General features: G+C 53.1%; 38 protein-coding genes and 1 riboswitch (1 of these 39 running past the window's edge). Of the genes, 23 read left to right on the forward strand and 15 right to left on the reverse strand.

What is annotated here, in order from left to right; genetic code table 11:
- Positions 1-222 precede the first annotated feature (222 nt).
- On the forward strand, positions 223-753 hold the full coding sequence (locus tag KK062_RS23955) for a lipocalin family protein (protein WP_254086901.1): 531 nt from the start codon (positions 223-225) through the stop codon (positions 751-753).
- A 77-nt stretch (positions 754-830) separates the two neighbouring features.
- Here KK062_RS23955 and KK062_RS23960 read toward each other — a convergent pair whose 3' ends face one another.
- The 3 genes from KK062_RS23960 to KK062_RS23970 all read right to left on the reverse strand — a co-directional run bounded on the left by KK062_RS23960 (position 831) and on the right by KK062_RS23970 (position 4,410).
- Positions 831-3,092 (reverse strand): GAF domain-containing protein, encoded by a 2,262-nt coding sequence (locus KK062_RS23960; RefSeq protein ID WP_254086902.1) that lies wholly within the window; start codon positions 3,090-3,092, stop codon positions 831-833.
- Positions 3,093-3,236: 144 nt separating this feature from the next.
- Positions 3,237-3,830 (reverse strand): carboxymuconolactone decarboxylase family protein, encoded by a 594-nt coding sequence (locus KK062_RS23965; RefSeq protein WP_254086903.1) that lies wholly within the window; start codon positions 3,828-3,830, stop codon positions 3,237-3,239.
- A 22-nt stretch (positions 3,831-3,852) separates the two neighbouring features.
- Positions 3,853-4,410, reverse strand: coding sequence for a peroxiredoxin (locus KK062_RS23970; RefSeq protein ID WP_254086904.1), 558 nt, complete (start codon positions 4,408-4,410; stop codon positions 3,853-3,855).
- Between the two features lie 129 nt (positions 4,411-4,539).
- On the opposite strand from KK062_RS23970, the gene KK062_RS23975 reads away from it, so the two are divergent.
- From KK062_RS23975 to KK062_RS24080, 22 genes are all read left to right on the forward strand, one after another.
- Complete coding sequence (locus KK062_RS23975; RefSeq protein ID WP_254086905.1) at positions 4,540-5,460, forward strand: hydrogen peroxide-inducible genes activator; 921 nt, start codon at positions 4,540-4,542, stop codon at positions 5,458-5,460.
- A gap of 212 nt (positions 5,461-5,672) precedes the next feature.
- On the forward strand, positions 5,673-6,212 hold the full coding sequence (locus KK062_RS23980; RefSeq protein ID WP_254086906.1) for an RNA polymerase sigma factor: 540 nt from the start codon (positions 5,673-5,675) through the stop codon (positions 6,210-6,212).
- 29 nt (positions 6,213-6,241) lie between these two features.
- The gene (locus KK062_RS23985; RefSeq protein ID WP_254086907.1) at positions 6,242-7,015 is read left to right on the forward strand and encodes an anti-sigma factor family protein; all 774 of its coding nucleotides are present in this window, start codon (positions 6,242-6,244) and stop codon (positions 7,013-7,015) included.
- An 80-nt stretch (positions 7,016-7,095) separates the two neighbouring features.
- Positions 7,096-7,872, forward strand: a complete 777-nt coding sequence (locus KK062_RS23990; RefSeq protein ID WP_254086908.1) for a DUF4097 family beta strand repeat-containing protein — start codon at positions 7,096-7,098, stop codon at positions 7,870-7,872.
- A 27-nt stretch (positions 7,873-7,899) separates the two neighbouring features.
- The gene (locus KK062_RS23995) at positions 7,900-8,640 is read left to right on the forward strand and encodes a hypothetical protein (protein WP_254086909.1); all 741 of its coding nucleotides are present in this window, start codon (positions 7,900-7,902) and stop codon (positions 8,638-8,640) included.
- Between the two features lie 179 nt (positions 8,641-8,819).
- A riboswitch (SAM riboswitch) is annotated at positions 8,820-8,922 on the forward strand.
- A gap of 248 nt (positions 8,923-9,170) precedes the next feature.
- Positions 9,171-10,016, forward strand: coding sequence for a phytanoyl-CoA dioxygenase family protein (locus KK062_RS24000; protein WP_254086910.1), 846 nt, complete (start codon positions 9,171-9,173; stop codon positions 10,014-10,016).
- A 60-nt stretch (positions 10,017-10,076) separates the two neighbouring features.
- On the forward strand, positions 10,077-11,006 hold the full coding sequence (locus KK062_RS24005; protein ID WP_254086911.1) for an ATP-grasp domain-containing protein: 930 nt from the start codon (positions 10,077-10,079) through the stop codon (positions 11,004-11,006).
- Between the two features lie 509 nt (positions 11,007-11,515).
- Complete coding sequence (locus KK062_RS24010) at positions 11,516-12,442, forward strand: hypothetical protein (protein WP_254086912.1); 927 nt, start codon at positions 11,516-11,518, stop codon at positions 12,440-12,442.
- A gap of 77 nt (positions 12,443-12,519) precedes the next feature.
- Positions 12,520-15,621, forward strand: coding sequence for a SusC/RagA family TonB-linked outer membrane protein (locus KK062_RS24015; RefSeq protein ID WP_254086913.1), 3,102 nt, complete (start codon positions 12,520-12,522; stop codon positions 15,619-15,621).
- A gap of 28 nt (positions 15,622-15,649) precedes the next feature.
- Entirely contained in the window at positions 15,650-17,272 is a 1,623-nt protein-coding gene (locus KK062_RS24020) for a RagB/SusD family nutrient uptake outer membrane protein (protein WP_254086914.1), read from the forward strand.
- A 28-nt stretch (positions 17,273-17,300) separates the two neighbouring features.
- Complete coding sequence (locus tag KK062_RS24025) at positions 17,301-19,628, forward strand: arylsulfatase (RefSeq protein ID WP_254086915.1); 2,328 nt, start codon at positions 17,301-17,303, stop codon at positions 19,626-19,628.
- Between the two features lie 16 nt (positions 19,629-19,644).
- Positions 19,645-19,977: a hypothetical protein gene (locus KK062_RS24030; protein ID WP_254086916.1), complete on the forward strand. Its 333-nt coding sequence runs from the start codon at positions 19,645-19,647 to the stop codon at positions 19,975-19,977.
- Between the two features lie 25 nt (positions 19,978-20,002).
- Entirely contained in the window at positions 20,003-20,944 is a 942-nt protein-coding gene (locus KK062_RS24035) for a sterol desaturase family protein (RefSeq protein ID WP_254086917.1), read from the forward strand.
- Positions 20,945-21,111: 167 nt separating this feature from the next.
- Entirely contained in the window at positions 21,112-21,294 is a 183-nt protein-coding gene (locus tag KK062_RS24040) for a hypothetical protein (RefSeq protein ID WP_254086918.1), read from the forward strand.
- Between the two features lie 11 nt (positions 21,295-21,305).
- Positions 21,306-22,757: a sulfatase gene (locus KK062_RS24045; RefSeq protein WP_254086919.1), complete on the forward strand. Its 1,452-nt coding sequence runs from the start codon at positions 21,306-21,308 to the stop codon at positions 22,755-22,757.
- Between the two features lie 188 nt (positions 22,758-22,945).
- Entirely contained in the window at positions 22,946-23,854 is a 909-nt protein-coding gene (locus tag KK062_RS24050) for an SAM hydrolase/SAM-dependent halogenase family protein (RefSeq protein ID WP_254086920.1), read from the forward strand.
- Between the two features lie 143 nt (positions 23,855-23,997).
- Positions 23,998-27,105, forward strand: coding sequence for an efflux RND transporter permease subunit (locus tag KK062_RS24055; RefSeq protein ID WP_254086921.1), 3,108 nt, complete (start codon positions 23,998-24,000; stop codon positions 27,103-27,105).
- Between the two features lie 354 nt (positions 27,106-27,459).
- Positions 27,460-28,404 carry a type 2 periplasmic-binding domain-containing protein gene (locus tag KK062_RS24060; RefSeq protein WP_254086922.1) on the forward strand — a complete coding sequence of 315 codons (945 nt, stop codon included), beginning with the start codon at positions 27,460-27,462 and terminating at the stop codon, positions 28,402-28,404.
- Between the two features lie 28 nt (positions 28,405-28,432).
- Positions 28,433-29,281 (forward strand): formylglycine-generating enzyme family protein, encoded by an 849-nt coding sequence (locus tag KK062_RS24065; RefSeq protein ID WP_254086923.1) that lies wholly within the window; start codon positions 28,433-28,435, stop codon positions 29,279-29,281.
- 17 nt (positions 29,282-29,298) lie between these two features.
- A complete protein-coding gene (locus KK062_RS24070) occupies positions 29,299-30,525 on the forward strand; it encodes a sterol desaturase family protein (protein WP_254086924.1) in 1,227 nt (408 codons plus the stop codon).
- Between the two features lie 279 nt (positions 30,526-30,804).
- Complete coding sequence (locus tag KK062_RS24075; protein ID WP_254086925.1) at positions 30,805-33,747, forward strand: TonB-dependent receptor; 2,943 nt, start codon at positions 30,805-30,807, stop codon at positions 33,745-33,747.
- 211 nt (positions 33,748-33,958) lie between these two features.
- Positions 33,959-34,549 (forward strand): SET domain-containing protein, encoded by a 591-nt coding sequence (locus tag KK062_RS24080; protein WP_254086926.1) that lies wholly within the window; start codon positions 33,959-33,961, stop codon positions 34,547-34,549.
- A 21-nt stretch (positions 34,550-34,570) separates the two neighbouring features.
- Here KK062_RS24080 and KK062_RS24085 read toward each other — a convergent pair whose 3' ends face one another.
- The 12 genes from KK062_RS24085 to KK062_RS24140 all read right to left on the reverse strand — a co-directional run.
- A complete protein-coding gene (locus tag KK062_RS24085) occupies positions 34,571-34,915 on the reverse strand; it encodes a hypothetical protein (protein WP_254086927.1) in 345 nt (114 codons plus the stop codon).
- 6 nt (positions 34,916-34,921) lie between these two features.
- Positions 34,922-35,536 (reverse strand): trimeric intracellular cation channel family protein, encoded by a 615-nt coding sequence (locus tag KK062_RS24090; protein ID WP_254086928.1) that lies wholly within the window; start codon positions 35,534-35,536, stop codon positions 34,922-34,924.
- 89 nt (positions 35,537-35,625) lie between these two features.
- Complete coding sequence (locus KK062_RS24095; protein WP_254086929.1) at positions 35,626-39,780, reverse strand: PKD domain-containing protein; 4,155 nt, start codon at positions 39,778-39,780, stop codon at positions 35,626-35,628.
- Between the two features lie 289 nt (positions 39,781-40,069).
- Positions 40,070-44,536, reverse strand: a complete 4,467-nt coding sequence (locus tag KK062_RS24100; protein ID WP_254086930.1) for a sugar-binding protein — start codon at positions 44,534-44,536, stop codon at positions 40,070-40,072.
- A 266-nt stretch (positions 44,537-44,802) separates the two neighbouring features.
- A complete protein-coding gene (locus KK062_RS24105; RefSeq protein ID WP_254086931.1) occupies positions 44,803-45,228 on the reverse strand; it encodes a hypothetical protein in 426 nt (141 codons plus the stop codon).
- A gap of 156 nt (positions 45,229-45,384) precedes the next feature.
- Positions 45,385-46,635, reverse strand: a complete 1,251-nt coding sequence (locus KK062_RS24110) for a hypothetical protein (RefSeq protein WP_254086932.1) — start codon at positions 46,633-46,635, stop codon at positions 45,385-45,387.
- Positions 46,636-46,703: 68 nt separating this feature from the next.
- Positions 46,704-47,921, reverse strand: a complete 1,218-nt coding sequence (locus KK062_RS24115) for a glycoside hydrolase family 99 protein (protein ID WP_254086933.1) — start codon at positions 47,919-47,921, stop codon at positions 46,704-46,706.
- Between the two features lie 7 nt (positions 47,922-47,928).
- Positions 47,929-49,473, reverse strand: a complete 1,545-nt coding sequence (locus tag KK062_RS24120; protein WP_254086934.1) for a RagB/SusD family nutrient uptake outer membrane protein — start codon at positions 49,471-49,473, stop codon at positions 47,929-47,931.
- A 13-nt stretch (positions 49,474-49,486) separates the two neighbouring features.
- Entirely contained in the window at positions 49,487-52,585 is a 3,099-nt protein-coding gene (locus tag KK062_RS24125; RefSeq protein WP_254086935.1) for a SusC/RagA family TonB-linked outer membrane protein, read from the reverse strand.
- Positions 52,586-52,624: 39 nt separating this feature from the next.
- The gene (locus KK062_RS24130) at positions 52,625-54,625 is read right to left on the reverse strand and encodes a glycoside hydrolase family 97 protein (RefSeq protein ID WP_254086936.1); all 2,001 of its coding nucleotides are present in this window, start codon (positions 54,623-54,625) and stop codon (positions 52,625-52,627) included.
- A 588-nt stretch (positions 54,626-55,213) separates the two neighbouring features.
- Entirely contained in the window at positions 55,214-56,764 is a 1,551-nt protein-coding gene (locus KK062_RS24135) for a RagB/SusD family nutrient uptake outer membrane protein (RefSeq protein ID WP_254086937.1), read from the reverse strand.
- 6 nt (positions 56,765-56,770) lie between these two features.
- Positions 56,771-57,671 carry the 3' end of a TonB-dependent receptor gene (locus tag KK062_RS24140; RefSeq protein ID WP_254086938.1) on the reverse strand. It continues 2,453 nt past the right edge of the window, so the window shows 901 of its 3,354 coding nt (coding positions 2,454-3,354); its start codon lies off the right edge, out of view; its stop codon occupies positions 56,771-56,773.

Below are 57,671 nucleotides of genomic sequence, written 5' to 3' on the forward strand. Positions count from 1 at the left end.
CCATAACCCGGAACACCTTCTCCCCAGTCGGCATACCCTCTGCCTCAAACCTTCATTTTTGTCCGTTAAACGAAAACCTCGCCCCTTCTCAACATTATTACCGTTGTAAGATTTGCATCAATATGCCAAAAGCCACTACACCACAAACAGCTAGGTTTGCGTCCTCAATATGCTTTATAAGGATTAGCATTTACCCAACGTTTCATCTAACCAAACAAATACATGAAAATCACAAAACTCCTCTTCTTGGCCGTTGCCGTATTCTTTTTATCCTGTGGCGACGACAAAGACGAAGATCCCGTTCCTACCGGCGACCTGGCTGGCAGCTGGAATGTTACTGCTATTGACTATGCCGGAACGTCCTCCACTACTGTTATGGGTATCGAATCGAAGGCCAACTTCACTGGCACCGGGAAAGACATGAATCTGACGGTTACATTCACAGAAGATCCCAATAAATTTACCAGCAAGGGCGACTACGTCATCGCATTGAAAACGACCGTTCAAGGCCAAACTATAGATACAGACTATCCCTTCCAGGGATTTATGACCGACGGCACATGGTCAGTAAATGGCCAAACATTGACTGTCGAAGGTGATGGCGGTAAACAAGAAGCGACAATCATAGAGCAGACTGCTACAACCCTGAAGATCAAGTGGGACCATACTCAAACGACAACTAACACTGACAGTGGCTTTGAAGTTGTGACTTCTATGGCCGTTAAAGGCACCTATACCTTTACGAGAAAGTAATTAGCGCATCGTCGCAACAATACATGCGGCCCCGGAGAATATACTTGTTCTCCGGGGCTTTTTATTACCCTTGATTTTTATCGCAGGCTGTTAATCCGTTCTGATGCCTCGGCCTCTTGCATCGCCGATACAATAATCCAATGCACATCCGGAATGTGCAACGGCGCATAGGCAAACAACGTATCGGCCCCACGCGTATCCAGACCACGATGCGCACCGGTAACCCCTTGCAGCGACTGCCGCACGGCCTCGAGTTTTAGTTGCTCCAACAGGATATTAGTGCCCGTGCGTTGTACCTGGCGAACAACGGCCTCGCCATAACCAGCCTTGCGCAGGCTGCCGAGGTAATCGTCCGGATGTTCGATCAGGCCCCGGGCGATAGACCTGGCTTTAAAATCCTCTCCTACAATGAATGTCTCGCCGGTCTGCCCCAGGCCATCGTCACGCCATTTATTGTCGCCGGTGAGAATCTGGTTGATCTTGTTGATCGGCATCTGGAATACCAGGATCCCGACTTTCGTAACGCCGTCGTACAACGGGCAGGCTATAAACGAGGCGGGTGCATTGTACGATGGCGCATAAGCCTCAAAATCGATCAGCCGCACAAACTCGCGGTTGGAACTGGCAATCGCCTGCTGCACCACGCGGGCAAAGTTGGTCTTGCTATACGGTCCTGTGAGCAAGCTGGTGCCAAAGTCAACTTCTTTAAACACACTGTAGACAATGTTACCTGTGACAGGATCGATCAGGAAAATATCGTAGTACCCAAATTTCTCCAGGTAATTCAGAATAACAGCATGATAGGTGGCATGCACCCGCCCATAATCGCTCCCATCGCCGGCGTTGTGCAGACGAGATTTTTGGCCAGTGGGATGCGGGTTGGAAGCGATGTATACCTGTTGCAGTACCAGCGCGGCGGAGTCCTCGGGAAGAAAGTCGCGTACATTGGCTTGTTGATCAATGTCGCTTATACGCGGAATGAATTCCTGGTCATAATAAGCCTGTACGGATTTCCGGCAAGCGGCACGCTGCTCCTCACCCAGCGCAGAACCCAGTTGATCAAACGCCTGACGAAAAGCTTTGACCGCCTCGACCATCATCTTGTCTTCCGCAAAAGTGAGGATCTGATTCCGGATGATGTCAAAGTAATATTCAATGTTTCGTTTTTTGGTCGCATTGATCGAGCGCAGCTGCTCGAACTTTGAGCCATGGTTAAGCTCGGTGAGTTGTTGAAACAACAAATTGTACTTACGGCTGATCTCCTCTTGCGTAGCCTGTAGCTCCTCCTGATTCTGACGCAACTCTTCTTCCTGCGAGCGCATGTGTTCGGCCTGCTGCTGCGACTCACCCAACAGCCGGCGTGTAGTCTCGGCGGTGCGAAACGACGACACCGTATGGGCCACGTTCTCGCCGATCTTTTCCGTAAAGGCAATTTCATACGGCCGGAACGGTGTGAACGACGCCAGCTCCACAATACCCACTACCGTTTCATTCATCTTCAGCGGCACAATGAGGATGTGCCGCGGGTTAGCCTCGCCCAGCCCGGAGGTGATGCGCACAAATCTGTCCGGCACGTCAGTGAGGTGAATGGTGGCCCCCTCCAGGTACGCCTGCCCGATGATGCCCTCTCCCGGTGCTATCTGTTGAGTCAGATGTTTGGTGCGATTATAGGCATAGCAAGCCTGCAGCACGAGTGACTCCTGCCCCGTGGCGTCGGAATCGGCGACAAAAATGGCGCCTTGCGTGGCATGCACCGTGCGCACAAGGTTCACGACAACATCCTGACACAACGCCTGCAAATCCTTGCCTGCACGCAACACCTCCACAAAGCGGCTCAGCCCCTCCGTGGCCCAGTGACGTTGCTCTTCTTCCTGGCGGTTAGCGACCAGGTTGTCACGTATGGCCTGCAAGGCAACTCCCAGCGCATCGGTACGCTGCTGTTGTCCGGCATGGGTCTCGATCTTTCCGGCGCTCAACTCGTCGGCGAAGGCCGTGTGCTGCGCCAGGTTGCCATCGAACGCTTGCAGGGAGGCGATCAGCGGTTGGAAGAGCGGCGTTTGAAGCGATGCCGAGGGAGTTACCTCGCCCGTCGCGAGACGGTGAATTGTCGCGTGTACGGATGCGAGGTCTTGCACAACCCGCTGGATATATACCACGCCGGCAATCATAGCGGCCAGCAATACCATGAGAAAAAGCAGCCAGCACACGATAGCGGTGGCAGAAAGCGACGCACGGAACGACCACACGGCAAATGCCGTACCCGCAAACGCTAGCAACAACGGTAAGATAAAACGAGAAAGAAACGGACGCAGAAGCGTCTGTCTGCTGGAGGGTTCCATGATGTTTAGGTATAGTACGAGTTTTTACAAAATATGAATTTTCCGGCAATACCAGCCTATGCCTGCTATAACTATTTCGGTTACTACACCCCATAAAAAAAGCCCGGCGGTAAGGCCGGGCTTTTACGTTGTTTTTATGGCACTTTAATATACCACCTTGCTAAGGCTGGTAATGACAGCCGCCAGGCGAACGGATTCAAAAATGCGTTCTTCCTTGCTGCCGAGCTCGATGAGCGACGCTTCGTGCGATGTTACGCACATTTCGCAACCGTTCACTGCGCTTACGGCCAGGCTGATGAGTTCAAAGAACTCTTTGCCCACCACCGGACGTGCCATGATGTTCATCTTGATACGGGCCGGTATTTCGTTGTACTTCTCCTTGTTCATGAAGTGACGGAAGCGGTAGAACACGTTGTTCGCGCTCAGCAACGAGGCACACGCTACAGCTTCGGCAACCTCCTCCGGCTTGGCACCTTCCTGACGGGCGTTGCCGTCGAAGAATGTACGCAGCACAGCGTTATTGGCATTGACCGCCAGGGCTACGCCCAGCAGTGCCACTTCTTTCTTGGAGAGATATTCGCTTTCGAAAGAATTCTTAAAGTTGATCTTGAGATCGGCCAGATACCGTGACTTGGCGCCTTCGAGCAGATCAAGCGTATCGGTAGTGTAGTCCCTCTCCAGCTTTAAGAAGTCCAGGAACTCCTGGGTTGATTCTGAGTATGTCAGCGTAGTTTCCATGACCAATGATCCTTATTGGAAATTATGCTTTGATGGTCTCAGCACCTTTTTCCCAGTTGCAAGGACACAGCTCGTCCGTTTGCAGAGCGTCCAGCACACGAACAACTTCTTTTACGTTACGGCCTACGTTAAGGTCGTATACGCTTACCCAGCGGATGGTACCTTGAGGGTCGATGATGAACGTAGCACGGTAAGCGATCTTCTCGTTGGTATCGAGAATGCCCAGTTCCTCCGCCAGTGACTTCGACGTATCGGCCAGCATGGGGAATTTCAGGTCACGCAAATCGTCGTGGTTTTTTCTCCACGCCAGGTGCACAAATTCAGAATCGGTAGAAGCACCGATCAGGCTTGCATTACGATCGCGGAACTCACCAAAGTTCTTGTTGAACTCGGCAATCTCCGTCGGGCACACGAATGTGAAATCTTTCGGCCACCAGAACATAACAGTCCACCGTCCTTCTTCATTCACGAAGTCTTCCGACGTGATGTCGAAAAACTCTTTTCCTTTTTCGATCGATACAACCGCAGCCTTCTTGAATGCGGGGAAAGGCTGACCTACTGATAAGATTCCTTTTGTCATATGTGGTTTAAAAGTTTAATTTCTTACTGGCCGCAAAAATATATCAAACTCTATTATAAACAATATCGATATTCCCTATTTAATTATTAGTTTTGTCTATTACAACGTTTTAACCTAACGCGCAAACGAATGAACCTGCAGCAATTAGAATATATTCTGGCGTTGGATATTCATCGTAATCACGTCAAGGCTGCCGAACATTGTCATGTCACGCAACCAACGCTTAGTATGATGGTCAAAAAGCTCGAAGACGAGTTGGGGGTAAAGATCTTTGACAAAAGTCAGCCGTTGAAGCCAACATCGTCGGGTGAGATCATCATTACACGTGCACGCCTCATTTTACAAGAAATTAAAAACCTGAAGGAATTTATCAGCAACGAAAAGGATTCGATCGAAGGCGAATTCCGGTTGGGAGTAATCCCCACGTTGGCTCCTTACCTCCTGCCACGTTTCCTCAACGAGTTTCTGCAAAAACATCCGGGCACATCGTTCACCGTCATGGAGATGCAAACCGAAGAGATCATTCGCATGCTGAAAACCAACCGGCTCGACGTGGCCATACTGGTTACACCGCTGGACGACAAAGAGATCCGCGAGGTGCCGATCTTTTATGAGCCCATCTTGTTATATACGTCGGAGAACCTCACCTACTTCAAGCAAGAAAAAATAAACCTCAAAACACTCACGTACGACAATCTATTGATGCTGGAAGAAGGACATTGTTTCCGCGGACAAGTGGAAAACCTCTGCTCCGCTAAAAGTAAAAAAGCGCATAACCAGCTGAACTACCAGAGTGGCTCGTTCGAGACATTAAAGAACATGGTTGACAACAACTATGGCTATACGCTGATTCCCGAGCTAGCCGTCGGCCGTGGCAACAAACACGTCAAACACTTCACCTCGCCCGAGCCGGTGCGCGAGGTCAGCCTGGCCGTGCACAACGGCTTCGTCAAAGAGCGCCTGCTGGAAAAATTGCGGGAAGCGATCCTCAAAGCCATACCCGCCCACTTCAAGAAAAACGAAAAATTCGTTCGCGTCCGCTGGAAATAACGGCATAAAAAAGGCAGCCTTCCCGCGACCTTTTAGCGACCTTCAGCCGTTACTTTAAGCATACTTCAGCTATCCCAAGCCATCCCTAAGCTATTCTATTCCCAAGGCACTGGCATCACAGCCTTTTTTAATTCTCCGGAATCTGTTAATCTCGTTGTAACCTTTCGTTACCCTTCCGGTAACTACCACGAAACCTGACAAAAGCACACCGGATGACGGATGAAATGCTCATGAAGGCCGTCAAAGACGGCGATCTCCAACAGGCGTCGCTACTCTTTGAGCGGTACAATAAACGCATTTTCAATTTCCTGGCCTACATGGCCGGCGACCGCGTGCTGTCGGAAGACCTGACACAAAACGTATTCCTGCGTGTGATCCGGTACCGAAACAGCTATCGCGACGGCGCCCGGTTCGAGGGCTGGATATTCCAGATCTCGCGCAACGTGCTGGCAGACCACTACCAGGGACAAAAGCACCACCGCAGTCAATTCATCGACGTGGAGAATATGAGCGACACGCTATCCGATAACACCGACGCCGCGGAGCAGGATGAGAAAGAGCATCTGCTGCAACGGGCCATGTCCCGTCTAACGGAAGAGCAACGGCAGCTGTTGGTCCTGACACGGTTTCAACACCGCAAGTACGAAGAGGTGGCGCAGATCATGAACACGACGGTGGCCAACATCAAGGTGAAGGTACACCGTGCCATCGGACAGCTGCGTGAGCACTATTTTACATTAGAAAAGATCTAGCATACGATAATCGACGCAACGGAATGACTATGGAAACGAACGACTGGGATAGCTTGCTGATCGACTATATCGACCAGAACCTTTCGGCGCAGGATCGCGACAAAGTAGAAGCGACACTGCACACCGACGCGACCGTACGCCTGCAATACGAACAACTGCGCGAGGTGCTGCAAACCATGGACCATGCCGGCGAACAAGAACCACCGGCCCGCATGACGACATCGTTTAATACATTGCTGCAGGAGGAAATCCGTGCCGCGCGACAGCCTCGCACCATTTCCCTCACGCCTGCGCTGTACCGCGTCGCCGCAGCCGTAGCGCTCTTGCTGGTAGGGGGTGGCGTCGGCTTCTGGATCAGCAGGCACCAACAGCAGCAGGCAGAGCTGGAAGCCATTCAACGCGAAATGAAGGCCACTCAGGAAATGCTCCTGAGCATGTTGGGCAACGACTTGTCGGCCAGCCAACGCCTGCAGGGCGCCACGGTAGCGCTGCGCATGGACCGTGCCGACAACGAGCTCGTCACCGTACTGGTCCGCACACTGACCGACGACCCAAACACCAACGTACGGCTCGCGGCCCTGGACGCGCTCAGCAAATTCAGTACCGAAAGACCCGTACGCCAGGCGTTGATCAAAGCCCTCTCCACACAGACCGACCCGCTTGTACAGATTGAATTGATCCGGATGCTGGTCGATATGAAGGAGAAAATAATCCTGAAAGAATTACACCGCATCAGCACCGACGAACAACTCCTGAACGAAGTAAAAGACGAAGCACACGCAGGCATCCTGCGGCTCTCGTAACCTTAATACCAGCATGCATGCTCTCCACACACGCACCCCACACGGCACAACAAATTATACCTACTAAGAATCATATCATCATGAAAAAAATACATCTGACATTTTTACTCAGCATCCTTTTCACACATGTGCTTTTAGCGCAAAACCGGGAATATAAACTTGCCAAAAGCACCGGCAAGCTGGAGATCAAAGAATTGAACAATGTACTCTTCGAGTCGACCAGCGGCAATGAGATCATCTTCAATGCCTTCAAGGAAGATGGCGATGTTGATGAGCGAGCCAGGGGACTGCGTTCAATCAGTGCCTCCGGCCTGGAGGACAATACAGGCATCGGCCTGTCGGTGGTCGAAAAAGGCAACATCATCGAAGTACGTCAGCTACGCAAAACCGAGGGACCGGCTATCGTGATCAAGGTACCCAAGGGTGTGGTCATATCGTATGAACATACTTCGCCTTATGGGAAAGAGGTCACCTTCAAGTCCATCGAAAGTGAGATCGAGGTATCCACCGTGCATTCCGGCGTGATCCTCGACAACGTCAGCGGCCCGATGACCGTGAAGACAGTGCACGGCGACATCGAATGTATGATGAGCCAGACTATGAAAAGCCCGGTGTCAGTTGTCTCTGTTCACGGCCATGTCGACGTCAACATGCCGTTGGCCATCAAGGCTTCCCTGAAAATGAAAACCGTCTACGGCGAAATCTTTGTCGACCCTGCCTTTAAGATGGAAGTAGAACGTACCAACGGCGACATGGTGGCCTACAGCAGCAACGACGTAAACGGCAAGATCAATGGAGGGGGCATAGACATTACCTTGTCGTCTACCCACAACAACGTATACCTGCGGAAGCGTTAAGCCTCGACATCCTCAACCACCAACAACATGAAACATATCATCATCTTCCTGGCAGGAGCGTTGCTCCTGCCCCTGGGAAGCTACGCCCAAACAACGTTGCAGCGTTCCTTCCCAATACAAGCCGGACAGACGATCGCATTGGAATTTGATCACCCCCGACTGATCAAGGTCAGCACGTGGGAAAAAAATGAAGTCGCCATACAAGGCACTGTCAGCATCAACCATGGCGAGCACGACGACGCCTTCATACTCGAACAAAAAACCAATGGCAAAATCCTGACTATCCGCAACGAGATACGCGATCTGAACAAACTACCCAGACTTTATACCATTGTACAGGGAGGCCAGACGATAACCTTCAACACCAAAGACGACCTGCGAAAATACCAGGCCGAGCATCCCGGTAAATTTGAACGGATGTCCGAGGGGGTAGACATCGAAATTGTGCTGGAGATTAAAGTACCCCGGGAAATTCCGACCCAAGTAACCTCGGTATACGGCATGGTCGAAGTGCGATCGTTTCAAGGACCGATTAGCGTCTCGTCGACGTATGGCGGCGTGGACGCTGCGGTGACTGAGAAAACAACCGGACAGATTAAAGCCGAAACAAACTATGGCGAGATCTTCTCCAACCTCGATACAAAATTAACCTGCAACCCCAACGACCCCGAAGCATTTCACTTGTTGGTGGCCGGCAACGCGGGCTCCGGCCCGACCTACAGCTTTCAGTCGCGGTATGGCAATGTCTACCTGCGCAAAGCTAATTAAGAATTACACAGCATTCTTCTATACATACGTTTCCTCTTGCATGGGGCCGGTCGCTTTTTTAGCACCGGCTTTCCTTTTTTGAAACCCTGAACCACAACATTCCGTAAAACATTAAAATAAAACCTACTAATTCGATAGACTTATTGTTTATCTCAAATTAGTCGCTAAATTTGAGCAAGAATTTATACAGAAGGGGGAAGAGACAGGCTCTACGATCCTCTAGCAACTTTCCGAAAGGAATAAGTGCTAACCTGCCCGAAATAGATATCGGTACTATAAATGAACGCCAACATGAAAACGTTACAACACGCCTCCAGCAGGCGAATGCCGCCCCAGCGGCCACATCTTCACAGCACGCACGCAGCAGACCGCTGTTGTTGCTAGTGCGATAACTTCCTTATATACGTAAGAAAATTTATCCGGTACACCCGCCGGGATAGCGGTATGTATACGCTTTTGCCACTACCTGTAAACACAGGTGAAAGGATAAATATTGTCCAAAAAATCAACAATCTAACATCGAACAAATTATGTCAACCTATAAAAAATTCACTTTCCAGGGATCATTAACAGCCGAACAAATCACTTTCTTTCAGGAGAATGGATTTATTCATTTTGAACAATACGCTTCACGCGAAACGGTTGATGACATCATCACTTCCACCGAGCGGGTACAAGAACAATGGGTACGCGACAACGTACAAAAAATAAACGGCGTTCCTATTAAATATGGAAAAGACGAACATGGCAATACCATTGTACAACGCTTTGCCTTCACCAACCAACACAGCGACGCCGTAAGCCAGTTTGCCTCACATCCCAACCTGGATGCACTCAAAGTATTAATGCCTGCCGGCGCGCGTTTGGGCCTGGAAGAAAAAGACGGCGTTGTTTTTAATCATTACGTCAACACCGAAGGCAGCAACTTCTTCCACATGGGCTGGCACACCGACAGCGCCCGCGACATTTTCTATGGCAAGAAGGTAGCGCCTATGCTGAATATCGGCTTCTACCTCGACGACTCTACCCAAGCGCAAGGCGGCCTCCGCATCTTGCCCGGCACACACAAACAAGGGTTGTGGGACCTCTTCTTCCGCAAAAAGTATTACCTCAACAATAACGAGGACAATAAAGAGGTACTGGTAGAAGCTAAGGCCGGCGACCTCGTCATCCACGACGGCCGCATCTGGCACCGGGTAGCGCCTTCTCCAAACATCGGCGCCGCCAGCCGCCGCCGGGTAATGTATATACCGATGATCGTCGGCAAATACCAACCGAAGCACGCCCAAAGCTCCACGCCTTTGTACTTGCACCTGTTACCCCTGGTCGGCAGTAAAAAACATAAAAACCTTATACCGGCCTTTAATAGAGCATAAACGATACCACACCACCACACCCTGTTTTACAACCAGTATACACACAACCAAACGTATTTTATGTATCAACTTTCAGAAAAGCCCCTGGGCATTTTGTACGGACACGAAGATCACTACAACCCTTTGCTACAGGAGCTCCGGCGACGCGGACTACCTTTTATCCGGATCGATCCGTCCGACCACGTGTATGAGCTGGCACAACCAGAAGTGTCGTATAGCCTGCTCGTGAATGATATGAGCGCTCCGCCTTACCACATATCGGATAACGCCGGCATCGCGCAAACGATCGAATACCTGCAACACATTGAGAAGCCTTACGCTTCCCTTAACAGCAGTCGTATTGTAAATGGATCACGCGCCGCAGAGATCTTTTCATCGCGCACGCGCCAGCTGGGTGCAATCGCCGCCGCGGGCCTGCCCTTTCCCCGCACCCATGTTGTCAGCAGCATCGGGCAGCTCCTGAAGGTTTCCAGCCACTTGTCGTTCCCCATTTTAGTAAAGGGCAACCGGCCGCACACACCGGTACTGCGCTTTAAAAATGAGGAAGCACTGATTCATGCCTACCTGCAAGACAAACTGCTGGGTACGGGCAAACATACATGGCTGATACAAGAGTGCATTCCGTTAAAAGCAAATCACATTGTCCGCATCGAAACGTTAAATGGACGGTTTTTATACGCTGTCAAACTATACATCACAGGCAATGACCAGTCGGGGTGGCCCCTGCAAGCAAAGGTAGAAGCGTTCACGCCAGCCCCCGAATTGATCGCTGCCGCTGAAACGTTGGCCCGCACGGCACTGATTGACGTTGGTGCAGTAGAATACCTCACGGATCGGCGTACGAACGATATACTCTTCTTCAGTATCCGTCCACACACGACCAGTTTCAGCACTCCGCCGACGGAGCTGCACACGAAACCGTTCGAGCAAATCGCCGATTATCTGGAAGGACGACTGTCGAAAGTAAAAGAAATCGAACTGGCTCTTTAACCTCCTGTAGCCGGTGTAGCTTTTCCGGCAAAACCTGTCCCGTCATGGGCCAGGTTTTTTCTTTTTATTTTTTTTCGAAAAGACTTGCTTGTTACGGATAGATGTACATACATTTGTCTATCGAATTAGTAGATATAAAGTAAATCAATTCCCACCAGATTGATTTTATAGCTGGCCCCCTTGTCTCCACCAGGACCAGGTGCTCAAGCCTGCCAACATAAAACATTGGACCTATAAAATCAGCGTGTGATGAAAACACTGAACACTTCCTTTTTTACGATTTCCACAGACCCTCTACGAGTCGCGTCCAGGCGGCTTCCTGTCTGTTGTTGTTGTTGCGTGTGTTAACCCCGCGTTCTGCGAGGGCTGCGTCTTATCCTTTGATAAGTTTCTGACTATACATGGCTTCCGGGTGCACCGGTCTTAATGATTTTTTGGTGGAATTTCCTTAAGACATGGTGCACACCGTAGCCACCAACTCCAATCCCAACACCACTAAACTTTGCAACATGAAATCTTCCATTATCCTATCGATAGCGCTTCTCGTGGCGGCTTCTGCTTCCGCACAAGAGGCACCTAAAAATAAAGTCATCATCACCGGCGTACGCTTCACATACCCCCTGGTCGAGCATTGGATCAAGGGCTATACCGCCGATCATCCCGGCGCCAACGTCGTGATCGAGACCCGTACCACGACAGACCCCAGCAAATACGACCTGCTGATCGAAGCATACGAACCTGAAAAAGCCGTGAAAGAAAGCCGCGACTATCTATACATCGGTCGCTATGCCTTGCTGCCCGTCGCCAACGCCACGTCGGCATTCGCCCAGGCATATAAAGACAAGGGCTTTACAAAACCCCTCATCAAACAATTATATTTTAACGATATCCTGGCCGACAAAGACAAGCAGCAGGAGATCAAAGCACCCTATACAGTCTATACCCGCCTGCAAAAGGCCGGTGCACCGGTAACCTTCGCACGATACTTTGGCTTTGAGCAGTCGAACATCACCGGTAAGGCCATCGCCGGTGCCGACGAACACTTGCTCAAAGCCCTGCTCAAAGACAGCACAGGATTATCCTATAGCGTACCCGGATTGTTATACGACCGGCAGACCCGCCAGCCTGTAACCGGCCTTGCCGTACTGCCGGTGGACCTCGACGACAATGGCAAGGTTCAAGACAGCGAAAAGATCTTCGGCAATCTGGATGCCGTACTCACACGCCTGGAAGAAGGCGACACACGCAATGTGCCGGTAGAATACCTGCACTTGTCGCTCAGCAAGGTGAACACCAATACCGAGGCGCTAAAATTCCTGCTGTGGGTGATCGAACACGGCCAGGAAGATTTGCATACCTATGGCTACCTCAAGCCAGAACCCAAACGCTTCGACACCGAAAAGGAAAAATTCGAACAACGCGCCGCGGCCAGATAACCCTTTTACCATACGCCCTTCCCAAAAAAACCATAGGCTCATGCACATGAGCTGACACACTATCCTTTTGCCTACTTATGAAAAAAGTTTTACTGACGGTCATCGTCACGGTGCTTCTTATTGCCCATGCTTTCGCGCAGGACCGCCTGACCGGCGCTGTGCACGATGACGCCGGCGGCACACTGCCCGGGGCCACCATCTTGCAAAAAGGTACATCCAATCACGCCGTGTCGGATGTAGACGGAAAATTTACCCTGGCGTTACCCAAAGACTATCCGGTCACGCTGGTAGTAAACATGGTCGGCTATAAAGCGCAGGACATCGAGGTCTACGAGGCTCCTGAAGAGCCGCTCGACATCACGCTGCAGATCGATGGCATATTGGACGAAGTCGTCGTCGTGGGATACGGCGAGCAGAAACGTAAAGATATCACAGGCTCCGTGGCTTCTGTCCCCACAGAATTGAAAGCTCAACCTGTAGTGTCAGTCGAACGCCTCTTGCAAGGTTCAGTGGCCGGTGCAGTCGTGACGCAAACATCCGGCCAGCCGGGGGGTGGTGTAAGCGTACAAATCCGTGGCAATAACTCGATCACCGCCGGTAGTGAGCCACTCTATGTCATCGACGGATTCCCCATCAATAACGATTATGACCTGAACGATGCCGGAGTAACGAACGGCTCGAAGATCAACCCGCTCTCTTCCATCAATACCGCTGACATTGAAACGATCGACGTATTGAAAGATGCTTCTGCCACCGCCATTTATGGTTCGCGCGGTGCCAACGGTGTGGTGATCATTACGACCAAGCGGGCTAATAAAAATGAGTTGCTGATAACCTACAGCAATTACTATGGCGTGCAGAAAGTCATTCGGACACTACCCCTGCTAAACGGTACCCAATGGTGGGAGCTTCGGCGCGAAGCAGCCGTCAACAATAACAAGCTCGGCACCTTGAAGACCAACAATGCGAACGCGGTGAAAGACGCCGCGGCCAACGGTTATGCGCTCGACACGTTGGGAGAAGGAACCGACTGGCAAGCCGCGGCTTTCCGCGATGCGCCCGTACAAAATCACAGCCTGTCGGTCCTGACCGGCAACGAGAAAACCAGCGTCGCCATCTCCGGCAACTACTTTAAGCAAGACGGGGTATTGATCAATACAGGCTTCCAACGTATCTCGGCACGGATAAACGTCGATCACGAGTACAACGATCGGCTGAAGCTCATTAGCTATATCACGGGCAGCACTGTAAAAGCCGATGTAGCACCCGACGCCGTGGTGCCGGCGTTGTTGCAAACGCCGCCATCGCTGCCCATCTTCAACAATAAAGGCAAGTATATCCTTAAAAGCGTTTTTGAGTCCGGCCTGGCAAACCCCATCAACTCGCTCGAAAACCAGTTGAACGTCACAAAGACGAACCGCGTGCTCGCCAACATCGCAGCCGAGTATAAACTGGCAGACGGCCTTACGGCGAAAGTGTTATTCGGCGCCGACATTGTAGACAACAAACAAGATCGTTATCAGCCCAGCACTACCTCCGAAGGAGACCCAGCCCGAGGCATCGCGACGGTCGGCTCGATCTTTACCACGAACTGGCTGAATGAAAATACACTCTCCTACACCAAGACCTTTAACAACATCCATAGCCTGAGCGCCATCATCGGCGCCACCGCGCAAGCCTCAAAGTCAGAGCTTACCGTGTCCGAATCATCGGGATTCGAGTTTGATGATCTCACGACCAACAGTCTCGGCGACGCCGCGATATTCAATAAGCCACGGTCGGCGACAACAGAATGGCAACTGGCCTCCTTCCTGGGCCGCGTTAACTATGGCTATCGCGATAAATATCTGGCTACAATAACCGTGCGTTCAGACGGCTCTTCACGGTTCGGCGCAAACAACAAATGGGGCATATTTCCCTCAGTCGCATTAGGATGGAATATATCGGAAGAAAACTTCTTCAACATCGATCGTATTACTACCCTCAAGCTACGGGCCAGCGCCGGCATTACCGGTAACCAGTCCATTCCTCCCTACTCTGCACTGGCCAAGCTCGGTCCCTTCCGGTATAATTTATCCAACACTACCCTGATCGGTTATGCACCCATCTCCGCCAACAATCCCGACCTGGGCTGGGAGAAAACGATACAAGTCGACATCGGCACAGATATTGGTCTCCTCAAAAACCGTATTACCCTGGCAGCCGATGTATACCTCAAGCGCACGTCCGACCTGCTGCTCAGCGCGCCAGTATCCGGTACCTCGGGTTTAGCAATTCAGTCGGGCGGTCAGGGCTCGACGGTCTATCAAAATATAGGCGAAGTTGAGAACAAAGGTTTTGAGCTGGCACTAAACGTTCAGACGGTGGCACAACGGGACTTTCAATGGAATACAACGCTGGTCTACGCCACCAACCACAACGAAGTATTGTCCCTCGGCCCGGGCCTCGACCAGTTTATCCCCATCATCAGCCAACCCTCCATCGTCAAAAAAGGATACGCTATCGGATCTTTTATTGTCTATGAGACCGACGGACTGATACAACCGGGCGAAGACGGCCTAAATGCGCTCACACCACAACAGCAAAAAAGTGTGGGCGGGCAAAAATATAAGGATCAAGGTGCCAAAGACGGCAAGATCACACAGGCAGACGACCGCGTCGTAGTCGACAATCAAATCGATTTTACAGCCGCGCTGACCAATACATTCAACTACCAGACACCCTTTGGCACGTTTGATCTGACGGTTTTACTCCAGGGACAGGTCGGCGGCAAGATTTATAATCAGAACCAGGGCCAGCTTGAATTAGGCACAGGCTATATCAACGCTTCCACTGTCGTATTGAACCGCTATACAGAAACTAACACCAGCACCGACGTAAAGGCTGCCTTTCAGGATCCCGCCATTACCATTTCCGATCGCTTTATTGAAAGCGCTACATACCTGCGGTTAAAGAACGTCAGCCTGGGCTATACGCTGCCTTCGACGTGGACGGACCGCATCAAGGCGCGGAACGTACGCATCTACTTCTCGCTCCAGAACTACAAGACCTGGACGAACTACTCGGGCTTCGATCCGGAAGTAAGTATGTCAGGCCAGGCCCTGATCAACAAAGGCATTGACTTCGGCGTGTACCCCAATAGTAAAACAGCCCTCGGTGGCGTATCCTTTACCTTCTAACATCCGGCACGATAACATACTTTGTGATATGAAATCTTTTATCCTAAAAATACTCACCTTTCTATACGCGCTTACACTGTTTGTGGTCCTGTCGTCGTGCAACGACTTCCTGGAGGAAGATCCCAAATCGAATGTCATCGAAGACGACTTCTACAAGACACAAAAACAGGCTATCAGCGCGGTCACGGCTATTTACCAACTGCTGAACGCAGGGGGTAACACCCTGCAAACTCCCTACAATACATTGTTCAACACCGGCATGAACTTCGCCGGTGACGACGAAGATCCAGGACCCGGCGCTACTAATGCCGACGTACGGTCGCTTTCGGTACTGGGTCACTCCGCCAGCAACCTGCGTATTTTCGAAATCTGGCAACAGCACTATGCCGCCATACGCAAAGCCAACATTGTCCTGGACAAGGTACCGCTTATCGTCGACGTCGACTTTGATGAAGCCCTGAGATCCCGATTACTGGCAGAAGCGAAGTTCCTGCGCGCAGTATACTACTTCAACCTGGTAAGGCTGTATGGTGATGTGCCGCTCGTCACGGTCTATAAAAAGGACGCCGTAACGGCAGCCGACTTTGCGATCGCCCGCACACCCTCTACGGAAGTATATGCTCAGATCGAAAAAGACCTCCTGGAAGCTGCCGACATACTACCGATTTCCTATGCTACACCGAACGTGGGCCGGGCAACGCGCGGTGCGGCGCTGGCACTCCTCGCGAAAGTATACCTTACGAAGGCATCCTTGCCACTGAACATTGCGGGCCACTATGCCGACGCTGTGCAAACAGCAGAATATGTATTGTCTGCAGCCGACGGCGGCACCGGCACGTATAAAGGCGAGCCTACGGCGACGTACAACCTCTTTACAAACTACGCACAGGTGTTCTTGCCCGCTTTTAAAAACGGAGTCGAGCACATCTTCTCGGCACAGTTCAAATCAAACTCCCAGGACCAGGGCAACAACCAAAACCCACGCTCGATCCTCACCAACATACCAGGCCTGTCCGGCTCGTATGCCGACATGGTGCGATTCTACAAAAAGGACAACGACAACTTCTTTAGCGTCTATAAAATTTACACACCGGGCGACAAACGCCGCGACATAACCTTTGTACGCAAATTTAAGAGTCCTCAAACCGGCGCCATTTATTCGCTCCCCATTGCCAACCCTGCCCTGGCAAACGACTCCACCCCGTTCTTTAACAAAACATGGGACCCAGGTTCGCTTGCACCAACCAACCAGTCTGCTGCCAACGTAGCGATCATACGCTATGCCGAAGTACTGCTGATCCATGCCGAAGCCGAGAACGAGCTGAATGGCCCAACCGCGAAGGCCTATAAATCACTCAACCGCGTACGCGTACGCGCAGGCCTTGATCCGCTCGTCGAAGGCACCCTAAACAAAGACGAATTCCGCGAGGCCGTATACCTCGACCGCCGGCTGGAGCTGGTATTCGAATATCAACGGTGGTTCGACCTGATCCGTCAAAAGGATGCAGCCGGCCAATCAACATTTGTCAGAAACCTGCACGCCGCGCAGAAAACGAATGCCGCCGAATACCACCGGCTGTTCCCCATACCGCAAGCAGAAGTTGACATCAACTACCTGATACAAGGACACCAAAACCCAGGATTTGAATAATTACTCCCAACCTTAAACCCCGATTTCCATGTATACTACATTCTTTCAACACGCCAGACTCGCCGCGGTCACATTGCTCCTCTCCGGAGGCGTGATCGGTCAGGCCACTGCACAGTCAAGCCCTACGCCGACCTACCAGGGCAAGGCCGGACGCAATATCACCGAAACACAGCCCTGGTGGCCGGCCCGCGTACAGGCTCCCGCCAACGCCCCCAACGTCGTATGGATCTTACTCGACGACGTAGGCTATGGCACCATCAGTACGTTTGGTGGCCTGATCAAAACGCCTACGCTTGACAGCCTCGCCAACAATGGTCTCCGCTACACAAACTTCCACACCACAGCTATCTGCTCGCCTACACGCGCCGCGCTGCTGACCGGGCGTAACTCTCACTCCGTGCACATGGGCCTCTTCCCGCAGACTGCCATCGGTACACCGGGTTACGACGGCTACATGCCGTTTGAAAAGGCTACCATCGCCGAAATCCTGCGCGAGAACGGTTACAACACCTACGCCGTCGGCAAGTGGCACCTTACACCGCAAACCGACGCTACTCCTGTAGGCCCTTTCAACCGCTGGCCTACGGGACGAGGCTTCGATCACTATTACGGTTTCCTGGGAGGCTCTACCGACCAATGGCATCCCACCACGTGGGACGATACCCGCAAAGTAGAACCCGCGCTCGACGGAAAACACTTTAACACCCGTATCGCCGACAAGGCCATCGGCTATATCGCCGAACAAAAGTCCATCGCCTCCGACAAGCCATTCTTTTTATACTATGCGCCGGGCGCCGGCCACGCGCCGCACCAGGTGGCGAAACAATGGTCGGATCTTTACAAAGGCAAGTTCGACGCGGGCTGGGACAAGTACCGCGAAGACGTATTGGCCCGCCAGATCAAACTGGGCGTCGTACCGAAAGGCACCGTACTGCCACCCCGCAACCCGGGTATAAAAGACTGGAGCACGTTGCCGGTAGCAGAGCAGAAATTATACGCGCGCTTCATGGAAGTATACGCGGGATTGCTGACACAAACCGACTATGAGATCGGCCGCGTGGTGGACTTCATCCGGAAGACCGGCCAACTGGACAACACCATCATCATCGTTTCCGTCGGCGACAACGGTGCCAGCAAAGAAGGTACGTTTGTCGGCGTCATCAACACCAACGACCCGGCGCAAACCGAAGCAAAACGCCTGCAACAAAACCTGGCCGACATTAACCTGATCGGCACAGAGGCCTCACGGCCTAACTACCCGCTGGGATGGGCCATGGCCGGCAACACACCGTTCCGCCAGTGGAAACAAGACGCCAACACAGAAGGCGGCACACGCAACCCGCTCATCGTATTCTATCCAAAAGGAATTAAAGATAAAGGCGGCATTCGCAATCAGTATGGCCACGTAATCGACATTCTGCCGACCACCGTCGAGCTGATCGGCGCGCAAGTACCCAGTATCATCAACGGCTACCGTCAGGAACCGGTAGAAGGCACAAGCCTGGCATACAGCATCAACAATGCCAACGCACCATCACGGCACACGACACAACACTATGAGATCATGGGCTCACGCTCACTCTACAAAGATGGATGGAAGGCCGGCACCCTGCATAAAAAAGGAGACGACTTCAACAACGATGTTTGGGAGCTGTACAACCTGAACGAAGACTTCAACGAGCTTTTCAACCTCGCCGGCAAAAATCCGGAAAAGTTAAAGGAATTGAAGGAGCTGTTTGAAAGCGAAGCCGCCAAATTCAACATCTATCCGCTCAAAGACGGCACGGAGAAGCAACTCGACTACACACATCTGTACCGTGGCAACGACCGCCAGCAAATAACCCTCTACCCCGAAGCGCCGCAAGTATTTGGTGTGGCCAGTGCGTTAAACGCCAATAAACCTTATAGCATTACGGCCAACGCCGAGATCGGCAAAGGCACCGAAGGCGTGCTATTCGCGCAGGGTGGTCGCTTTGGCGGTGTGAGCCTGTTCATCAAAGACGGTAAGCTTCAGGCTGCCAACAACAACGGCGACAACACCGTGCACCTGATATCGGCCAAGCCCGTACCGGCCGGCAAGGTGTCGCTCAAATATGTCTATGATTTCCATCCCGGCAAAACACCCACCGAAGCCACCGGCACGCAGACGCTGTATATCAACGATGTAAAAGTCGCGGAAGCCAGCATTACCAAACTACCCGCTCCCGTTCGCAGCCAGGACGAGATCAACGTAGGCGAGGACCTCATCACGCAGGTATCCGACCGGTACAAAGGGCCCTTCGCATTTACCGGCAAGATCGGCAGCATCGTACTGGAGACTTATACGGACCAATCCCTGTCGCGCGGCAGCCACTAACCTGAACACAACAGTCATGACACTGGACGATATCATTCTGTTGGGCAAAAAGATCTTGATTGGAATCATCGTTACGATGATTCCTTTCCTGATCCTGTTCGGCGGCCTTTGGTTTACACACAAGTTGCTCCACAACCGTCTGATGCAGAACCAAAGACAAAATCACATTCTTCACCTAAACACGACACGTTATGAAAATGGAACCCCATATCGCCAACCGGATCTTCCGGAACGTGCTGGTAAGTTTATTCATCTATGCATTGCCTATCGTACTCATGCTGCTAACCCTTTACTTCACGGGTCAGCGGCCCTGGGAAAATCGGACTCAACACCCGGCAGCTACTGTTAAATAACAACATGTATAACGCTACGCTATGATCAAATTCATTGAAGCTATCTTTCAAAACTTCAGCACCTGGGGTCTTCCCGTGCTGGTACTGCTACTCGGTGTGGTCGAATTTTCGCTCGGCCTCTACAAACGGAAATGGAACAAGAACGAACGCATCCTCGACATTGTGTGCTTTACAATACCCAAGCTTGTGGTGCGCCCCCTGGTGGCATACTTCGGTTTAAAATTCTTACCAGTACTGCTTCCCGGTTTCAAGGCGGCCTTTGAGTGGGTGCCATTCTGGTGGGGATTTTTTATTATCTGCATAGCCGACGACCTGACGCAATACTGGTATCACCGGCTGCACCACGAAGTGCCATTCCTGTGGCGCTTTCACCGCACACATCACTCGGCGCCGTATATGGGCATGGCCATGGCCAGCCGTCAGAATATCATCTACACCATATTCTTTTCGCAAACATACCTCACAACCGCATTGGTATATATCGGGTTGGGATATCCGGCATTGTTTGTCAAAAGCATCAAGTCCATCATTACCACGTTGGCCCACTCGAGCATTCCCTGGGACAAACCCTTCTATGAAAAGAAGTGGCTGAACCCCATCGCCTGGGTATTAGAGCGGCTTATCTCTACACCGGCCACGCACCATGCACACCACGCCGACAGCAACGACGACGGCATCGGTCACTACAAAGGCAACTTTGGCAATATGTTCTTCGTGTGGGATGTCATTTTCGGTACAGGACTCATTACCCGTAAGTATCCTGAATCATATGGCATCCAGCATTACCAGGAAGAAGAATGGTATGCACAATTCATGTGGCCGATTTTCAAATCCAGGAAAGAAGGGAGCGAGCTTTCGCATAATGGTCCCATGGTACACGAAGATCCCACGACGCCTGTCGCCGCGGCAACGGCGACAATATCCGAACCCATATCCGCAAAAACATCTCTGGAGTTAACCTAAACGGAAGCACACCCACACGCGAGCAAGGCAGGTATTTCCGGGCGAGGAAATACCTGCTCTCTAAACACCTACCAGCTTGGAAAATGGCATCTCACACCCGATGACGAAAGCACCGACCTCGGCCCATTTGACCGTTGGCCTTCCGGAAAAGGGTTCGATCATAACGGATGCAGAAGCGGCTAAGTATAACATCTACCCGCTGCTCGACATCGAGCACGCCGCCACGCGCTACCCAATTGACCCGCTTCCGCAAGGACGGATCGAAACTCGGTGTGTACGAATCACTCTATGTCTTAACCAAAGAAGATGGCCGCTGGGGCGTCAAGCTGCGCTCCAGCTACGCCGAATAAATATTGCACGCATGAAAAAGAACGCTAATGCTCAACATAGAGCAATCCGAAACCATCGGCTTCAACTTTTCACCTGCCTGTTTGCCACAGGTCTGCTCCTCCTGACCGGCCACGCCGGCGCGCAGAACAAAAGCAAAAAGAAGTATAATGTATTGTTCATCGCTGTCGACGATCTCAACAACGACCTGGGCTTCTATGGTAACTCCTACGTCAAATCACCAAACATCGACCGGCTTGCCAAACGCGGTGTGCGGTTTGATCGCGCCTATACCCAGTTCCCGTTGTGTAGCCCCAGTCGTTCATCGTTGTTGACTGGCCGCCGTCCGGATGCAACGGGTATTTACGAATTACAAACACACTTCCGCAAGAATATACCCGACGTGGTCACACTGCCGCAGTTGTTTAAGGACAACAAGTATACCAGCATCCGCATCGGCAAGATCTTTCACTACGGCGTACCGGGCCAAATTGGCACCAACGGGCTGGACGATTCTATCTCGTGGAACAAACGCATCAACCCGAAGGGCCGCGACAAAGTGGCCGAAGAGACGATCACCAACGTAACCCCCGATCGTCATTTGGGTAGTGCGCTGTCGTGGCGCATCGATCCGGGCACCGACGAAGAGCAGACCGACGGACTTATTGCGCAGGAGGCAATCAACGTGCTGGAAGCCAAAAAAAGCGAGCCATTTTTCCTGGCGGTCGGATTCTTCCGTCCGCATACGCCATACGTAGCGCCGAAGAAATACTTCGACTTATACAATCCGGCCGAAGTGCCGCTGGCGAAAGAAGAACCGAACGACCTCGATGATATACCCGAAGCAGCTTTGTTCACAAAGCCGCCGCATTGGGGCGTCGACGAGGCAAACCGCCGGAATGCGCAACGTGCGTACTACGCGGCCGTATCGTTTATGGATGCCCAGGTCGGCAAACTGCTTGACGCACTGGATCGCCTTAAGCTGTCGGACAACACCATCGTGGTGCTGTGGAGCGACCACGGCTATAACCTGGGTCAGCACGGCCAATGGATGAAACAAAGCCTCTTCGAAAACTCCGACCGCGTGCCGCTGATCATCTCCGTGCCCGGCGGCGTGAAAGGACAAACATCGCCGCGCACCGTAGAGCTGGTGGACCTCTACCCTACCCTGGCCGAGCTGACAGGTCTTACACCGCCCACAGGGCTGCAAGGCCAATCCCTCACACCCCTGCTGAAGAAGCCCGATGCCGTCTGGACAAAACCCGCCTATACCCAGGTACGACGCAACGACATCATGGGCCGCAGCGTACGCACCGAGCGCTGGCGGTATACGGAGTGGAACGAAGGCCATGCCGGCGCAGAGCTGTACGATCACCAGGACGACCCGAATGAGTTCACCAATCTGGCCAAGGACGAACGCTATACTGACACACGCCAGGAACTCGCACGTTTGCTGGATAAAAATGCCCCATCAGGCACACATTAATGATGGCACACTATCATTTCCTACTAAAGATACTTTTGGTCATGTTGTTGTTTGTAACTGGTCTCACGCTCTTGCTGTCCGCCGCACACCCGCGGTAGACGGCAAGACCAGATCGACACCAGCGTCTTGACACTGGCAAATAAGTATTTTCTTATGCATCTTTAGCAAACAGATTTCGCATTATTACTATGGATCGCATAAAACACTTCTGCTGCTATATCTTTCTATTCCTTGCACTCACCTTTAGTGCACGCGCCCAACAACAAGCCCTGGTCTTCCAATCCGACTTCGGCCTGAAAGACGCTGCCGTCGCCGAAATGAAAGGTGTGGCCTTCGCCGTCTCCCCCAACCTAAAGATGTTCGACATCACGCACGAGATCCCCGCCTACAACATCTGGGAAGGTGCGTACCGCCTATACCAGGCCGCGCCCTATTGGCCCACCGGCACCGTCTTTGTATCGATCGTCGATCCGGGCGTGGGCTCCGAGCGCAAATCCGTCGTCTTAAAAACAAAATCCGGACACTACTTTGTTACACCCGACAACGGTACCCTTACACTGGTGGCCGAGCTGTTAGGCATTCAGGAAGTCCGTCAAATCGACGAGACCCACAACCGCCTGAAAGACTCCGGCAAGTCCTATACATTCCACGGCAGGGATGTATATGCTTATACTGGCGCCCGGCTCGCAGCAGGCGTCATAACCTTCGAGCAAACCGGACCGGTATTGCCCGAGCAGGTCGTGCGCCTTGATTACCAAAAGCCGGTGTTCGCCGATCGCGAGGTGCGCGGCAACATCCCCGTACTCGACATTCAGTACGGCAACGTTTGGACCAACGTCGACCAGGCCACCTTTCAAAAATTAGGCGCGGCATCCGGCGGCAAGCTCGTCGTTACCATCCGTCACGGACAGCAAACCGTCGTCACGGAAACGGTCGTTCTGGGCAACACCTTTTCCGACGTGCCCGTGGGCCGGCCGATCGCATATTTCAACAGTCTTTTAAACTTCTCCCTGGGGATCAACCAGGGCAGCTTTTCGGACCATTACAAAGTTTACAGTGGTGCCGATTGGAGTATTGCCATTAAAAAAGCGCAGTAGCGGCGGGCACGGCATTTTTATATCACCCTGCGTCACAGAAAAACGACCGCACAAAGATTTACGGCGTGCACAGTCGGCGGGCTAACGTAGATTTAACCCGGCCGCACAACAAACGAAGATTTTGCGCACGAACTTGCAGTACTATGAACATTTCTGAACTAAGCTTGAAGCGCCCCGTTTTGGCCATTGTCATGAACATTGCGATCGTGGTCTTTGGCGCGATCGGCTTTAGCTTTCTGGGTGTACGCGACTACCCCGCCATCGACCCGCCCAACATCAGCGTGCGCACCTCCTACTCCGGCGCCAATGCCGACATCATCGAGTCGCAGATCACAGAGCCGCTCGAGAAATCGATCAACGGCATTGCCGGCATTAAAAACATTTCGTCAAGCTCCAGCCAGGGCACCAGCAGCATCAACATCGAGTTTAACCTCGACGTAGACCTGGAAGCCGCCGCCAACGACGTCCGCGACAAAGTATCACAAGCCACACGGCAGCTTCCACAAGACCTCGACGCTCCCCCGGAAGTATCGAAAGCCGATGCCAGCTCAGACTATATCATTTCGCTGGCTGTGCAAAGCGGCACCCGCAACCAGCTCGAGTTGACGGAATATGCCACCAACGTGCTTGTTGAACGTCTCCAGACCATACCCGGTGTCAGCAGTACACGCATCCTCGGCGAAAAGAAATATGCCATGCGCATCTGGCTCGATCCAAACAAGCTCAGCGCGTATGGACTCACGCCCCTGGATGTGCAGCAAGCCCTGAACCGCGAAAACGTCGAGCTACCCTCAGGCAAGATCTATGGCAGCAGCACCGAGCTGACCGTCCGCACCTTTGGTCGATTGTTTACCGAAGAAGACTTTAACAACGTACGCATTCGCTCCGAAGCTAACCGTTCCATCCGACTCAAAGATGTTGGTGAGGCAGTACTCGGCCCCGAGAATGAAGAGACCATTCTCAAAGGCAAGCTCATTCCCATGGTGAACGTTGCCTTGATCCCGCTGCCGGGCGCCAACTATGTAGAAATTGCCGATGAGTTCTACAAACGCATGGAGAAGATCCAGAAGGAAGTCCCCGACGACATTAAGCTGAACATCTCCACCGACCAGACTGTTTTTATTACACGCTCTATTCTGGAAGTACAAGAGACGCTTATTCTCTCCTTCATTCTGGTGGTGCTCATTGTATACCTCTTCTTCCGCGACATCATCATTGCCATTCGCCCGTTGATCGACATTCCCGTGTCGCTTATTGCCACGTTCTTTATCATGTACATCTGCGGATTCTCGATCAACGTCCTCACCATGCTCGGCATCGTACTGGCTACGGGCCTGGTCGTGGACGACGGCATTGTCGTGACCGAGAACATTTACAAGAAATTGGAAGGAGGCATGAATAAATACAAGGCAGCGTTGGAAGGGTCACGCGAGATCTACTTCGCTGTTATTTCGACCTCCATTACCCTGGCCGTGGTGTTCTTGCCGATTGTATTCTTACAAGGCTTTGTCGGCCGGCTATTCCGGGAGTTTGGCTTTGTCGTGGCAGGAGCGGTATTGGTATCCTGTTTCGTATCGTTAACGCTCACACCGGTACTCAGCGTAAAGCTGACGCGCGACCACCGGAAGAAATCCAAATTCTATCTTGTCACCGAAAAGTTCTTCGTATGGATGGAGGATGGCTACCGCGATACCCTGGCGAGATTTATGCGCGCGCGTTGGGTCTCGTTTCTGATCATCGCGTTGTGCGTGGGAGCCTCTATCCTGATCGGTCAGGGACTTTCCTCGGAGCTTGCACCAATGGAAGACCGTAGCCAGTTCCGGTTGCAGATCTCTGCGCCCGAGGGAGCATCGTTCGACTTTATGGAGACGTATGTCGATGAGGTTGCGACATTCTTAATGGACTCCGTTCCCGAAGCGCGGGTCATGTACTCCCTGGCCGGCGCCTCAAATTCCGGCGGTGGTGGCGTCAACAGCGGCTTTGTACGGGTGTTCCTCGACGATCCCGGCGAGCGTACACGCTCCCAACAAGAGATCGTCGATATGGTCAATCGCAACGTGCGTCGCTTTCCGGAAGGGAAGATCGCAGTGCTGCAAGAACAAACCATCTCCACCAGTCGCCGTGCCGGACAACCCGTACAGTTCGTGATTCAGAACAACGACTTTGAAAAGCTCAAAGCAGCGCTGCCCCGTTTTCTCGACGCCGCCAACGACCACCCCGTGCTGCAAGGCGCCGATACCGATCTGAAATTTAACAAGCCCGAGCTGCGCATTGTCATCAACCGGCTCAAAGCAACAGAAATGGGCGTCAGCGTCGAAGACATTTCCGAAACACTACGGCTGGCCTATAGCAACCTGCGCTTTGGGTACTTCACACGCGAAGGCAAACAATACCAGGTCATCGGCCAGGTAGACCGCATCAACCGCGACGATCCCAACGACCTCAAGGCCCTATACGTGCGCACCCTGGCCGGCCAGCTGGTATCCCTCGACAACGTCGTGACCATGGAAGAGTCCAGCACTCCACCGTCACTCTATCACTTCAACCGGTATAAATCCGCCACGATCTCCTCGGGCCTCGCCCCCGGCAAAACCATCGGCGACGGGGTAGACGCCATGGAAGAGATCGCCGCCGAAGTATTGGACGACAGCTTCACTACGTCCCTCAGTGGCAACTCGCGTGACTATGCCGAAAGCTCCAGCAATACAGCCTTTGCCTTTGTACTGGCCCTGGGCCTGATATACCTCGTACTGGCCGCACAGTTCGAAAGCTTCATCGATCCGTTTGTCATCATGCTCACCGTACCGCTGGCGGTAACCGGTGCGTTCCTCGCGCTATGGCTCTTCGGGCAAACGCTTAACATCTTCTCTCAAATCGGCATCATCATGCTGATCGGCCTGGTAACTAAAAACGGCATTCTCATCGTGGAGTTCGCCAACCAGAAACGCGAAGAGGGTATGGAAAAGATCGAAGCCGTGGTCGAAGCCTCCAAGCTTCGCTTACGTCCCATCCTCATGACCAGTCTTGCGATGGCCCTGGGCTCGTTACCGCTGGCGCTGTCGCTGGGGGCAGCGTCTACCAGCCGCGTGCCCCTGGGGCTTGTGATCGTCAGTGGTGTGATCTTTTCACTGATTCTTACCCTGTTTGTGATTCCCGCGGTATATACTTTCTTTTCGCGTACGCGCATGCACAATCCTGCATTGGACGAGTTGGAAGACGTTCCGGCTGAGCCCGCCGCCGTTCATTCCTAACTGAAATCACAATTTCAAAGGCATACTTTGCTTTTTGGCAAAGTCGTATTACATTTGTCTACATAATCAGTAGATAATCAATTCCACCAGTTGATCTTCTATATGCTGCACGCTGCCTTTCCCGGCAGTGACAGCCTATACTTAAAAGAAGTCAAGTGATGGAACACCGCCTGCATCCTTTTACGGCTCTATGCCGTCCCGATCCCGTCGGGGCGGCTTTACGCCATACAGATTCTGCCGGGATCCTTCTGCCCTACTGCTATACCGGCCATTATTTCCGAAGCTTTTGCTGTTGCCGTCCGGTAACACCGTCTTCACATTCTACGCATTTCTCATTCCTCTAACCTATAGCATATGAAACTATTTCCATTCATCCTCATATTGGCGCTAAGCCTTACAACCGCCTACGCACAACAAGAAACCGGCACCGTAACGCTCCGCGGTACACGCCTGACCTATCCGCTTGTACAACGGTGGATCGACGCCTTCCAGAAAGAATACCCGGGCATCCACGTCGCGATCACACCGAATATTGCTGCCGACAGCCTCGACTTTACCATCGCCGCCTATAGCATTGTGGGAAAGGACCTGGGCGAGCGCACGGGAACAGCCGTAGCCCGCTACGTACAGTTGCCGGTGGCCAACAGCAAACGCCCGGACCTGGCTGCCTGGCAGGCGCGGGGCTTCACCGAAGCCGACTTTAAGAATCTATACTTCACACCGCAGGCGCCCAACTTCTTTGCTTCTGCGTCTGCAGCACAACCCGTTAGTCCCATTACACTCTATACCCGCGACAAGCCCGCCTGTGCCGCGGTGACCTTTGCCAGGCATTATGACAACGATCCCAAAAACATTCAAGGTAAAGGTATAAAAGGCGACGACCGCGATCTGGCCAAAGCGGTACAAGAGGATATATACGGCATTTCGTTTAACAACCTCGGCTTTGTATACGATGTTCAAACACGCCGTGTAACGCCCGGGCTCGCCGTCATTCCACTCGACCTCAATGAGAATGGCCACGTCGATGCCGACGAAAATGTATACGCTACGGTAGATGACGTCATCGCCTATGTAGAGCGCACCAACCATCCACGGTTTGTGACCGAGAACATCAACTTCCTGTATGCTAAAAACAGCAAGAATACAGCCGCCAATACGTTTCTGACCTGGGTACTCACCAAAGGCCAGCAATACAATCACGACCTTGGATTCCTCGGGTTGAGCACAACGTCCATTCCGGCCTGCGAGGGCACCGATGCCCTGATGAAGCAACGCAAAACAAAAAGCGTAGCGCCCTAATGTATTTTTTACCATCAACGCCACGCATATGACACCCATTACGATATTCCGCACAGTCATCCTCTCACTGACGACTGCATTATTCTTCTCACTCTCCCCCATCACGCCTCCTGGCAGCGACATGACTGTCGTAAAAGGCGGCCTGTTGAATACGACGGATCCTGTCACGCATACAGCGCGCCAGGTAACACTCAAACCTTTTCAGCTAGACAAAGACCTGGTAACGGTCGATCAGTTCGAGGCTTTTGCAACGGCTACACAGTATGTTACCGAAGCCGAAAAATTCGGTAACGCAGGTGTTTTTGACTTCCAGGAGAAAGGCTGGGCACTGATAAACGGTGCCAACTTCCGCTATCCCTTTGGCCGCAACAAACCGCGCGCAGCGGGTAACCATCCCGTGACACAGGTATCCTGGAACGACGCCAATGCCTACGCCCGCTGGAAAGGCAAGCGACTGCCTACACAGTGGGAGTGGGAACACGCCGCCCGTAACGCCGAACAAAGCCAACAGGAATATACCTGGGGCAACGACCTGGTGGTAAACGGTATCTATAAGGCCAATACGTGGCAAGGCAGCTTCCCCGGCTATAACACCGCCGAAGACGGTTATACCGGCACTTCACCCGTGAGTATATTTGGCCGCAACAAGCTCGGCCTGGGCGACATGGGCGGCAACGTCTGGCAATGGTGCCAGGATAGCATCGGGCCCACACCGCAAGAGGCCGCGACAGATCCGGCCATGCGCCGGGTAACCCGCGGCGGCTCTTTTCTCTGCGACCCGATGGTATGCCACGGCTTCCGGGTGCTGGGGCGCTCTTCTTCTACACCTGAATCGTCCATGGTGCACATCGGCTTCCGTTGTGCGAAAGATATTTAGTCACTAAACACCTACCCATGTCAGCAGATTTTTGGACTACGTTGAACTTTGCGGCCCTGGCCATTCCGGCATTCTTTATTTTTACGGGCCTGGAATATGCTGCGGCGCTTCGCCAAAAGAAGCCGCACCTTTTTAAGTTCGATAGCTCCGTGGCCAACATCAGCATCGGCGTGGCCGAGCGGCTCCTCAACCTGTTTCTCACCGCCAGCTTCTACGGGCTCTTCCAGTATGTATATACACACTTTGCCCTGTGGTCCATCCCCAACACGTGGTGGGTATGGGTGATCATGTTGCTGGCCACAGACCTGGTGTGGTACTGGTACCATCGCCTGGGGCATGAGATCAATCTTTTCTGGGCGGCACACATCGTGCACCATCAGAGCGAAGAGTTTAATTATACCGTATCCGCACGCATCACCACCCTGCAAGCACTGATCCGCAATCTCTTCTGGTGTGTGTTACCCCTGGCCGGCTTTCATCCGGACATGATCATCGCCACCCTCATCATTCACGGCACGTACTCTTTCTTCACCCACACCCAGATCATCGGCAAGCTCGGCTGGTTGGAGTACATCCTGATCACGCCTTCGCACCACCGCGTGCACCACGCATCGAACGAAAAGTACCTCAACAAGAACTACGGCGACCTGTTTGTTTTCTGGGACAAGCTGTTTGGCACATTTCAACGGGAGGAAGAGGCACCGACCTATGGACTTACACACCCGCTGAAAAGCTATAGCTTTATCTGGCAACATGTGCATTACTTTCTGGAATTGGGATTGGCCGTGCGCCGCACACCGGGCTTCCTCCGAAAGCTGAAGATCATCTTTGGTAATCCGGAGCTGCTGGATCAGAACCTGCGGGCTGAGCTCGAGCAAAAATTCCTGCCGCATAAAGAAGAAACCACGCCGCGCATACGGCATAAAGCGTATGTACTGATCCAGGTAGTGCTGGTCATCATCATCGCCTTTATAGTGACCTTGTTTTATTGGCATCTGGATACACCCGATGTGTTGACGGGGATATTGTTTGTTGCCATCACATTGATCAACTGCGGGGCGCTTTTAGAGCAGCGGCATTGGATCTATTATCTGGAACAGGTGCGGCTGGTATTGCTGGCGGGCTACCTGGCCTATGCGTTTGATCAGCCGGTTTGCCTGGCCGCCGGGGTCATCGTCAGTACCCTTACGCTTTGGCCGGCCTGGCCGGCGCGGAAGTGGTTTTTGGAGTTTATTTATGGGTAAAAGCGGGGGCAACTGCCAGGATGTCTCCGAGTATAGCCCGAGATAAGTCCGAGTATTCTCCGAGATGAGTCGGTGTATAAGGACCGGCTTATCTCTCCTAAAATACCGTTAAGCCTCAATCCTATGCTTCCACTACCAGCCTTTTCGGGCCTGTTAAACAGGTTCCACGGGTGCTTTATGGCCAATCTCAAATAAAATATTTAATCTCTATTGATTTAATAGGGAATACTTCTACTTTTGGTAAAAAATACTAAAACTATAGACTTTACAGTACAGTACATGAAACCACCACTCCACCACCTTTTCATGTTGTTGGCTTTTGTTTTAGCAAGTGCCTCCCTGCACGCGCAAAACACTGTTATTCAGGGTAAAATCACCGATGAAGAAACGCAGGAAGGCCTTGCCGGCGTGAACATTCTGATCAAAGGTACCGTTCTCGGAACCGTGTCCGACGCCAACGGTAAGTTCACCCTCACCGCCAAAGCCCAGTCTCCCTTCACCCTGGTCGCTTCCTTCGTAGGCTACAGAACACAAGAGATCGCCGTCAATAATACCGCCGAAGCCATTAACATCACCCTGGCACCCAGTGCCCTGTTAGGTGAAGAAGTCGTGATCACGGCATCACGCGTGGAAGAGTCTCAATTGAAGTCGCCCGTGGCCATTGAAAAGATGGACATCCGCGCCATTCGTGAGTCACCCGCGCCCAGCTTTTATGATGCCCTGGAAAACGTCAAGGGGGTTCAGATGACGACATCGAGTATCACCTTTAAGGTGCCGAATACCCGCGGGTTCAATATTCCCAATAACTTTCGTTTTGTACAGTTGGCAGATGGTATCGACATGCAGGCCGCTACACTGGGCGTGCCGCTGGGCAATGCCATCGGTCCCACCGAGCTCGACATTGAAAGTGTAGAGATCACACCGGGTGCTGCTTCGGCCCTGTACGGCATGAACGCCATTAACGGTATGGCTAACCTCATTACCAAAAGTCCCTTTTTATACCAGGGACTGAGTGTATACCAAAAGACGGGGGTCAACCACGTAGACGGCATCGACTACGACCCCAGCCTGCTGACGGAAACGGCGGTTCGGTACGCACACGCCTTCAACAACAAATTTGCCTTTAAGATCAACGGTAGCTACCTGCGTGCAACCGACTGGCGCGGCAATACCCAAACCGATCAGAACCCGAACACCACGCCCAGTACGGGCAACCCGCTATATCCGGAACTGAACGTAGCCGATCACCCCGCCTACGACGCGTGGAATAAATACGGCGACGACAGCGGCAGCAACAGCGTGACTGTCACAGGCATTACCTATAACGATGCGCCTAACCAATCGTTTGTCGTACGTCGTAGCGGCTATTGGGAAAAAGACCTGGTGCCAGGCAAGGTCGATAACTTCAAAGTCGACGCCGCCCTGCACTATCGCGTCGGCAGCAACGCCGAGCTTTCGTATACCTACCGGTTCGGTGTGATGGATGGATTGTTTCAGCGCGGTAACAAAATTCAGCTGGACAACACCCGTGTGCAGAACCACAAGTTAGAGCTGAAAGGCGCCAACTACCTCGTGCGGTCCTATGTATCCATCGAGAACACGGGCGACTCGTATAACCTGAAGCCACTGTCGGATAACCTGGATCTGAATCACCTGTCGAACAGAGACTGGTCGGCCAAATTTAAGACCGAGCTGCAAGCCGCGCTGAACGCCAACGTTGAGCTGGCCGAGGCCATGCGTCGTGCACGGGCCGCTGCCGATGCAGGCCGCGCAGAACCGGGCACACCGGAGTTCAATGCTCTGAAAGCACAAATCATTGGTAGTAATAACTGGGACCATATCAGCTCCGCTCCTACCGGGACGGCAACGGGGGGTGCCATGCTGTATCAGAAGAGCCGCACGTATCACACCGATCTGCAATGGGACCTGTCGAATAAGATTCAAATCTTTGACTTGCTCGTTGGCGCAGACTTCCGGTTGTACGAGATCATTCCTGATGGAAACAACTTCGTAGACTTTGACCGCCCGGTAGCTGAGCGTAATATGCCGACCAATCCCGACGCAGCGCAAGACGACCAGAAGTTTGGCAACAATGTGCACTATACCAAGTATGGCTTCTTTACGCAGGTGACGAAAAAGCTCTTTAACGAAAAATTGAAGCTGTTTGGTGCCCTGCGTGTAGACCACAACCTGGAGTTCGATCCCAAGATAAACCCGCGCGTTGCGGTGGTATATACCCTGGCGGAAAAGCACAACTTCCGTGCTTCGTTCCAGAACGGATTCCGTTTCCCTTCATTGTTTGAAGCGCTATCGTTTGTGAACAACGGCAACGTACGCCGTGTGGGCGGATTGCCCTATATCAACGAAGGTCTGAACTACCTCGACAACTCGTACACGCTGGCGTCGATCAATGCCTTTAACGCAGCCGTGAACGCCGATGTCAAGAACGGTCTGAGCACCAACGACGCGGCATTGAAGAACCGCGGCGTGCTGGAAGTGACCAACCTGTCGGCAACCCGGCCGGAGCGTATCAACTCGTTTGAGGTTGGCTACAAGAGTCTGTTGTTTAACAACAAGCTCGTGATCGACATCGATGCTTATACGAATCAATACGACGGCTTCCTGGGCCAGGTAGAAGTGGCCGTTCCGTACCTGCCCAACCCGGAAAATCCTACCTATCCCGGCCAGCAGGTAACGGTTGGGTCGGACGATGCCGTGATCGCCATGATCCAGGCCAACCGGACCGCCCGCCAGACGCGCTACCGCGTATACACCAACGCGAAGCAGAAATATAATAACTATGGTTCGTCGCTGGGCATTACCTATAACTTCTTCCAGAAATTTACGGTAGGCAGCAACGTGAGCTATAACAACATTTCAAAGAACAAAGAGAAGGACGTGTTTGTGACCGGCTTTAACACACCGAATTGGGCCACCAATATCTCGTTTGGCAACCGCGAGGTGGTCAAAAACCTGGGCTTTAATGTGGTGTGGCGCTGGCAGGAGTCATTCCAGTGGGAAAGCCCGCTGGCCAACGGCGAGATCGCTGCCTACAACACGTTTGATGCGCAGGTAACGTATAAGTTACCCGACCTGTTTACATCGGTGAAACTTGGCGGCACCAACATTTTCAACAACCGCTACATCCAATATGCAGCAGGCCCGACGATCGGCGCATTGTACTATGTATCCATCACGTTGGATGGACTGCTGAAAAATTAAGAAGCGCGCGGACGGACCAGGCGAATGAAACGTCCGCAAGCGGTCACGGCTTGCTGCATATCCCCAGGTGCGGCAAGCCTTCCACACCCCTCCAACCGTTGCCTGTATGTGTTTCGCGCGGATGCGTCCGCTGCCGCAATTCCATCTTGATCTTTTGCCGATCGGTAAATTATTTTATCTTGCCGCGATTTTTTCCTTACCTAATTCCTGCATGGCACTATTCGATAAGCATCTTTACGTTAAGAAATCCTCTATACCCAACTCAGGCAAGGGCCTTTTTACCAGGAAAACGATTCCCAAAGGAGCCCGTATCGTGGAGTACAAAGGCGTCATCTCCAGCTGGAAAGACGTAAAGGACGAAGACGGAAAGAACGGCTATATATTCTTTGTAAACCGGAAACACGTCATCAACGCCCTGCCCACCCTGAAGGCCCTGGCCCGCTATGCGAACGATGCCAACGGACTGACCAGAGTGAAAGGCCTTACCAACAACGCCGAATACGAGACCGAAGGCATAAAGGCCTATATCCTGGCGAAGCGCGAAATCCCGGCCGGCGCCGAGATCTTTGTCGACTACGGCAACGATTATTGGAAGGTGATCCGCGCCAACATCAAGCTGTGGGAACGCCAGGCGAAGCGTGCGGCCGAAAAGCTCGAACGACAAAAAGCAAGAGAAGAAGCCAAAGCGAAGAAAGCTGCCAAGACTGGAAAATCGGCTCCCGGGAAATCAGCTAGCAAGAAATCAACAACGAAAAAGGCTGCCCCGGCCAAAAAGAAACAGGCTGCAAAGAAGCGCGCGTAAAACCGCGCTTCCACGCTTCCCCTACTGCTCGGCCACGAGCCGGATGCGGGTAGGGTGGCTCAGCTTAAAGTCGCTTGTTTTGCGTTTCCGGCCAAGCGCTGGATTGACGTACCCCTTTTTGTACTCTTTCACACGGGCTTCAAATTCTACCCGTACCCCCTCCGATAGCCGCACCTGCTCAAATCCTTTTGTATAACTAAACCACACGTGGTCGGCCACTACCAGGCCGGTCGCCATGTCGGTGATCTGTACCAGCAGAATGGTGTCTTCACTATAGCCGGTATAGCTTACTTTTTTACCCAGGCGGCTGAAGGTGCCCTGAAATTTTTTTCGGTTGCCGGCTTCGGCGGCCAGTTTGGTACGCATAGACGTTTACGATGAACGCTTCAGGCTCGGCAATGCAAGCTTGTATTTTACCGCCAGCAACCGGAAAGCCAGGATAAAGATACTGGAAATGATCAGATTGGTATTGCGTTCTACCCCGAACCGATAAAGGGCCAGGTATAATACGGCGCCCGCCAGGCAGGCCGTGGCATAGATCTCCTTACGGAAAAGTACAGGTATTTGGTTGATCAGCGTGTCGCGCATGACACCCCCCATCACAGCGCTGAACATGCCCATGATGGCGGCGATCTCCGGCCGCACGCCCAGGCTCAAGGCCTTCTCCACACCCAGGATCGTAAAGAACGATATCCCGACACTATCAAAGAACAAAAACGTACGACGCAGTTGAATCAGGAAGCTAAAGAAAAAGTATCCGACCAGCACGCCGGCGAAGATCGCATACAGAAAATTAATGTCGCCAATCCACACCAGCGGATATGCCCCTAACATAATATCACGCAGTGTACCACCACCGATGGCCGTAATAAATCCGGTAAAGCCTGCTCCAAAAAGGTCGTCGTGGTTGTCGCGGATGGCCAGGGAGCCGGAGATGGCAAAAAAGAAGGTGCCGATCAGCTCCAGCGAATATTGTAGGACGGTCATACACGCGAAGATACGGCTTTCCAGGGGGCAATAAAAAGCCCGGAATCGTATGCGGATTCCGGGCCCCGTGTAAGGGGGGTATGGTTATGTTATTGCTTCAATAGCTTGCAGGTCCTGACGCCATCGGCCGACTCCAGGCGGATGATGTGTACTCCTTTGGGCAGGCTACGCACATCGACCCGTGTCGTATACACACCTTTGGCTTTGGGCTCGCCTTTCAATACGGTTTGTTTGGCGCCCAACGCCTGTACGATCACCAGGTTTACAGTGCCCGGTATCTCGACGCCAAATTGTATTGTTACCTCATCAACAGCGCTATTCGGGTACACCCGGAGATCTGACAGCGACGCCTGACGTTCTTCCTGACCGGCAACCACTGCTGCTTCTTGCGTCGCCAGGCCGGCGGCACTAAAATTTTGCAGGCCATAACCATACGGCAGCAGCGGGTTACCGTACGTCGTCGGAACCGGTGCGCCGCTATCAATGATACTGCGTATCTGTGCACGTTCGGCGTCGGTGGCCCCGAGGTCGTACGGCAGCTCCCAGCGCTCGCGCTGATCGTTGATGTTATCGGTGCCGATCTGTGTCGTGGCGCGCGGTAATTGGAAAGGCAACTTGCCCGAAGGGTTATAGTCACCAAAGCAAAGCTCAGCCGTGGCTTGCCCAATGCCGTTGCCACCCCGGTATACCATCATCACGGCGTCGGACAACTGCAGTACGTCGGTCAATACATAGGGACGCGGCGAGATCACCACCGCCACGACCGGAATGCCGCGATTCCTAAAGCCACGGATCACCGCCAGCTGCTCTTCGGGAACCACCGGGTTCTTGTCCTCCCACACCGTGCCGTGTGTATAGTTACCTTCGCCGATCACCACAACGGCCACTTTACCCGCCGACGCATTGTTCAACACGACGTTGGCGCCGGTGCCGGCAGCGCGATCCTGGAATGCCTTGTAATAATTCTTCGCCAGCGGATTGTCGTAATAGATCGACTGCCAGATCACGTTCGGGTCAACATCGTTGTTCACCCACGTGGCATGCGGACCACCCACGATGATGTTTTCTCCGGCTCGTACCTGCAACGGCAACACGCCGTTGTTCTTCAGGAGTGTGATCGACTTACGGGCAGCGTTCAACGCAATAGCATGGTGTTTTGCATTCGTCCACGTAGCCGTGCTGTCACCGTAGGGATTCTCGAATAAGCCGAGGCGGAACTTCATGTCGAGCACGCGGCGTACAGCGGCATCCAGGCGCGGCAGGCCAATGGCAGCTACCAGCTGATTCACGTCGGTGAGCTCCGAAGGAGCACCTCCCAGTACGTCAATGCCGGCACCCATGCTTTCAACGGACTGCGCGGTATTTGCGGCCAGCCAGTCCGTAACAACAAAGCCCTGGAAGTTGATCTCGTTGCGCAGGTATTTAATGATGCGTTTGCTTGAGTTGGCACCTTTGCCCGAAGGATCAAGAAAGGGTGCTGTGTTGTACCCGGGCATGACGGAAGCAGCGTTGGCTTCCACGATCGCGTGCCAGGGCTTCATGTGATACTTGATCGTCACGGCATCATACTGTAAAGCATTCTCACCGCCGGCGCCTTGCCCGGGCCAGTGTTTTACCGTGATCAGCATCGAATGCGGGTTGATCTCCGGGCCTCCCTGCATACCCACCACGAGGGCGCGCGCCAGGGCGGCAGCTTCGTCGGCATTCTCGCCGGCGCCTTCCTGAAAGCGCGGGTATAATACTTTGGTATTGACTTCCGCCAGCGGCGCCAGCGTACCGGTAAATCCTTTCGACTTGTGCTCCACGCGTTGCAGGTTGCCCACCTGGTACACCAGGTTCATATCGCGGGTGGCAGCCATGCCAAGCTGTGTCGGGAAGATCGTCTTCCAGCCGTGGATCTTGTCACCGGCAAAGGCAATGGGTATACCCAACCGGGTGGCGGATGCACGGTATTGTAAAGTACGCATGCCGTCTTCCACACCGTAGGAGAAGGAGAAACCGTCCAGCGGTTGCTGGTCGCTATAGAAACACTGCTTATACTTCTCTTCCAATGTCAGGCGTCCCATCAGGTCGTTCAGGCGCTGGTCGATGGTTAAGCGCCAATCTTCGTAGGGTTCTATCGTACCGTTCTTGTTGGCGTCGCGCGCACCATTGACAACATTTATACCGTCGGGCGCTTGTTCGAGCTGTGGCAGGTATACGCTGAAGTAACGCGTGTTCGATCGTTTCTCACCTTGGGGCGTAGTCGCGACGACATACCACTTATACGTCCAGCGATCCGTCAGGGGCGTGGGCATCACCAGCGATGTTGTCGTTGTCTGTGCTACGCGGGTGTAGCGGTCCAGGAAGTTGCCCGAGGCATACCAATCATAATCGGTACGGGAGGTGTTCACATAGACATCATAGCGGGTGGCGCCGCTCACCGCCTGCCAGGTAAAGGTGGGGCGACGCGTTGTGGTGATCATGGCGCGGTCAGCGGGAGCCGTCAGCGAAAAGTCAAACGTCTCGGCTGGGCGCACGATGATCTGCACGTCATCCGTGGCTGTGGCTTGTGTATGGTCGGTTATCAGCAGGCGGAACGTATAGGTACCGGCTACCAGGCCACAAGCAGTAACAACCGCGCTGGTAGCGTTGGTCAACGTAGCGGTCGACGGACCGCTCACTTGCGACCAGGCATAGGATGCGATGGCTCCATTGGGTGAAGTGCTGCCGGAGCCATTCAGCGAGGCGCACGCTACTGGCAGGGTAATGCGTTGTGTATAGCCGGCGTCGGCTTCCGGGCGGTTGCCACCACCGGGGTTGTTTACTTTCACCAGGCGCACGCCGATCTGCATGCCGGGATATACCATGGCGGCAAGCGGGCCATTCACCACGCGAATCGTGTCGTTACGTTGGTTGACCGTCCACAGCTGCAACTGATCTTCGCCGCGGTAATCATTCGGTTTAACGGTGATGATTGTGCCCGAATGATACAACAATGTCGCTTCACGCGGATTGTTCTGCGTAATGAGCTGGCTTACGCCGCTCAGGTCGGATGGGGTAAAACCAAGATCGAGGTATTGAACGTACGGAATGTGTAAGGGCACCGTTACAGGATTGTTCGGAGACAGCGCGTATACTTCCAGTTCATAGATAGAGTATCCATAGCCCGTACCGCGAGCGATACCGTAAATGCGCACATAGCGGCCGCTGGCGGTGAGGCCCATGTGGTCGTTGATCAGGTCTGTATTACCCGCGACGTTGCGTACAGTTTCCCAGGGTCCGCCCGAAGCGGCTGCTGTTTGAATCAGATAGTCCTTTCCCAACGCGGTTTCCCAGACGATCCGGACGCGGCTGAAAGTATATACCGCACCGAGGTCGACGGTGATCGAGGTCGGGTCTGCAGCCTGGCTGGACCACCGTGTGACGGGATCGCCATCGACTGCGTATTCAGGAAGGGTGGCGCCGTTCTCGATGGAGGTAGCGACTACACCTTTATTCCAGGCAAGGTTGGAAGAAGTAGTGCCCGGACTTACCGTTACGGTTACCGTATCGGAACCGGTCTGACCGCCATTGTCGGTTACGGTTAAGCGAAACACATACGTACCGGCTATAAGATTTGTGGCGGTCAGTGTCGCCGTTGTGGCGCCTGCAAGTGCCGCTGTACTGGGACCGCTTACTTGTGTCCAGGCATATGCTGCTACGGTCCCATCGGCGTCGGAGCCGGAGCCATTCAAGACAATGTGGTTTACCGGCAGTGTGATCGTTTTGTCCGCGCCGGCATTGGCGACTGGTGCGGCATTGCCACCACTGTCGGTGTTATATACTTCCAGCTCATAGATCGAGTAACCCCACACTGTACCACGGGCAGTGCCCAGGATGCGAATGTAACGCCCCCGGCCGGTGAGGCCGGTAATGTCGTTAAACAACGCGGTGTTACCGGTAATAGATTTGATATCGGACCATTGATTTTCATCGGGGCTGGTCTGGATCTTAAAGTCTTTACCGTAGGCTGCTTCCCAGGTGATCTTTACACGACGAATGTCGTAAGTGGCACCAAGGTCAATAGAGACCCACTGCGGGTCAATGCCTTGTGCACTGGCCCAGCGCGAAGTAGCGCTACCATCGTTTACCGCAAAGGCGGGTGTACCGACCGCTTGCTCGGAGAGCGCTTTGGCCGGTTTCATAAAGGCGAGGTTCTGGCCGTATGCTGTCCACGAAAGCAACAGCATGACCATGACGTTTAGTAATGATCGAGTTTTCATAGGGTTTTGTTTAATAGGGCGTGGCGTAAAAATACAGTCCTCCTATTCGGCAATCATTTTTCCATCGGGCAGTCGACGGGAACAAGAGATGAATGCAACATCAATACGTTCAGGCGAAGCCGTGTTGTCCGAGTGCACTATGTAATAAACTTATCGGTCTATACTTTATTCTACTTTAGGCTATTCTCTAAACTGAAGACAACTTATTGTTATTCCACGGAAAAGAAGAAGGACTTCGCAATCGAAGCCCTTCTAAAAGATTCACAAACAACATGCTGTAGGCAGCAACTTACTCTACCAGTACTTTCTTCATAACAATACGGCTATTCACCTGCACTTTCATCAAATACACACCCTTAGAAGCGCGTGAAAGGTCAACCACTTCACGATGTGTTTTCATCTTCATGTCTTGTAATATCAAGCCATGAAGATTAAACACCTGAATATATCCAGGAGCAGAGGTTTCCGGCACCGACACCGTAGTCATGCCATTGACCGCAGGATTCGGGTAGATCGATACCAGGTCCTCAGCATCAGCATCTTCCAATTGAATTTCAGGCGCTCCCTGACGACCCGTCGGCCCAGTAGACACAGCGTTGTTCAGCACCAAACTACCAAAAGCCGCAGTATTCTGATAATTGTCGATCGTACCGTTCCAGACAGCCTGTGTCTCGCGGGTGCCACCGTTATCATCGTCATCATTGCCTATATCAAAGCCAAGCGTTACGCCGGCTGCCGGCGTAACATTCAACTGCGACCAGGGTATGCTCATCTCGACACTATAACCACCGCTGATGGCGGCCCAGGCGTGTTGCACGCCGGTAACACTGATTTTTGTCAACAGCGAAGACGCGTTATAGCCTTTGATAAATTGGTTGTCACGACCGTCGTACGTAGTCAACTTATTGTTGTTGGCATCGATGTATATTTCTACGGCATCGTTTTCCCACGGATCGCTGCTGTCGTTGAACAGGGCGGCATCTTGTACACGCACCCCGACATAGAGGTTACTATTATCCCAGAGCACACCAAACGCCACGGTGTTATTACCCGTGCCAATCACGTTCTTTGATACCGCGCGCGTTACGTTCCAACCGGACTCACTCAGATTACCATCGACCGTGATCGTACCCGGGGCACGACGCGCCGTAATGACACCCGGCGGATCGGTCGTCGTACTCGTTACTGCAATGGTGCTGGTCGCCGTGCGGTTACCATCCTGGGTCGTCACCGTAATGACGGCGTTACCGGTCGCAACCGCCGTCACCAACCCCGTCGTATTGACAGTCGCCACAGCAGTGTTGGCCGAGCTCCAGGTCACAGTCTTGTTGGTAGCATTCGCCGGCGCCACCGTAGCCGTCAGTTGTTGTGTAGCACCAACGGAAAGGCTCGCGGTAGCAGGCGATACCGTCACACCTGTTACGGATACATTGCCGGCCGCTACAGTCACCTGCACCTGGTCGGAACCGGCGAGCACGCCGTCACTCACCGTTAATTGGAATACATACGTACCGCCATTCGTGAGACCCGACACGGTAGCGGTGGCGGATGTCGTATTCGTCAATGTCGTCGCCGCGCCACTGACCTGTGTCCAACTATAGGTAATTGCCCCGCCTTCCGGATCGGAGCCTGTGCCGGGCAACGTGGTGGTGGTTGTGCCCGCCGCCAGCGATTTGTCCATACCCGCGTTGGCTACAGGTGGTTGGTTTACAGGCCCACCGCAGCTGGTCAGGAATACCGTTCCGAAAACACTTGGGTTTTGCCATGCCGTGGTGTTCGTGGCGAAGGAGGCGATTTGTGAATCGCGTGTGCCGCCGTTGTCGTCATCGTCGATCTGTATATCGAGGCCGATGGTATTGCCCAACGCAGGAGTTACACCAATAGTAGACCAGGGGATGGCCACTTCCAGGATATACCCCGCTCCGGAGGCATACATGGCAAAGTTTATTCCCGTCGTATTGGTGACCGAGTTCCCCCCTGCCTTTACGGCGGTGTCGTTCCACCGGAAGCCCAGTTGAAAGTCATTCGCGCCGTCGTAGGATGTTCCCTTGCTGTTGTTACCGTCGATAAAGATCTCGACTACATCGTCTTCCCACCAGCTGCTCCCGGAGTCGTTCAGGCGCGTAGCGTCGTTCACTTCTACGAGGAAGTACAGGTTGGCGCTGTTATACAACGCGCGCCAACGGCCGGAGTAATCGCCGGGAGTGCCCCCGAGAATGGTATTCGCAATGTTTCGAATCGGTGCAGCCGACCAGGCGGCCTCGATCGTCTGGTTGACGGTCGGGGCTGTGCCCGTCACCAGCGCTACCACCGGTGAGGTACACGGCGGATTCTCGTTGTCGGCGATGGTAATCGCGGCCGTGGTGCTTCCACCCAGATTATAGCCGGTGCCCGGCTGCAAGGTAAGCGTCAGCGTTTCCGGGCCTTCGAAGCTGCTGTCGTCGGTCGGAGTAATGGTGATCGTCTGCGACGGTGAGGCCGCCGTCAAGGTCACCGTGCCTGTCAGGGATGGATTTGCTATATAGTCACCGGTAGAAGCTGTGCCGCTGATGGTATACGCAACCGTTATATTCGACGATATACCGGATGTACCGATCGTAAATGTACCCGTATTCCCGCCCTCGCCCGCAGCCGCGTCCGCCGAGGTGATGTTGACCGCCGGCGTTACCGTGACGGTAGACGTTTTGGTAAAGTTACCATCCACCGATCGGGCCGTGATCACGGCAGTTCCTACACCAACACCCGTCACGGTACCAATGCCGGTACCCGCTTCCACCACGGTTGCCACGGCAGTGTTAGACGAGGTCCACGTAATACCCTTTTGCGTTGCGTTAGACGGTGTATAGGTCACGTTCAGGTTTGCCGTCTTGCCTTGCGGCACCGACACCGTGGTTGGCGCCAGGTCGATGCCAGTCAACGCGACGTTACCGGGTATCAGGTTAATGATAAATGCCGTGTTGTGGTTTTTCACCTCGCCTGACTCCAGTCGGTTAAAAGTAATATTGTTGAAAGTTACATCGCCCGATGCCTGGGCCAGAATGCCATAGCCGCCCCACGCATCTTGTGCGGGCTGATCTACAAAGGCATCGAGACCCGTGCCGTCGATCTTTGTACTGAAGAACTTCATATTACGGATATTGCCGTAAAGCTGAATCGCGTGACGCTGTGAATTGATGATCTGGGTATTGTAGAACTCAACGTCATAGATACCCTGCTGGGTGAACAGCTCGATGGCGCCGCGCTTCTGATTCCAGAGGTCATAGCTGGTACCACAGCTTACGATGTAGTTGTCGGTGGCCACGATCGGCACGCCATTCTGTTCAAAGGTGTGGCCCCCGAAGTCGTTGGTAAAACGAATGGCAGAGCCGCCGACACCATCCTTAATGATACACCGGTAGATCTGGTGACCCGTGCCGCCGAAGATGGCGATGCCGCCGGCACGCCAAACGTTCTCGATAGTATTATAACGGAAGATGTTATTGCGCTCTTGCGGTGCACCCAGCGCGTTGTTCGGCCACATGGCCAGGCCATCGTCGCCACTGTTGCGGACACTGCTATATTCCACTACCGAGTTGTTAGTACCCTGGCAGAAGTTCACACCGTCGGCGTAGTTGTTACGAATGCGTGCGCGCGAAATAATCAGGTCGGTTGTAATGTCAATCGGATACGGCGGGTCATAGCCGGCAACCCAGAACCCGCATTCGAAATGCTCTATCCACACGTCGTGTATCCGCGAGCCTGTGCCGTAAGTGCCCATAAAGCCTTTGTAAATTTTATAGGGCTCGCCGTGCGCGCTGGAGTATTTAGGGTTAAGCTCACCATAGTGGAAACGGTCATTATTCGCCGTATTGAGCGAGAAGTCTGAAATCTCCACACCGCTGGATCGCGCCAGGATACCGCCGGTAAATTGCAGGTCCGTGGAGAAGAATACTTCCGTATACCAAACACCTGCGCCCTGAATCTTCATGTTGGTTACATTCAGGTCGAGGCGGTCGGCCAGCATAAACCGGCCCTGCGGTATATAGACGGACTTGCCTTGTGCCTTGGCGGCATTGATACACGCGTAGAATGCGGGAAGATCATCTGTCTGATCGTCGGCGATCGCGCCGTAGGCTGTCACAGACAAAGAGTTCATCGGCGCAGCGAGTGCAGTCGGTACATCTTCTAATTCAAGAAAGTCCACACCGTAGGTGAGCGCGTCGCCATTCTCTTTGACGATGCGCACCGTGCTGCCGGCTTGAATCTTCGACGGCAGGCGGAAGTGTACTTCGTCAAAGCGCATAAAGGTTTTGCCGCCCGGCTCTTGCACAGGCTCCGTCTCGCTGCCATGGAAATATTGGTAGGCCCAGCGGGACGTCAGGTTAATCGTGCGCACAAAAGAGCCGTTCACGTACAGTGACAGGGCGCCGTTCTGGCCGGTGCCGGTAGCGTTGTCAGGCATGGTGAAGCGCATGTTTACACCTTGCGCAATGGCAGTGGTGGTCCACTCTACATAAGAGCCATTACTGGCCAGGCTGACGTACTTCTGGTTAGAAGCTTCGGAAGCGATCTGCGTATAATCGTAGTTTGTCGTCTGCTGCAGGGTGGCGCTGCCGCCGCGGGTGGCGTCTTCGGACTCGTAGCGGGTATACGGGAGCTGCGCTCCGCGTGGGATGCCGTCGCTCTGGGCGGTGGCGTACAGGGTCAGGAAAACAAGAAGGACCATGAGGTATCCAGCAACGGTGTTGCGGATAATGTGCTGTCGTAGTTTGTTCATGTGTCGTCGGTTGTTGTTACAAAACGTGCATATTTTCAGGACATACCCCTGGTGTTCCGGGTATTCCGTAGCAATCCTAATGAGCGTGGCTTACTAGAAAACGTGTGCAACACCACGTGTATCCTATGCGCTGTAGTGGCACGGTACACGATGTCGGGTGATTGACATCAAGCGATGCGGATCATACCGTCAACACTTCCACAGAACAACAAGTAAAACTTCTTTCATTAGCATACAGGGGTTAAATCTCAAATAACACTACATAGTTATACAAAATCCTGCACGAGCTCAATGCGCGATCGGCCTGCTACACTATAGCTCTGCAGACGGGGCGTGCCGCTATATTGGAAAACCGCTTGGTCTTGCAGATTCGCGCGGCTGATCAATTTTGTAGGACCTATCATGGTTCGCGAAGTGTCGCGCAGGGAAACACAACAAACCTCCTTGCTCGTAAGCCTGCTGAAGTCAAGCAGGCAATCACCTTTTACCAGGTGTATAACAATCTTCTTGCAAACGCCGTGAAACCGGATCATGCCCGATCCCATCACCGTGAACTCGATATTCTTTTTAGAGTAAATCATACCCGAAAGATCAAATTCTCCCTTGACGGTAAATTCTACGTCACCAAAATTACCGATCAGTAACGAGTCGTTCTTATGATGGCCGTCAAATTCGAATTTGCGAGTCTGCATTTGCCTGAGCGATTGTTTTGGGCTTTTCATCCACTACATCCTTTAAAGTATCAAATAACAAGTACGCTTCACCTATCCGCCGCTAGTTGGAATGCCGCTCCGTAGAGCAGGCATTCCGTTGGCCAGCGGTCTTACTATCCTATCAACAAATAACCACTAATTCGGTGCCGGCACGATCGTGACTGTCCTGGCGTCAGTCGCGGCATCTACCGCCAATGTTATGACATACGTTCCCGGGTTTATTACCCGGTAGTTGGGATGCTCGCCTCCCAAATCTTTTGCGTTAACGATGTCGCCGTCATCGATGGCTTCACCGTCAGCGGCTGCGCCCAGATAATCGATCTGCAAACCTCCCCAGGTAGCATCTTGCAGGAAAATGAACTCCCGACCTTCAAGCAGGTCGACCGTCCACTCCCACGTATATACAGTACCATCTTTTTCCGGGGTGTGCAGGTCGTAACCGTCGACGCCCACTTCCCAGGCAGCCGTGTCTTCCGGTGCCGTCACGTAAGCATTACCGAAGAGTCCCATCTGAGTTTCTGAATAATCTTTCAGCACGAAGCCCGTCTTGATTTTCTTCTCGGTCCAGGTGTTCGTCGCGGCGTTGTATTTCAGGCGCACCGTATAAAGCCCTTCGCCCTTGTTCGGAATGTTGGATACCAATAGGCCAACGTTGTTGATACCCGTCTCCCAGGCTTCTGCATAATCCGGCACACCAAGACTGGAAAGCGTAACGATGCTCAGGTCGTTGTAAACGTGCCAGCCGTTATTGAACCGGTAGCGATAACCCGCGGCGTCGCGTAGCGCGATATTTTTTCCTTCAAAAACGGTCGAATCTTTTGATATCGTTTTCAGGGGAAGGCCCGTACCGCCGGCCCAGCTCAGCGGTGTGGCATCGCCGATCATGTCCGCGTTGACCTTCATCAGCACAAACAAGTCGGTGTTGACATTGGCAAAGGCGTAATACAATCCTTCCTCAGCAACCTTGATCGCCGGCGCATCGGCCGTCAGTGCACCAAAGATTACTTTGTCTTTGATCAATACGTTGCCGGCTACTTTGCCGCTGTCGAGCGTGCCGCCACCGGGTGCTCCGAACGTCGTCGCTACTTCATCGACCACTTCCATGAAAGAGATCGTGCTGTTGGCACCGATGTACAGGAACTTGCCGTAGATCCCTTCCATATTATCCACCTTGGCACCCTGCGCAGGATCGAGCACCGCGCGCGCCATACGCGCATGGAGATCTTCATCGCTGGCGGCAACAGTATTCGTACCATATATATAAAATCCGTCCTTCTTCGGTTCCAGTGGTTCGGACTCTTCATTCGAATCGTCGCTGCCGCAAGAGAAAAGGAATACGGGCAGAATCAACAGCAGCATCCGCTGCAGGGTAATAAATCTTTTCATAGGTAGTCAGTTTTAGTGTTTATTCTTTAGGTTATCTATTGGTCGTTTGTACCGGCGTATGTCCGTGGTCAGGGTAGCTGTTCCAGCAGGTCTTTCGCAGCGTCGGGCTGCAGCGATACCAGCAGGCCATACACCTGTTCCAGCGTTCGCAGCGCGTCGGTGTCATGCTTATGCGTTATCTTCTTTTGGTAGTAATCGTAGATCAGCTCCAGCTCGTCTTCCCCGTATGGTACGCCGGTAAATTCCTGGATCATTGTCAGACAGCGGAAGCCGTCTTCACGCGTGGGTTCCATCACAGTACCTTCTCCGTAGTCGTTCCACGTAACGAGTTGGAGGTATTTTGCCTCGAACTCCGTAGCCTTCGCTAACGTAGCGCGTAGCGTAGCGCCGTCGTTGAAAGGTATGTTGCCATAGCTGGTGCCTGTGCCGCCCTCTTCGTAGTAATCGTTAAAGCGAGGGTACGCCGAACCCATGAGCACATCCAGGAAGGGTGACTTGCGGTAGAAGGTCTCCATGACCCGCAGGTCGCTATTAAAATCTACCCAGCCAAACTCACCGCTATCCGTATCGCCGGTAAAGGCTCCGTGGTCCCACAACGGTAAGAAGGCTGGCGCTGTTGGTAGACCCTGGAAGATTTCCGTCCACTGTGCCGGCTGGCGGAAATAGCGTGGGCCGAACGTAAGCAGCAGCGGAGCATCGTCGATGGAGATGTATTCCTGCTTCCCGAAATAATTGGTTTGCATGTAGTCCATGTCCTCACGGGCGGCCGTAACGGCCGGCTTGCCCATTTGAGACGCGACATTCTCAGCGGTATATTCTTCATAGACGATCGCGAACTGCAGGCCGGCATCGTCGAGACGGTCGATCACGGCGTTGGAGCCTAGCAGGTTGGGGCGATAGTCATAGACCGAATGAGAGCCGTACCAGTCGATGAGGATGCCATCTATGCCGGCATACTTCATCAATAATAAGTGATAGTCGATTACATCGGGGTCTTTGGAATCGTACGGACCGATGAGTGGATAATAGTGTGAGGCGATTTGGCGCTTGCCTGTCTCGTCGATGATATCGGGGTTACGATTGGTCATGCGCCAGTGGCTGCCCCAGTAGCCGGAGAGGTCCTTGCTTTGGTACCAGGGCATGTAGTGCATATATACTTTTGTCGGGTTGGTTTTGGCGACGGCTTTAGGGTCGGTGTTGGGGGTAGAGTTTTCGGAGGCACAGGAGAGTAGGGTCGCGAGGGCGATCGCGAGCAAGGATATCGTTGATGTATACGTCTTTTTCATTTCTATCTCAATAACCTGTACTTGGCTCTACTGCCTTATTGTTATCTACTTCAGACAGTGGTACCGGGTAGTAGTAGTCTTTGTCCTGGTAGACGATCTCTCCTCCTGTTATGCGCTTGTCGTTGTACTTCAGCACTTCTTCTTTCACGATCTTCCAGCGGACAATGTCGTACCAGCGGTGACCCTCGGCGAAAAGCTCGCGGAAGCGTTCTTCGCGGATGGAATCGCGAAGCTGGGTGCCGGCCAGGCCGGTATAGTCCACGGAGGGTGTAGGCGTATGGGGCTCGAAGTTGTAGGCGCGGCGCCGTACTTTGTTCATGTACTCCGCGGCAACCGTGTTTTGGCTTTCGTGGCTCATGACCTCTGCGTACATCAGGTATACATCGGCCAGGCGCATCATGTGGTAATTAGTACCGCTGTTGCGATTGGTATTGATGACGGAATAGTCTTTCGGCGAGTACTTCCGGAAGCTGTGGCCGGTATAGTTAAATTCGCTGCGGCCGACGGGCTTGACTTTGCCTTCCAGGTCGGCAGCCGAATCCGTGGGGGCATAGGTACAGACCTTCAACCGTGGGTCGCTGCCAAAGCGCGCAATGTTTACACCATGCGGTGTGCAGTTGCTCCAACCACGGCCGGGAGGGGCTATCACCAGTGCAATACCTGAACCGAGCCCATTCTCCCAGATATTCTGTTGCATGTCGACGGCATAGTTTATCTCCCACAACGATTCTTCATTAAATTCCTCTTTCCCCTGAAAGAGACCATCATACCGTTTAAAGGGCACCAGTGCATACCGCGGGTTGACAAGCACCTCCTCAAAATAGGCCCGGGCATTGGGAAAATCCTCCATGTAGAGATATACCTGTCCGAGGAATGCTTTGACCGCGTATTTAGAGACACGCGCAATATTGTTAGCGTCCCAAGTCTCCGGCAGACCGGCTTCGGCCGCCATCATGTCGGCAAGAATCTGTTGATACACCTTCCCTACGGTAGCCCGCGGGTTCATCACGTCGTCGCGCGACTCGGCCACCGTCAGGATCAACGGTACGGCCAGTCGCGAGCTATCGTCGGCGTAGGACGCTTCGCCCCAGAGGCGCACCATGTGGAAGTACGCAAAGGCACGCAGGAAGTGCGTCTCGGCGACAATCTCGTTCAGCCGTTTGGTTTGATCGGTCGTAAGACCTTTGGCGGCAAAGACAGGAGCGTTTTCGAGGATGTCATTCGCGCGGGCCACGATGCGATAGAAGCCACGCCACGCGATGTATACATTGCCGTCGGGTGAAGTTACTTCGTTCCGGTTCTGGGCATTCCAGTAATCGGACTCATGTGGCAACGCCAGCAGTGTCTGAATATAAAATGTCTGGCCGAACAGGTCGAGGTTTTTGACCGCGTCGTAAGTAGCATTCAGGGCGAGATCGAAGTTCGACACGCGGCTGTAGAAGTTGTCGGCGCTCAGCTCGTTCTCGTTCTTGACATCGAGGAAGTCGTCGGAGCAGCTGCCCAACAACCCGATGGCCAGCGTGAGGATCAGGATATAAAATCGTGTTTTCATCGTTGTCCGTGGGTTAGAATTGTACTTCAAGTCCGCCGCCATACGTGCGCACCATGGGATAGCGTCCATAGTCTACACCGCGGCCCAGGTTGGAGCCGGCCACCTCCGGGTCCATGCCGCTGTAGCGGGTAAAGGTTAAGAGGTTGTTGGCGTTGACATACGCGCGTACCTTCCGCAGTTTCAAACGCGTGAGCAGCTGTGCAGGCACGTTGAAGCCGAGTTGAACATTGCGCAGCTTGAGATAAGAACCATCTTCCACGAAGTAGGACGACGGACGGCTAAAGTTACCGTTGGGATCGCTGGCGATGTTGCGGGGATTGCCCGTGTGATGCTCGGGCGTCCAGGCTTCGTGGATGTCAGTGGTAGTGTTGCTGTCGCCAAAGAAGTTGCGTGTATAAGCTTTGCTGGCGTTGAAGATGTCGACACCTTGCACACCCTGGAATTGCAATGACAAATCTATCAGGCGATTGTAGGAAACACCGATGTTAAAGGCATAGGTCATCTTCGGCCAGGGATTGCCGATAAACACACGGTCGTACTCCGCTGTCACTTCGCCATCGGGCTTACCGTTGGGACCACTGATGTCTTTATACATAAAATCACCGGGACCTGTGCCGGCCTCCTGATACAGTCCGTCATCGGCGTAGGTATTGATGGCATATACGTCCGCCGCGGAATTCAGCATCTGCCGCACGACATAGCCGTAGAAGCTAGAGATCGGATGTCCGGCTTGCGTACGCGTCATGCCCCCCATCTGCAAACCCGCGCTACCGCCCGTGATATATTCGTCGCCGCGCAGGCTCTTCATTTCATTCTTCATGAAGGATACGTTACCATTCAGGCTTAGCTCAAACTTCCGGATGGGATGTGTATAGCCCAGGTCGATGTCGACACCCGTATTGCGCATGGTGCCAATATTGATTGCGGGATTCACGGGATCGAAGTTGTGCGTCGCAATGCCTACCGACGGCGGAACCGGCACGCCATACAGCAAATCCTTTGTGTCTTTGACATAATAATCCACACTCAGTGAAAAGCGATTGGCGAAAGCCTTCAGGTCGATCGCGATATTTTTCATATTCACTTCTTCCCACTTCACATCTTTGTTTGGTAATCGGCTGATGTAATAACCCACCACTTTGTTCTTTCCCTCCTCGTCAAATGCGTAGTTCGAGAATTGAGACGTATAGGTCTTCAGGTAAATAAAGCTGTCGATATTGTCGGAGCCCAGTTTACCCACACTGCCGCGCAACTTCAGGTTGGTGATGAAAGGAACGTTCTGGAAGAACCTCTCTTGCGAGATGCGCCAGCCCGCAGAGACCGACGGAAATACGCCCCAGATATTGGTCGGCCCGAACTTCGGCGCCGAAGCATCGCGACGTACGTTTACCTCCAACAAGTAGCGATCGTCATAGTTATAACTGACACGTCCGAACTGAGAGAGCTGTCGGGCGCGGGCGATCGTCTGCCGGTCCGTGATGTTAATGGCGCCGCCGGTCAGGTTGAGACTCCTGGCCACATCCACCGGAAAGTTGGTTCCCAGCGCATTAAAATGTTGTCCGTCATATTTGTAGGCTTCGTAGCCGCCCATGATCTTTACATTGTGCCGGCCAATGCTTTTATCATAGGTCGCCACCACGTTGCCTGTCAACGTCAGATCACTCGCAGTGCCGTAAGTAAGTGAAGCCAGCGTGTTGCTAAAGGAGCCATAGCTAAAAGCTTCGTCAAACTTCTCGGCCAGATAACCCAGGTAGTTTATTCCCAGGGCAGCGCGTATCTGTAAACCTTTCAGCGGCCGTGCGTCGAGGTACAGGTTGCCATCGACCCGGTTCGACTTGCGTTGCTCATGTTGCTGGTATTGTGTAGCCACAGGGTTCGGCCCCTGGAAGTATACCGGTGCACGTCCCCAACCGCCCCACTGATTTTCCGGATCACGCACCGGCATAATGGGGATCGAACGGTAGGGTATGCCACCGTTGTAGTTCTCATCGAAGTTGCTGATGGGGTTCTCTTCCACCCTGGATAACAACATGCTTTCTCCCAACGTAAGCCAGGGCATCAGCTTCAGATCAGAATTGAGACGAATGCTGTAACGCTTGAAAGAATTATCAATTAGAATACCTTTCTCACGATCATGACCAAATGACAGGTAAAAACTCGAGTTGTCGTCACCTTTCGAGATGGCCAGGTCGTATGATTGCAGTACGCCGCTGCCGTTATAAAATTCCTTGATCCAATCGGTATTCGCGTCGTAGTTGTCCCACGACTCGTCGGGTGTGCGACCGGCATTGATACGCGCTACTTTGGCATATTTCACAAAGTCGGCGCTGCCGAGCAACGTGGGTAGGTTAATCGCCTGACGTTTGCTGATGGAGCTTTTGGCGACTACTTGTAAGGCGCCTTTACCACGTTTCGTCGTAACGAGTATCACACCGTGAGCAGCCTTCGCGCCATAGATAGCCGATGCCGCAGCATCTTTCAGAATTTCAATAGACTCTACATCGTCGACATCAAACTGATTGCCGGGGTCCATGCGTACGCCGTCGACAATCCACAGCGGATCGGTATTGGAGATCGATCCCACGCCACGAATGTGAATGCTCGGCTTGTCGCCGGGAGCACCGCCATTGCGCGCCACCGTCACACCCGCCACCATGCCCTGCAACGCCTGGTCAAGACGCAGCTGCGTTTTGTTTTGCATCGCGGCCACTTCCACCGACGCTACCGCCCCCGACACATTGGAGCGCTTCTGCTCGCCATATCCTACCACGACTACTTCTTCCAACCCGATAATATCTTCCGTTAGCGTAACATTGATCACCCGCTGCGCCTTGATGGCAATCTCTTCGCGCAAATAGCCAATGGTACTAAAGACCACGATAGCCGAGTCTGCCACGTCGAGTGTGTAGCGCCCTTCGGAATCGCTCATCGTGCCATGGGTTGTACCGCGCTGGTAAATACTGACCCCGGGTATCGGTTCATGTTGGGCATTCGTCACCTGGCCGGAGAGGCTGCGCTGCTGCGCCGTGGCAGGCTGCCACAACAACAGCATCGCGAAGAGCATCCAGGGGACGACAGCGATGTTTATCGGATACTGTAAAATTCTTTTCATTGGGGTAGGGTTAGGTTGGGCGGATACAGTTTGGGCCGGTCAGGGCAGTTCATGCAGTCTCACGGCTGCCCCCCCGCCCGCGGCGAGCTTGAGCTTCAGCACAGTGCCGGCATCTACTGTCTGGCGCACAATGTCGAGCGGAAGCGGGTTGGTGTCCCAGTCGGCATTCGCGCCGTCCTGGTAAATCTCGGCTTCGTATTTTTTACCGGATGTGAGGAAGCTTAACGGTACGTCCAGGGTACGGGCTTGCTCGTTGGTGATGGCGCCAACGTACCAGTCGTTGCTGTTACGGTCTTTGCGCGCAGTGGTCACGTACTCACCAATGACAGCCTGCGGCACACGCGTCTCTTCCCAATCGACGGGAACGTCTTCAATGAATTTCAGTGCGGGGTGGCCTTCGTAATTCTCCGGGAGATCGGCCGCCATCTGCATCGGGCTATAGATCACGACATAGAGTGCGAGCTGTTTGGCCAACGTCGTGTGTACCCGGAATGTACCCGTCGTCTTAAAGCGAATGTCAAAGATGCCGGGTGTATAGTCTAACGGTCCGCCCAGGCAACGCGTAAAAGGCAGGATCGTAGGATGTGACGGCGGGTTGCCATCGCTCCACGCTTCGTACTCCGTACCCCGTGCACCTTCGCGCGTCATCATGTTCGGATAGGTGCGGCGCAGGCCGGTATCTTTTACGGGCTCGTGCACATCGATCATTACTTTATAGCGCGCGGCGGTTTCCATGACCTTGTGGTAGTGGCGTACCATAAACTGGCTCTGGTGGCGCTCGCCGCCGGGGCGCTTGTTTACATAGCCTGTCTTGAGCCGATGGATGTCATATTGCGCACAGAACGTAAAGGCATCTTCGAGCTGATCTTCGTAATTGCGAATGTTACCACCGGTTTCGTGGTGCGCGATCAACCCGATGTTACGCGCTTTGGCATAGGAACTGATCGCATGGATATCATAATCCGGGTAAGGCTTGGTGAAGTTGAATTTGCCTTCCACTGTCCAGTCGCCCTCCCACCCTTCGTTCCAGCCTTCGGCTAGCACGGCCGACAGTTTATGCTTCGCCGCGAAGTCGATGAGCGCCTTCATGTTCTCGGTAGTGGCACCGTGGTTGGGGCCTCCCTCCCAGGTATATTTTTTCATGTGCATGCCCCACCACATACCGTTGTATTTGCCGGGCTTGATCCACGATACGTCGCCGAGCTTGTTGGGCTCGTTCAGGTTGAGAATGAGATACGATGTAACCAGGTCGCCGGGCTTCTCGACAATTTGCAACGTACGCCAAGGTGTGGTCATAGGCGCGCGCGTCTTTACACGATCGCCGTCGGCCCATGCAACCAGGTCGGCCTTTAACACATTGTTGGGTTGACGCGCCAGCGTCATGGAAGCATAGTCGATCAATGCGGCCTCGTGAATGCTGATGGCCAGCCTGGGGCCTTCCATCGTCAGCGGCGTATGCACCGTTTCGCGCAGCTCGCTGATCTTATTTTTTTTGAACAGACATTCGGAGTCGATGTCGGTATGATTGGCCGGGATCCACCAGGCGTCCAGATCTTGCGTGAAAGCAAACTCGGTAAGCTCATCGGTGATCACAAAGTCCGTGAGCTTCTCTTGCCTGGGAATGTCATAGCGGAAACCGACGCCGTCGTCATAGACCCGGAACTCTACCCGCATGGTGCGCTTCAAACCACCTTTTTCCTGTAGCGTTACCGTTAGCGTGTTATAGTGGTTGCGAATATTCTTAACCTCGCCCCAGGGCTGGGTCCAGGTCTCGTCAAAGGAGCTCTTTTTTACGTCGGCAATGGTGAAGTCGCCGTTCAGGGCAGGCTGATCCTTCAACACAAACCCAAGCCGCGACGGCGCCACGATCGGTTGCTTGTTGCGGTGAATGGAATACGTTGCGACGCCACCCTTAATCTGCACTTGCACCTGCAAGTTGCGGTTGGGCGATGTGGCTTCGGCAGACTGGTCCCTGCCTTTGCCGGTTGCAAGACCGGCGACGAGCAGCAAGGCTGCGAGAGGAGCAAAAAAGAGCTTCATAGCGGTTAGGGTAGAAAGAGTGTTTGTTTCGCAAACGATGCAAAACATATTGCTATCGTTTGCGTAACAAAGCACGCTGTCTCCTGCCGCAGGTAGAATTCTCCCAGTGAAAATGTAAATTATATTTTGGTAGATGGAGAGGTAAGCAATTCTGTTCCAGTCAGTTGGAAAACATAGGGGGCACGGAAAATATAAACGGATTATAAGGGGATATCACCGATGGCAGGGCTCAGACCCACCGGATCGCGGGATAGGCGCCATATATAATAGCATAGAAATAGCATTGACATACCATTGTAATAGCATTGTAATTGCCTTTAAGGGCTATGAAAGACCTATTTCGTTACGACATTGCCGCTGCCATAATCCATACCAGGAGATTACCCGTATCAAAGCCCTAGTTAAGCCGTACTAAAGCCGTACTAAAGCCGTACTAAAGCCGTCCTAAAGACACTCAAAATCCACACAATTCGAGGTACGCAGATAAGCCCCCAACAATCCTCATCTGGCAGGTGCGACCGGCATTTCACGAAAAAGGCCGACCAGTTTGCGGTCGACCTCTCTTATTGCAACTGAGCTCAAACTGTCTTACCAACCCTCGTTCTGCCACAAGGTTCCTTTGCTCACCGCAATTTCATCCGGCGGAATAGGCCACACGTGGTGGATGCCAGGGTTAAAGGTACGTCCTGCGTAGATCACTTTGGGATTACCGCTGTCGTCTTTCGCATAGGCATGGTAGAGGGGTTGCGCATATTTGCTCTGGGCATCGCCCCAACGCACGAGGTCAAAGTGGCGGTCGGTCCATTCGCCGGCCAGCTCGCAGCGGCGTTCATGCTTCAGGTCGTCCAGGGTGGCGCCACTGATCGGGTCCAGGTTAGCGCGGTCGCGTACTTCGTTTATTTCGGCGTCGCCGCTTTTCCCTTGTTTGATCCTGGCTTCTGCCATCATCAGCAATACGTCGGCGTAACGCACAAGCGGTACGTTCAGCGAGGTTGTGGGTTTATCGGCATTCGTGTTTACGTAGCGGGTGTCTACCGACCCATTTACTTTGGGATATCCGAACGGCTCCATGAATTTTCGGAACTGCAGTCCGGTGCGATTGCTGGAGCTTACCTTGTATTGGCCTTCGTTAAAGGCTACTTCTTCTCCAAAGTATTTGAATGTATCACCAGTCTTGAGAATGGTCGCTTCGCGGCGCTCATCGCCGGACTCATATTCCTCATACAGGTTCTGGGTAGGATAGAATACACCCCAGCCGTTGTAAGCGCCCCAGCCTTTGTCCTCCAGCAATACGCCGGGGAAGATGGAGCCCAGTCCAGTGTCTTTTGGACTCGACGTAACAGACCAAACATATTCCGGCGAGAAGTTATTGGCGATCTTGAATACATCGGCGAAGTTCTCGAGCAGATCGTGCTTGCCGCTGGTGATGACCATGCCGGCATACAGCTCTGCATTGGCCCAGTCACCGGCGTACAGGTATGTACGAGCCAGGTATGCCCAGGCCGCAGTCTTATGCGGACGACCAAAGTCGCTGGACTCGTATTCCTCGAAGTAGGGCAACAGATCTGCTGCTGCTTTGAGGTCTTCGGCAATGTAGTCGTAGTTCACTTGTACGTTGGCCGGACGAGCAACATATGGATCTTCCGGGTTTTCGCGATCGATGATCGGTACACCGGCACGGTGGTCGCCATAGTGGTAGGCCAATTCCAGGTGCATTACGGCGTGGTGAAAATGTGCTTCACCCAGAATACGATCCTTCAGATCCGCATTCATTTCAATCGCAGGCACGTTCCGTAGTATATCATTACAACGTTTCATGGTCCGGTAATGAAGCGCCCAGATGTTTTTCACTTCGCTCTCATTGCCTGTGATCTTGAAGGCCTTTACATTTTCCGAAAAGGCACGCGGCTTCGTACCGATGTCGTCGCTGCCATTGCTCAGCCAAAAGAAGCCACGGCCGTACATATCATCGTTGGAGTATTCGGCATATATTCCATTGACGGCCGATATGGCATCTGTCTCGTTGCGCCAAAAGCTGCTCGACGTAGGAGAACCGTGCGGCGTTACATCCAGCATCTCATCGCACGACGTAACGAAAAGCATACCCGCCAGAAGCGATAGATAGAATATTTTTTTCATACGAATTTAGAATTTAAGATTAACACCTGCCAGAAACACCTTCGAGAGCGGGTACATACCCGTGTCGATGCCGTAGTTACCAATACCTACTTCTGGGTCCATGCCCGAGTAGTCGGTAATGGTAAACACGTTCTGTGCCGTTACGTATAGCCTCAGCTTCACTTTATCGAGGAGTGCACGCTTCAGCGTATAGCCCAGCGTGACATTCTTCAACCGCAGGAACGAGCCGTCTTCGATGAAGAAATCCGACACACGCGTCCAATTGTTGTTAGGGTCTGTCATAGAAAGCCGGGGAATTGTAGCGTCAGGATTCTCTGGCGTCCAGGCATTTTTCGATTCTGTGATCAGGTTATAGCCGTAGCCGGCATTCAATCCCAGCGCGCGCACCGAGTTGAAGATACTGTTGCCGTGTACCCCCTGAAAGAATAAGTTCAGATCAAAACCTTTATAGCCCAGGTTGGCATTGAGGCTATAGGTCAGGTCCGGGAAGGGGTTACCCAGCACAAATCGGTCATCGTTGTCGATATCGCCATCACCGTCCTTGTCTACAAATTTAAAGTCGCCACCGACGGCCGACGGCTGATAGCGCGTACCGTTGGCGTTGAGGTAGTTAGCCGCCTCTTCGTTGGAATTGAAGACACCGGCGGTTCTATAACCATAGAAAGCACCAAAGGCATTACCCACCAGGTTGATATTGGCCTGTGGCATCGTCCTTACCGTGGGACCGATGTTCTGAAATCTATTTTCGTCGGTAATAGACCCGATCTCGCTTTTGACACGTGAAATATTGGCAGTAATATCATAGGTCAGCTCGCCTTGGTTCTTGCGATAGGTGATGCCCAGCTCAAAACCTCTGTTTACCACTTCGCCAGCGTTGATCCATTGGCCATCGGGAGCCCCTGCTGCT

This window comes from Dawidia cretensis (assembly GCF_018598175.1).
Lineage (GTDB): Bacteria > Bacteroidota > Bacteroidia > Cytophagales > Cyclobacteriaceae > Ohtaekwangia > Ohtaekwangia cretensis.

Bases quoted from the DNA above. Each gene is read 5' to 3' on its own strand.
- KK062_RS24055 (WP_254086921.1), top strand. From the start codon at position 23,998: ATGAACATTTCTGAACTAAGCTTGAAGCGCCCCGTTTTGGCCATTGTC.
- KK062_RS24120 (WP_254086934.1), bottom strand. From the start codon at position 49,473: ATGAAAACACGATTTTATATCCTGATCCTCACGCTGGCCATCGGGTTG.
- KK062_RS24005 (WP_254086911.1), top strand. From the start codon at position 10,077: ATGTATCAACTTTCAGAAAAGCCCCTGGGCATTTTGTACGGACACGAA.
- KK062_RS24030 (WP_254086916.1), top strand. From the start codon at position 19,645: ATGACACTGGACGATATCATTCTGTTGGGCAAAAAGATCTTGATTGGA.
- KK062_RS23965 (WP_254086903.1), bottom strand. From the start codon at position 3,830: ATGGAAACTACGCTGACATACTCAGAATCAACCCAGGAGTTCCTGGAC.
- KK062_RS24080 (WP_254086926.1), top strand. From the start codon at position 33,959: ATGGCACTATTCGATAAGCATCTTTACGTTAAGAAATCCTCTATACCC.
- KK062_RS24130 (WP_254086936.1), bottom strand. From the start codon at position 54,625: ATGAAGCTCTTTTTTGCTCCTCTCGCAGCCTTGCTGCTCGTCGCCGGT.
- KK062_RS24000 (WP_254086910.1), top strand. From the start codon at position 9,171: ATGTCAACCTATAAAAAATTCACTTTCCAGGGATCATTAACAGCCGAA.
- KK062_RS23985 (WP_254086907.1), top strand. From the start codon at position 6,242: ATGGAAACGAACGACTGGGATAGCTTGCTGATCGACTATATCGACCAG.
- KK062_RS24050 (WP_254086920.1), top strand. From the start codon at position 22,946: ATGGATCGCATAAAACACTTCTGCTGCTATATCTTTCTATTCCTTGCA.
- KK062_RS24060 (WP_254086922.1), top strand. From the start codon at position 27,460: ATGAAACTATTTCCATTCATCCTCATATTGGCGCTAAGCCTTACAACC.
- KK062_RS23975 (WP_254086905.1), top strand. From the start codon at position 4,540: ATGAACCTGCAGCAATTAGAATATATTCTGGCGTTGGATATTCATCGT.
- KK062_RS24100 (WP_254086930.1), bottom strand. From the start codon at position 44,536: ATGAACAAACTACGACAGCACATTATCCGCAACACCGTTGCTGGATAC.
- KK062_RS24015 (WP_254086913.1), top strand. From the start codon at position 12,520: ATGAAAAAAGTTTTACTGACGGTCATCGTCACGGTGCTTCTTATTGCC.
- KK062_RS24115 (WP_254086933.1), bottom strand. From the start codon at position 47,921: ATGAAAAAGACGTATACATCAACGATATCCTTGCTCGCGATCGCCCTC.
- KK062_RS24085 (WP_254086927.1), bottom strand. From the start codon at position 34,915: ATGCGTACCAAACTGGCCGCCGAAGCCGGCAACCGAAAAAAATTTCAG.
- KK062_RS24095 (WP_254086929.1), bottom strand. From the start codon at position 39,780: ATGAAAACTCGATCATTACTAAACGTCATGGTCATGCTGTTGCTTTCG.
- KK062_RS23990 (WP_254086908.1), top strand. From the start codon at position 7,096: ATGAAAAAAATACATCTGACATTTTTACTCAGCATCCTTTTCACACAT.
- KK062_RS24020 (WP_254086914.1), top strand. From the start codon at position 15,650: ATGAAATCTTTTATCCTAAAAATACTCACCTTTCTATACGCGCTTACA.
- KK062_RS24025 (WP_254086915.1), top strand. From the start codon at position 17,301: ATGTATACTACATTCTTTCAACACGCCAGACTCGCCGCGGTCACATTG.
- KK062_RS24045 (WP_254086919.1), top strand. From the start codon at position 21,306: ATGAAAAAGAACGCTAATGCTCAACATAGAGCAATCCGAAACCATCGG.
- KK062_RS23955 (WP_254086901.1), top strand. From the start codon at position 223: ATGAAAATCACAAAACTCCTCTTCTTGGCCGTTGCCGTATTCTTTTTA.
- KK062_RS23960 (WP_254086902.1), bottom strand. From the start codon at position 3,092: ATGGAACCCTCCAGCAGACAGACGCTTCTGCGTCCGTTTCTTTCTCGT.
- KK062_RS23995 (WP_254086909.1), top strand. From the start codon at position 7,900: ATGAAACATATCATCATCTTCCTGGCAGGAGCGTTGCTCCTGCCCCTG.
- KK062_RS24065 (WP_254086923.1), top strand. From the start codon at position 28,433: ATGACACCCATTACGATATTCCGCACAGTCATCCTCTCACTGACGACT.
- KK062_RS24110 (WP_254086932.1), bottom strand. From the start codon at position 46,635: ATGAAAAGATTTATTACCCTGCAGCGGATGCTGCTGTTGATTCTGCCC.
- KK062_RS24125 (WP_254086935.1), bottom strand. From the start codon at position 52,585: ATGAAAAGAATTTTACAGTATCCGATAAACATCGCTGTCGTCCCCTGG.
- KK062_RS24010 (WP_254086912.1), top strand. From the start codon at position 11,516: ATGAAATCTTCCATTATCCTATCGATAGCGCTTCTCGTGGCGGCTTCT.
- KK062_RS23980 (WP_254086906.1), top strand. From the start codon at position 5,673: ATGACGGATGAAATGCTCATGAAGGCCGTCAAAGACGGCGATCTCCAA.
- KK062_RS23970 (WP_254086904.1), bottom strand. From the start codon at position 4,410: ATGACAAAAGGAATCTTATCAGTAGGTCAGCCTTTCCCCGCATTCAAG.
- KK062_RS24090 (WP_254086928.1), bottom strand. From the start codon at position 35,536: ATGACCGTCCTACAATATTCGCTGGAGCTGATCGGCACCTTCTTTTTT.
- KK062_RS24035 (WP_254086917.1), top strand. From the start codon at position 20,003: ATGATCAAATTCATTGAAGCTATCTTTCAAAACTTCAGCACCTGGGGT.
- KK062_RS24040 (WP_254086918.1), top strand. From the start codon at position 21,112: ATGCAGAAGCGGCTAAGTATAACATCTACCCGCTGCTCGACATCGAGC.
- KK062_RS24135 (WP_254086937.1), bottom strand. From the start codon at position 56,764: ATGAAAAAAATATTCTATCTATCGCTTCTGGCGGGTATGCTTTTCGTT.
- KK062_RS24075 (WP_254086925.1), top strand. From the start codon at position 30,805: ATGAAACCACCACTCCACCACCTTTTCATGTTGTTGGCTTTTGTTTTA.
- KK062_RS24070 (WP_254086924.1), top strand. From the start codon at position 29,299: ATGTCAGCAGATTTTTGGACTACGTTGAACTTTGCGGCCCTGGCCATT.
- KK062_RS24105 (WP_254086931.1), bottom strand. From the start codon at position 45,228: ATGCAGACTCGCAAATTCGAATTTGACGGCCATCATAAGAACGACTCG.